At 65.7% G+C, this 56,889-nt stretch carries 55 protein-coding genes and 1 pseudogene (2 of these 56 only partly in view); 36 read left to right on the forward strand and 20 right to left on the reverse strand.

What is annotated here, in order from left to right:
- The 3 genes from GO608_RS07730 to GO608_RS07740 form a co-directional block, all read left to right on the forward strand.
- On the forward strand, positions 1-389 hold the 3' end of the coding sequence (locus tag GO608_RS07730; RefSeq protein WP_169199823.1) for an OBAP family protein. Its footprint begins 415 nt before the window's first position; 389 of the gene's 804 nt are visible here — the last part of the coding sequence; its start codon lies off the left edge, out of view; the stop codon is at positions 387-389.
- A 184-nt stretch (positions 390-573) separates the two neighbouring features.
- On the forward strand, positions 574-2,127 hold the full coding sequence (locus GO608_RS07735; protein ID WP_247002941.1) for a sensor domain-containing diguanylate cyclase: 1,554 nt from the start codon (positions 574-576) through the stop codon (positions 2,125-2,127).
- 170 nt (positions 2,128-2,297) lie between these two features.
- Positions 2,298-3,317 (forward strand): asparaginase, encoded by a 1,020-nt coding sequence (locus GO608_RS07740; RefSeq protein ID WP_169199822.1) that lies wholly within the window; start codon positions 2,298-2,300, stop codon positions 3,315-3,317.
- A gap of 43 nt (positions 3,318-3,360) precedes the next feature.
- Here the strand turns inward: GO608_RS07740 and GO608_RS07745 are convergent, their stop codons facing one another.
- The 7 genes and pseudogenes from GO608_RS07745 to GO608_RS07775 form a co-directional block, all read right to left on the reverse strand.
- Entirely contained in the window at positions 3,361-3,522 is a 162-nt protein-coding gene (locus GO608_RS07745) for a DUF2474 family protein (RefSeq protein WP_169199821.1), read from the reverse strand.
- Positions 3,522-4,529 (reverse strand): cytochrome d ubiquinol oxidase subunit II, encoded by a 1,008-nt coding sequence (gene cydB / locus GO608_RS07750; protein WP_169199820.1) that lies wholly within the window; start codon positions 4,527-4,529, stop codon positions 3,522-3,524. The genes GO608_RS07745 and cydB overlap by 1 nt, the downstream gene beginning before the upstream one ends.
- 5 nt (positions 4,530-4,534) lie before the next feature.
- On the reverse strand, positions 4,535-5,968 hold the full coding sequence (locus GO608_RS07755; protein ID WP_169199819.1) for a cytochrome ubiquinol oxidase subunit I: 1,434 nt from the start codon (positions 5,966-5,968) through the stop codon (positions 4,535-4,537).
- Positions 5,969-6,070: 102 nt separating this feature from the next.
- The gene (locus GO608_RS07760; protein WP_247003037.1) at positions 6,071-6,286 is read right to left on the reverse strand and encodes a hypothetical protein; all 216 of its coding nucleotides are present in this window, start codon (positions 6,284-6,286) and stop codon (positions 6,071-6,073) included.
- 19 nt (positions 6,287-6,305) lie between these two features.
- A pseudogene (locus GO608_RS19570) lies at positions 6,306-6,710 on the reverse strand (aldo/keto reductase); the annotation flags it as partial.
- A 120-nt stretch (positions 6,711-6,830) separates the two neighbouring features.
- Positions 6,831-9,173, reverse strand: a complete 2,343-nt coding sequence (locus GO608_RS07770) for a hybrid sensor histidine kinase/response regulator (protein ID WP_169199818.1) — start codon at positions 9,171-9,173, stop codon at positions 6,831-6,833.
- Between the two features lie 100 nt (positions 9,174-9,273).
- The gene (locus GO608_RS07775) at positions 9,274-9,657 is read right to left on the reverse strand and encodes a DoxX family protein (RefSeq protein WP_211159523.1); all 384 of its coding nucleotides are present in this window, start codon (positions 9,655-9,657) and stop codon (positions 9,274-9,276) included.
- A 189-nt stretch (positions 9,658-9,846) separates the two neighbouring features.
- Here GO608_RS07775 and GO608_RS07780 point away from each other — a divergent pair, with 189 nt between their 5' ends.
- Positions 9,847-10,884, forward strand: coding sequence for an IS5 family transposase (locus GO608_RS07780; protein WP_247002679.1), 1,038 nt, complete (start codon positions 9,847-9,849; stop codon positions 10,882-10,884).
- A gap of 261 nt (positions 10,885-11,145) precedes the next feature.
- Here the strand turns inward: GO608_RS07780 and GO608_RS07785 are convergent, their stop codons facing one another.
- On the reverse strand, positions 11,146-11,979 hold the full coding sequence (locus GO608_RS07785; protein ID WP_169197515.1) for a helix-turn-helix transcriptional regulator: 834 nt from the start codon (positions 11,977-11,979) through the stop codon (positions 11,146-11,148).
- 128 nt (positions 11,980-12,107) lie between these two features.
- On the opposite strand from GO608_RS07785, the gene GO608_RS07790 reads away from it, so the two are divergent.
- Genes GO608_RS07790 through GO608_RS07800 form a run of 3 tightly spaced genes read left to right on the forward strand, consistent with a single transcriptional unit; the run spans position 12,108 to position 15,979 of the window.
- Complete coding sequence (locus GO608_RS07790; RefSeq protein WP_169197514.1) at positions 12,108-13,286, forward strand: ABC transporter substrate-binding protein; 1,179 nt, start codon at positions 12,108-12,110, stop codon at positions 13,284-13,286.
- A 2-nt stretch (positions 13,287-13,288) separates the two neighbouring features.
- Positions 13,289-15,118 (forward strand): acyl-CoA synthetase, encoded by a 1,830-nt coding sequence (locus GO608_RS07795; protein WP_169197513.1) that lies wholly within the window; start codon positions 13,289-13,291, stop codon positions 15,116-15,118.
- Between the two features lie 51 nt (positions 15,119-15,169).
- The gene (locus tag GO608_RS07800) at positions 15,170-15,979 is read left to right on the forward strand and encodes an enoyl-CoA hydratase/isomerase family protein (RefSeq protein WP_169197512.1); all 810 of its coding nucleotides are present in this window, start codon (positions 15,170-15,172) and stop codon (positions 15,977-15,979) included.
- Positions 15,980-16,014: 35 nt separating this feature from the next.
- Here GO608_RS07800 and GO608_RS07805 read toward each other — a convergent pair whose 3' ends face one another.
- From GO608_RS07805 to GO608_RS07815, 3 genes are all read right to left on the reverse strand, one after another.
- Positions 16,015-16,566, reverse strand: coding sequence for a chromate transporter (locus tag GO608_RS07805; RefSeq protein ID WP_211159250.1), 552 nt, complete (start codon positions 16,564-16,566; stop codon positions 16,015-16,017).
- Positions 16,563-17,102: a chromate transporter gene (locus GO608_RS07810; RefSeq protein WP_425532300.1), complete on the reverse strand. Its 540-nt coding sequence runs from the start codon at positions 17,100-17,102 to the stop codon at positions 16,563-16,565. Before GO608_RS07810 ends, GO608_RS07805 begins: the two co-directional genes overlap by 4 nt.
- 172 nt (positions 17,103-17,274) lie before the next feature.
- On the reverse strand, positions 17,275-17,922 hold the full coding sequence (locus GO608_RS07815) for a phosphoribosyltransferase (RefSeq protein WP_169197511.1): 648 nt from the start codon (positions 17,920-17,922) through the stop codon (positions 17,275-17,277).
- A gap of 235 nt (positions 17,923-18,157) precedes the next feature.
- Here GO608_RS07815 and GO608_RS07820 point away from each other — a divergent pair, with 235 nt between their 5' ends.
- Positions 18,158-18,469, forward strand: coding sequence for a hypothetical protein (locus tag GO608_RS07820; protein WP_169197510.1), 312 nt, complete (start codon positions 18,158-18,160; stop codon positions 18,467-18,469).
- A 54-nt stretch (positions 18,470-18,523) separates the two neighbouring features.
- On the opposite strand, the gene GO608_RS07825 is transcribed toward GO608_RS07820, so the two are convergent.
- Complete coding sequence (locus GO608_RS07825; protein ID WP_211159249.1) at positions 18,524-20,068, reverse strand: FAD-dependent oxidoreductase; 1,545 nt, start codon at positions 20,066-20,068, stop codon at positions 18,524-18,526.
- Positions 20,069-20,391: 323 nt separating this feature from the next.
- Between GO608_RS07825 and GO608_RS07830 the strand changes: the two genes are divergently transcribed.
- From GO608_RS07830 to GO608_RS07840, 3 genes are read left to right on the forward strand one after another with little or no spacing between them, the layout of a single operon-like run.
- Entirely contained in the window at positions 20,392-20,553 is a 162-nt protein-coding gene (locus tag GO608_RS07830) for a hypothetical protein (RefSeq protein ID WP_169197509.1), read from the forward strand.
- A gap of 4 nt (positions 20,554-20,557) precedes the next feature.
- On the forward strand, positions 20,558-21,160 hold the full coding sequence (locus GO608_RS07835) for a hypothetical protein (RefSeq protein WP_169197508.1): 603 nt from the start codon (positions 20,558-20,560) through the stop codon (positions 21,158-21,160).
- 17 nt (positions 21,161-21,177) lie between these two features.
- Positions 21,178-21,684, forward strand: coding sequence for an SRPBCC family protein (locus tag GO608_RS07840; RefSeq protein WP_169197507.1), 507 nt, complete (start codon positions 21,178-21,180; stop codon positions 21,682-21,684).
- 68 nt (positions 21,685-21,752) lie between these two features.
- Here GO608_RS07840 and GO608_RS07845 read toward each other — a convergent pair whose 3' ends face one another.
- The gene (locus tag GO608_RS07845; RefSeq protein WP_169197506.1) at positions 21,753-22,814 is read right to left on the reverse strand and encodes an AraC family transcriptional regulator; all 1,062 of its coding nucleotides are present in this window, start codon (positions 22,812-22,814) and stop codon (positions 21,753-21,755) included.
- 165 nt (positions 22,815-22,979) lie between these two features.
- On the opposite strand from GO608_RS07845, the gene GO608_RS07850 reads away from it, so the two are divergent.
- The 7 genes from GO608_RS07850 to GO608_RS07880 all read left to right on the forward strand — a co-directional run bounded on the left by GO608_RS07850 (position 22,980) and on the right by GO608_RS07880 (position 33,259).
- Positions 22,980-24,152 carry an isovaleryl-CoA dehydrogenase gene (locus GO608_RS07850; protein ID WP_169197505.1) on the forward strand — a complete coding sequence of 391 codons (1,173 nt, stop codon included), beginning with the start codon at positions 22,980-22,982 and terminating at the stop codon, positions 24,150-24,152.
- On the forward strand, positions 24,152-25,759 hold the full coding sequence (locus tag GO608_RS07855; RefSeq protein WP_169197504.1) for a carboxyl transferase domain-containing protein: 1,608 nt from the start codon (positions 24,152-24,154) through the stop codon (positions 25,757-25,759). The genes GO608_RS07850 and GO608_RS07855 overlap by 1 nt, the downstream gene beginning before the upstream one ends.
- Before the next feature lie 12 nt (positions 25,760-25,771).
- Positions 25,772-27,775, forward strand: a complete 2,004-nt coding sequence (locus GO608_RS07860) for an acetyl/propionyl/methylcrotonyl-CoA carboxylase subunit alpha (RefSeq protein ID WP_169197503.1) — start codon at positions 25,772-25,774, stop codon at positions 27,773-27,775.
- Positions 27,776-27,792: 17 nt separating this feature from the next.
- Positions 27,793-29,481: an AMP-binding protein gene (locus tag GO608_RS07865; protein WP_169197502.1), complete on the forward strand. Its 1,689-nt coding sequence runs from the start codon at positions 27,793-27,795 to the stop codon at positions 29,479-29,481.
- 21 nt (positions 29,482-29,502) lie between these two features.
- Positions 29,503-30,417, forward strand: coding sequence for a hydroxymethylglutaryl-CoA lyase (locus GO608_RS07870; protein ID WP_169197501.1), 915 nt, complete (start codon positions 29,503-29,505; stop codon positions 30,415-30,417).
- Positions 30,418-30,573: 156 nt separating this feature from the next.
- Positions 30,574-31,251, forward strand: coding sequence for a glutathione S-transferase family protein (locus GO608_RS07875; protein ID WP_169197500.1), 678 nt, complete (start codon positions 30,574-30,576; stop codon positions 31,249-31,251).
- Positions 31,252-31,270: 19 nt separating this feature from the next.
- On the forward strand, positions 31,271-33,259 hold the full coding sequence (locus tag GO608_RS07880) for an acetoacetate--CoA ligase (RefSeq protein WP_169197499.1): 1,989 nt from the start codon (positions 31,271-31,273) through the stop codon (positions 33,257-33,259).
- Between the two features lie 17 nt (positions 33,260-33,276).
- Here GO608_RS07880 and guaD read toward each other — a convergent pair whose 3' ends face one another.
- The 3 genes from guaD to GO608_RS07895 all read right to left on the reverse strand — a co-directional run bounded on the left by guaD (position 33,277) and on the right by GO608_RS07895 (position 35,992).
- A complete protein-coding gene (gene guaD, locus GO608_RS07885) occupies positions 33,277-34,581 on the reverse strand; it encodes a guanine deaminase (protein ID WP_169197498.1) in 1,305 nt (434 codons plus the stop codon).
- 88 nt (positions 34,582-34,669) lie between these two features.
- Positions 34,670-35,242: an HNH endonuclease gene (locus tag GO608_RS07890; protein ID WP_247002943.1), complete on the reverse strand. Its 573-nt coding sequence runs from the start codon at positions 35,240-35,242 to the stop codon at positions 34,670-34,672.
- A 198-nt stretch (positions 35,243-35,440) separates the two neighbouring features.
- The gene (locus GO608_RS07895) at positions 35,441-35,992 is read right to left on the reverse strand and encodes an NUDIX hydrolase (RefSeq protein ID WP_169197496.1); all 552 of its coding nucleotides are present in this window, start codon (positions 35,990-35,992) and stop codon (positions 35,441-35,443) included.
- Between the two features lie 261 nt (positions 35,993-36,253).
- Here GO608_RS07895 and flhD point away from each other — a divergent pair, with 261 nt between their 5' ends.
- From flhD to GO608_RS07955, 12 genes are all read left to right on the forward strand, one after another.
- On the forward strand, positions 36,254-36,574 hold the full coding sequence (gene flhD, locus GO608_RS07900; protein ID WP_169197495.1) for a flagellar transcriptional regulator FlhD: 321 nt from the start codon (positions 36,254-36,256) through the stop codon (positions 36,572-36,574).
- Between the two features lie 20 nt (positions 36,575-36,594).
- Positions 36,595-37,140, forward strand: coding sequence for a flagellar transcriptional regulator FlhC (gene flhC, locus GO608_RS07905; protein WP_169197494.1), 546 nt, complete (start codon positions 36,595-36,597; stop codon positions 37,138-37,140).
- A gap of 151 nt (positions 37,141-37,291) precedes the next feature.
- Positions 37,292-38,146, forward strand: a complete 855-nt coding sequence (motA, locus tag GO608_RS07910) for a flagellar motor stator protein MotA (protein WP_169197493.1) — start codon at positions 37,292-37,294, stop codon at positions 38,144-38,146.
- Positions 38,147-38,216: 70 nt separating this feature from the next.
- Positions 38,217-39,224 carry a flagellar motor protein MotB gene (motB, locus tag GO608_RS07915; protein ID WP_169197492.1) on the forward strand — a complete coding sequence of 336 codons (1,008 nt, stop codon included), beginning with the start codon at positions 38,217-38,219 and terminating at the stop codon, positions 39,222-39,224.
- 16 nt (positions 39,225-39,240) lie between these two features.
- The gene (locus tag GO608_RS07920; protein WP_169197528.1) at positions 39,241-40,065 is read left to right on the forward strand and encodes a CheR family methyltransferase; all 825 of its coding nucleotides are present in this window, start codon (positions 39,241-39,243) and stop codon (positions 40,063-40,065) included.
- Positions 40,049-40,681, forward strand: a complete 633-nt coding sequence (locus GO608_RS07925; protein ID WP_247002945.1) for a chemotaxis protein CheB — start codon at positions 40,049-40,051, stop codon at positions 40,679-40,681. Before GO608_RS07920 ends, GO608_RS07925 begins: the two co-directional genes overlap by 17 nt.
- 225 nt (positions 40,682-40,906) lie before the next feature.
- On the forward strand, positions 40,907-41,875 hold the full coding sequence (locus GO608_RS07930) for a chemotaxis protein (protein WP_169197490.1): 969 nt from the start codon (positions 40,907-40,909) through the stop codon (positions 41,873-41,875).
- A 14-nt stretch (positions 41,876-41,889) separates the two neighbouring features.
- On the forward strand, positions 41,890-42,840 hold the full coding sequence (locus tag GO608_RS07935) for a chemotaxis protein (protein ID WP_169197489.1): 951 nt from the start codon (positions 41,890-41,892) through the stop codon (positions 42,838-42,840).
- A 35-nt stretch (positions 42,841-42,875) separates the two neighbouring features.
- Positions 42,876-43,277, forward strand: a complete 402-nt coding sequence (cheY, locus tag GO608_RS07940; protein WP_169197488.1) for a chemotaxis response regulator CheY — start codon at positions 42,876-42,878, stop codon at positions 43,275-43,277.
- Between the two features lie 33 nt (positions 43,278-43,310).
- Entirely contained in the window at positions 43,311-44,159 is an 849-nt protein-coding gene (gene cheZ / locus GO608_RS07945) for a protein phosphatase CheZ (protein ID WP_169197487.1), read from the forward strand.
- A gap of 99 nt (positions 44,160-44,258) precedes the next feature.
- Complete coding sequence (locus GO608_RS07950) at positions 44,259-46,145, forward strand: chemotaxis protein CheA (protein WP_211159247.1); 1,887 nt, start codon at positions 44,259-44,261, stop codon at positions 46,143-46,145.
- A 125-nt stretch (positions 46,146-46,270) separates the two neighbouring features.
- Entirely contained in the window at positions 46,271-46,603 is a 333-nt protein-coding gene (locus tag GO608_RS07955; RefSeq protein WP_169197486.1) for a DUF3135 domain-containing protein, read from the forward strand.
- On the opposite strand, the gene tal is transcribed toward GO608_RS07955, so the two are convergent.
- Together tal and cysK are read right to left on the reverse strand one after the other, a co-directional pair.
- Positions 46,593-47,672 (reverse strand): transaldolase, encoded by a 1,080-nt coding sequence (gene tal, locus GO608_RS07960; RefSeq protein ID WP_169197485.1) that lies wholly within the window; start codon positions 47,670-47,672, stop codon positions 46,593-46,595. The two genes, GO608_RS07955 and tal, sit on opposite strands and share 11 nt — an antisense overlap.
- Positions 47,673-47,859: 187 nt before the next feature.
- Positions 47,860-48,837 (reverse strand): cysteine synthase A, encoded by a 978-nt coding sequence (cysK, locus tag GO608_RS07965; RefSeq protein ID WP_169197484.1) that lies wholly within the window; start codon positions 48,835-48,837, stop codon positions 47,860-47,862.
- Between the two features lie 521 nt (positions 48,838-49,358).
- Here cysK and GO608_RS07970 point away from each other — a divergent pair.
- The 4 genes from GO608_RS07970 (at position 49,359) to GO608_RS07985 (ending at position 52,889) form a co-directional block, all read left to right on the forward strand.
- A complete protein-coding gene (locus GO608_RS07970) occupies positions 49,359-50,696 on the forward strand; it encodes a hypothetical protein (protein WP_169197483.1) in 1,338 nt (445 codons plus the stop codon).
- 65 nt (positions 50,697-50,761) lie between these two features.
- A complete protein-coding gene (locus GO608_RS07975; RefSeq protein ID WP_169197482.1) occupies positions 50,762-51,148 on the forward strand; it encodes a hypothetical protein in 387 nt (128 codons plus the stop codon).
- 10 nt (positions 51,149-51,158) lie between these two features.
- Positions 51,159-51,851: a C39 family peptidase gene (locus GO608_RS07980; RefSeq protein ID WP_169197481.1), complete on the forward strand. Its 693-nt coding sequence runs from the start codon at positions 51,159-51,161 to the stop codon at positions 51,849-51,851.
- A gap of 33 nt (positions 51,852-51,884) precedes the next feature.
- Positions 51,885-52,889, forward strand: coding sequence for a hypothetical protein (locus GO608_RS07985; RefSeq protein ID WP_169197480.1), 1,005 nt, complete (start codon positions 51,885-51,887; stop codon positions 52,887-52,889).
- A 76-nt stretch (positions 52,890-52,965) separates the two neighbouring features.
- Here GO608_RS07985 and GO608_RS07990 read toward each other — a convergent pair whose 3' ends face one another.
- Entirely contained in the window at positions 52,966-54,300 is a 1,335-nt protein-coding gene (locus GO608_RS07990; protein WP_169197479.1) for an acetate kinase, read from the reverse strand.
- Positions 54,301-54,349: 49 nt separating this feature from the next.
- Positions 54,350-55,690, reverse strand: a complete 1,341-nt coding sequence (locus GO608_RS07995) for a sigma-54 dependent transcriptional regulator (protein WP_169197478.1) — start codon at positions 55,688-55,690, stop codon at positions 54,350-54,352.
- Positions 55,691-56,087: 397 nt separating this feature from the next.
- On the opposite strand from GO608_RS07995, the gene GO608_RS08000 reads away from it, so the two are divergent.
- Positions 56,088-56,231, forward strand: coding sequence for a hypothetical protein (locus tag GO608_RS08000; protein ID WP_169197477.1), 144 nt, complete (start codon positions 56,088-56,090; stop codon positions 56,229-56,231).
- A 613-nt stretch (positions 56,232-56,844) separates the two neighbouring features.
- Positions 56,845-56,889, forward strand: partial view of a hydantoinase/oxoprolinase family protein gene (locus GO608_RS08005; protein WP_169197476.1) — the 5' end (the start) only. Its footprint extends 2,106 nt past the window's final position; 45 of the gene's 2,151 nt are visible here — the first part of the coding sequence; it begins with the start codon at positions 56,845-56,847; its stop codon lies beyond the right edge, outside the window.

Consider the following 56,889-nt stretch of genomic DNA (forward strand, 5'->3'; position numbering starts at 1 on the left):
TCCTTTCCGGCCAGCTGATCGCGCCCGGCATCCCCGAGGCTGCGGAGAAGGCCCTGATGAAGGGCAAGATGAACAGTTATGGCAAGACGTGGCACGTGTGGAACACCGGCGCACACGGCGGCGCGGGCGACAGTCTGCCGCTGGGGCCGCCGCGGCTCGCGTGGTCTTTCAACCGCGACGGCGAGGCGCAGTCCGGCCTCGTCGAGCAGCGCGACCGGCGACTCGAGGTCGATAGCGCCGCGAAACGTCGCGAACGCGCCGAACTGCAACCGCTTGCCCGCCCGCAGGCCGGCGTCGACGCGCTGAAAGGCAGGTTCCCGCGGCCCACGTCCCCGCTGCCCGGTGTCGTCGACCGCGGCGAGTCGGCCGAAATACGACGGCATGAATGAACGGAACGGCCGTTACGTCGCCAATCCGCCGCTCTCCTACGCAAGGTGACAGTCAGGGGCAGTGAACGGCGCCCGCATGCGGGCGGTAATCGATTGTTGCAACGCCGTCGCCCCACGGGGGCGAGTCCGATAATAACAAGATGTACAGTCCCTCCAGCTTTACGCCCGCTGCGGCAGGCCGATCGTGATCCCCGATTTCCTCCGTAAAATGAGACACGGGGCCAGCGAAAAACGCGCGCCCAATCCAGTGTATGCAGAACAGGTAAAGCTGCTCTATGAGAATGCGCCTCTCGCCTATAGCACAACGCTGATCAACGGCGCGATCCTCGGTTACGTCCAGCTGGCATTCATTCCCCTTGCCGTGGTGCTGGCCTGGTATGGCTGCCTGTTGCTCGTCACCGCGCTCCGGGTCCTGGTGACCTGGCGCTATCGCAGAGTCAAGCGGGGCGCGCAGGAAGCTCGTTTCTGGAACATCGCCTATTCGATCGGCGCGGCGGCCGCCGGCATTGTCTGGGGGACCGCGGGCTGGGTGCTGTTCCCGCCCGATTCGATCGCACATCAGGTGTTCGTCGCTTTTGTTCTAGCCGGCATGGCCGCAGGGGGCGTCACCGTACTGGCGCCACGAATGGAAGCCTGCCTGGCGTTCCTGTTGCCTGCCCTGTTGCCGCTTGCCATTCAATATCTGACGCTGCACACGCCGTTGCAGACGGCGATGGGCGCCATGACGCTGATTTTCCTCGCGGCGATGTCGTTTTCCGCGTGGACTTTCCACCGCGTGATTCGCACTTCATTGCATCTGCGGTTCGACAAACAGGAACTGGAAGCGGAAGTCACGCGACGCCAGCGTGCCGAAGAACGGCTTTTCGAGGAAAAGGACAGGCTGCAGACGACCGTGAGTTCCATCGGCGAAGGCGTCGCCTTGATCGACGCAGACGGTCGCATCGAATATCTCAATCCTGCGGCGGAACAACTTTTCGGCCAGCGTTTCGACTATGTCCTGCACCGCGCACCGAACGAAGTGTTCGAATGCTTCGACGATCAAGGCGAGCGCATTGCCACCGCGCTCGAAGACAGCCTGCATTCGGCCACGCCGCAAAGGAAGCAATATGTCTTGTATGGAAAGGACACAGCGAAGTACGTCGTTGAAGAACTGGCCACACCGCTACTAGACCGCCTTGGGAAACTGGTGGGCGCAGTCTCGGTGTTTCGTGACGTGACGGAGGCACAGAGATTTACCGAACAGCTGATACACGCCGCCGATCACGACGTGCTTACCGGACTACCGAACCGCAACTTGTTAATGGACAGAACCAGGCAGGCGATCGCGCGGGCGCACCGCAAACATGAAAACTTTGCGCTGCTCTTCGTGGACCTGGACCAGTTCAAGGCGGTCAACGACACGATGGGACACGCCTGTGGCGACGCGCTTTTGGTCGATGTCGCAAAGCGTCTTACCGACTGCGTGCGCGAGGAAGACATGGTCGTCAGGCTGGGCGGGGATGAATTCGTGGTGCTGCTCGATGGCCCGACGCACCGCAGGCACGTGGAAGCGGTCGCCAACAAGATTTTGCGCACCTTGCGCGAGCCTTTTCAACTCGGAGCCGAGTCCGCCACGATCTCCGGCAGCATCGGCTGCAGCCTGTATCCTCATGACGGCCGCGACGTGGAAAGCCTGCTCGGCCGTGCCGACGCGGCGATGTACCGCGCCAAGCAGAGGGGGCGAAATCAGAAAACGTAGAAAGGGGTTGTTATTAAGGCGGCAATCAAATACAACCGTTCGCCCTGAGCCTGTCGAAGGGCATTGGTAGGGCTTCGACAGGCTCAACCCGAACGGTATTTGCCTGCCGGGTTAATAGAAAGGGGTCGTCTCGGAAAACGGAAAGAATCGTACGAAACAGGACGGCATGAATGAACGCAACGATGTGTCTTCCGCGCCATGTGCCGCTCATCGTCGCGACGCGCGGCAACGCGGTCGAATCGGTGCATTACGGGTCGATCGTCGTCGCGGGCGCGGATGGCGCGCTCGTGGGCGGGACGGGCGACGTCGATTTCCCCGTCTTCACGCGCTCGACGCTGAAGCCGTTCCAGGCGCTCCCCTTCGTTGCCGACGGCGGTCCGCAGCGCTTCGGGTTCTCGACCGAGCAGGTTGCGCTGATGTGCGCGAGCCACTCGGCCGAACCCCGGCATGTCGCTGCCGTTTCAGACATGCTCGCGCGGATCGGGTGCAGTGAGCGCAATCTCCAGTGCGGCTCGCATCCGCCGATTTTTTACACTGCGACCGGAATCCCGGTGCCGACCGATCTGGTGCCGACCCCGCTGCATCACAACTGCTCCGGCAAGCACGCCGGTTTCCTCGCGTGGTGCCGCCTGCATGACGAGCCGAGCGAGACCTATCTCGACCCGGATCACCCGTTGCAGCGGGCGATCCGGCGAACGCTCGTCGGCTTGCTCGACTGCGGCGAGCGCGAACTGATCGCAGGGACGGACGGCTGCGGCGCGCCGAATTACGCGCTGCCCCTCGCACAGCTCGCCCGGGCCTATGCGCGGCTCGCGGCGCCGAATGGCGACAGCGACGTCGCGGCCGACCTCCATGCGCTTTTCGCGGCGATGACCGCCCATCCCGAAATGGTGTCGGGCGAAAAGCGCGACGACCTGGCGCTGATGCAGGCTGCGCCGGGCGACTGGGTCGCGAAGGGCGGCGCCGAAGGGGTGCAGGCGCTCGGTATCGCAAGTCGCGGCATCGGCATCGCAGTCAAGATCGCGGACGGCGGCGCGCGCGCAGTGCGGATCGCAACGTATGCGGCACTCGAGCAACTCGGGCTGCTGCCGCCCGATATACGAAGCCTGCTGCAATGGCGCCGCGACGAGATTCGCAACCATGCCGGCGTCGTCACAGGCCGGCTCGTGCCGGTGTTCCGTCTGGGCTGATCGCCTGTCCTGGCGCGTCATGCGCCAGGCGTGGTCGCTCCGGCTACGGCGTCAGCCCCACCGAGCGCATCACGACGCGCAGTACCGCGGCGACGGCCATGACCACGGCGACGCTGACGGCCCAGATCAACACGAGCCAGCCGATGCGCCTTAGCCATCCACGCGCCGGCGTCGCGGCCGCTCGTGCCTCGACCGGCTCGCGCATCAGTGATAGCCCTGCGTTTCGTCCACCTTGCCGCGGAACACGTAATAGCCCCACGCTGTGTACATCAGAATCAGCGGGATGATCAGCAGCGCACCGACGAGCGTGAACCCCATGCTCTGTGGCGGCGCGGCCGCTTCCCAGATCGTGATCCCGGGCGGGACGATGTTCGGCCACAGGCTGATGCCGAGCCCGCTGTAGCCGAGGAACACGAGAAACAGCGTCAGCACGAAAGGCGCGACGTCGGGCGCGCGGCGCAGCCGCTGCAGCAGCTGCCACGCCGTCAGCGCGACGAGGAGCGGCACCGGAGCGAACCACAGCAGGTGCGGCCACGTGAACCAGCGCTGCGCGATGTCCTCGCGGGCGAGCGGCGTCCACACGCTGATCGCGACGATCACGGCGAGCAGAATCCACGTCAGCGGCCGCGCGATCGCGATCATCCGCGCCTGCAGCGCCCCTTGCGTCTTGACGATCAGCCATGTGCTGCCGAGCAGCGCGTAGGTCACGACGAGGCCGGCGCCAACGAACAGCGGGAAGGGCGCGAGCCAGTCGAACGCGCCGCCGGCATATGCGCGATCGACGACCTCGATGCCCTGGATGTAGCCGCCGAGCGTGACGCCCTGGAAGAAAGTCGCCGCGAGCGAGCCGCCGATGAACGCCTTGTCCCACAAGTGGCGGTGCACATCGTCCGCCTTGAAGCGGAACTCGAACGCGACGCCGCGAAAGATCAGGCCGAGCAGCATCAGGATCAGCGGCAGGTAGAACGCGCTCAGCACCACGGCGTACGCGAGCGGGAACGCGGCGAGCAGGCCCGCGCCGCCGAGCACGAGCCAGGTCTCGTTGCCGTCCCACACCGGCGCGACGGTGTTCATCATCACGTCGCGATCGGTGCGGTCGGTGAAGAACGGGTACAGCAGACCGATGCCGAGGTCGAACCCGTCCATCACGACGTACATCATCACGCCGAACAGGATGATCACGGCCCACACCAGCGGAAGATCGATGCCCATGTCGTTCAACCTCCGCTGCGCGTGGCGGCGATGTCGTCGGCCGCCTCCGGGGCTGCCGAAAGCGGTCGTGCCGGAGTGCGCGGCCGGCCCGGGCCGCCGGGCACCGGTTCCGTCCCTTCGTGCGTCACCGGTCCGTGACCGATGAGGCGCAGCAGATAGACGGTGCCCGCGCCGAAGACGACGAAATAGACGACAACGAAGAGCGCCAGCGTTGTCGTGAGCTGCCCTGCACCGTGCGACGACACGCCGTCGGCGGTGCGCATCACGTTGTACACGAGCCACGGCTGCCGGCCGATTTCGGTCGTGAACCAGCCGGCGAGCATCGCGACGAGGCCGGTCGGCCCCATCCACAGCGTGAATCGCAGCAGCGCGCGCGAGCGGAACATGTTCCCCCGCCAGCGCGCCCCCAGCGCCCACAGGCCGAGCGCGATCATCAGGAATCCCAGCCCCACCATGATGCGGAACGACCAGAACACGATCGTCGAATTCGGCCGGTCCTCGCGCGGGAACTCCTTCAGCCCGGGGAACTGGCCATCCCACGAATGCGTGAGGATCAGACTGCCGAGACGCGGGATATCGACTGCGAAGCGCGTCTCCTCGCGCTCCATGTCGGGCCAGCCGAACAAGGTCAGCGGCACGCCTTCGCCGGGTTTGTTCTCCCAGTGCCCTTCCATCGCGGCGAGTTTCGCCGGCTGGTGCTCGAGCGTGTTGAGCCCGTGGAAATCGCCGACGAGCGCCTGCAGCGGCGCGACGAAAAGCAGCATCCACATCGCCATCGACAGCATCTTGCGGATCGCCAGTGTGTCGCGCCCGCGCAGCAGATGCCACGCACCCGATGCGCCGACGATCAGCGCAGTCGCGAGGAAAGCGGCGATGCCCATGTGGACGAGGCGATACGGAAACGACGGGTTCAGGATCACCGCGATCCAGTCCGTCGGCACGACGCGCCCGTCGATGATCTCGTAGCCCGCCGGCGTCTGCATCCAGCTGTTCGACGCGAGAATCCACGTCGCCGACAACAGCGTGCCGGCCGCGACCATCACCGTCGCCAGGAAATGCAGGCCGGGGCCGACCCGCGTCCAGCCGAACAGCATGACGCCGAGAAAGCCCGCCTCGAGGAAGAACGCCGTCAGCACTTCGTAGGCCAGCAGCGGCCCGGTCACGCCGCCGGCGAAATCGGAAAAGTAGCTCCAGTTGGTGCCGAACTGGTACGCCATGACAATGCCCGAGACAACGCCCATGGCGAAGTTGACGGCGAAGATCTTCGACCAGAAATGGTACAGGTCGCGGAACACCTCCCGCCGGGTGCGCAGCCACTGGCCTTCGAGCACGACCAGGTAGCTGGCGAGGCCGATCGTGATCGCCGGAAACACGATATGAAACGAGATCGTAAACGCGAACTGGATGCGCGCGAGCAGCAGAGCGTCGAGGTCCCCCACGTTACGTTTCCTCCTGTTCGTGCCCCACTGGCGGCCCTTTCGTGCGCATGCAATCCGTGGTCCCGCGCCGACGTGCCGCGGCGCTTTGGGGTGGTGCCACGGCTACACGGGCTCGGTGCGTCCGAGGCGCAGTCCGAGCAGCGCCCACAGCAGCGCGACCGGCGCGACGACGAGCGCGATCACCGCCGCGCCGAGGCCGAGCGCGGCAAGTCCGGCATAGATCCAGCCGCTTGCTAGGTCGCCGCCACGGTAGACGGCGGCATCGATGAACGCCTTGGACTTGTAGCGGGCTTCGCGGCCGACGCGCGTGAACAGCACCTCGCGCGCCGGCTTTGCGCCCGCTCGTCCACACCTTCGTCGCGACGAACGCGTGCCGGTGCAGTTGGCGCTGGGCGAGGAGCTCCCCGACCGTTCGCTCGGCGCGCCCATACATCGGCGAGCTGTCGATGACCGAACCGCCGGCTTTGAACAGCGCGTCGAGCACGCCCGGGAGACGCTCGTATGCGTCGGAGCCGGGCGCGACGTCGAAGCCCTGATACGTGCCGAGGCCGACCACCGGCAGCGCCTCCCCGGTCGCGGGGACCGGCCGCGTCTGCATCCGCGGGCCCGTTTCCCCCGGCGCTGCGCTGGGGCGTGCGGGGAACATCGCCGCGGCGAGCGTGCCGGCCGCGAGGCGCAGGAAGTTCGCGCGCGTCATCGACGGGGCAGGGTCGGAAGGGTTGGTCCGCTCGATCATGCGCATCTCCCACAGCAGCCGGTGTGAGGTTCTCGCCGTCGCGGTTGTGACTCCCGTCACCGCGCGCGAGTGCCCGGGCGGGCAGGAATTCGTTGCGAGCGGCGGTGAAGGTCGCCCACGGCGCCGTCAGCTCGTGATTACGGATCCAGTGTCCGCAAGCAACTGCGCCAGTTCAGCGTAATCGATTGGCTTGACGAGGTGGTGGTCGAAGCCGCTGTCACGCGAGCGACGCCGGTCCTCGTCCTGGCCCCAGCCGGTCATCGCGACGACGAGGATGTCCTTGCCCCACGGCTGTTCGCGCATGCGGCGGCAGACCTCGTAGCCGTTGAGTCCCGGCAGGCCGATGTCGAGCAGGATCACGTCGGGGCGCAGCGCCTCGGCGAGCCGCAGCGCGTCGAGTCCGTCGAGCGCGACATGCGCAGCGTGGCCGGAGATCCCGAGCAGCGTCGCGAGCGACTGGGCCGAGTCGGCGTTGTCGTCGACGATGAGGACGCGGCGCGGCAGCGCGGGGCTCGGGGCGCCGCGGGCCTCGGGGGGAGGCGGCAGCTCGCCGACGAGGATCGGCAGCCTCACGGTGAATTCGCTGCCCTTGCCCGCCCCTTCGCTCGCGGCGCGCACCGTGCCGCCGTGCAGTTCGACGAGCCGCTTGACGAGCATCAGGCCGATGCCGAGTCCGCCCTGCGAGCGGTCGAGCGCGTGATCGACCTGAGAGAACATCTCGAACACGCTTTCGAGCTTGTCCGCCGGGATCCCGATGCCGGTGTCGTGCACCGTCACGAGCGCGTCGTTGCCATCGCGCTCGGCGCTGATCGTCACGCGCCCGTCCGGCTCGGTATATTTGCATGCGTTGTTCAGCAGATTGCTGAACACCTGCGTGAGCCGCACCGGGTCCGCGTGCAGGTAAATCGGCTCGGAAGGCGGGCGCACGACGATTTCGTGGCGCAGCGCCTGCGCGAGCGGTCGGGAGGTCTCGGCGGCCTGGTACATCACTGAAGCAAGCTCGACCCGGGCCATGCGCAGTTCGAGCTTGTCGCGCGTGATTCGCGCGACGTCGAGCAGATCGTCGACGAGCCGGACCATCTGGGCGAGCTGCCGCTCCATCGTCTCGCGCGCCTGACGGAGCAGTTCGGGGTCGCCTTCGGCGAGCTTCATCGCCCCGATCATGTTGCTGAGCGGCGCGAGTGGCCCGCGGAGCTCATGCGCGAGCGTCGCGAGAAATTCGTCCTTGCGTCGGTCGGCGTCCTTGAGCTCGGTCATGAGCTCGTAGATCCGCAGTTCGTCGCGCTTGCGGTCGGTGATCTCGACCGCGACGATATTGATGCCGGCGAGTACGCCGTTGGCCCCGCGTAGGGGGTGCCAGGACTCGAGCCACGTCCGTTCGACTCCGGGACGGGCCGAGGTCTCGCAGGTCAGTTCGACTCCGGTGAGCGGCTCGCCGGTCTGCAGCACGCGGCGGAGCCCCGGTTCGACCTTGTCGGCGGCAGACGGCACGACTTCGCGCACCGTGCGGCCGATGTGCGCCTCGGCCGGCAGCCCGTTCATTTCGGCAAGGCGGCGGTTGATGCGGACGAAGCGCAGGTCGCGGTCGAGCAAAGCCATCCCGGCCGGATTGGTGTCGTAGATGTTCTGCAGTTCGTCGTGACGCTCGCGCAGTTCCGTCTCCCGCCTGCGCAGCGCGGTTTCTGTGTTCCGCCTGCTGCTAACGTCGCGGAAGATCAGCACGCACCCGAAGACGCGTCCGTGCCGGTCGCGGATTGGTGACGCGCTGTCGTCGATCGGCCGCTCGGCGCCGTCCCTCGTGATCAGCAGCGTGTGGTTGGCTAGCCCGACGATCGTGCCGTCAAGCAACGCACGTGCACACGGGTTCTCGACCGGCTCCCGGGTGTCCTCGCGGACGATCCGGAACACCGTCTCGAGCGCCGCGCCGCGCGCTTCCGCAACGCGCCATCCGGTCAGCGCTTCGGCGACCGGGTTCAGGTACCTGACCTGCCCTTCGGGGTCCGTCGTGATGACGCCGTCGCCCACGCTCGCGAGCGTCACCCGCAGCACGTCCTCGCGCTGCTCCGCACGGCGCCGGTAACGGTGCAGCGATTCGCAGATCCCGGCCAAGCACACGCCGATGAGCGCGAAGCGAAGTGCGTCGAAGCGGTTGATGATCGAATCGACCGGCCACGCGAGGCGCGGCGGTGCGAAGAAATAGATGCCGATCGCCAAGCCCAGCACGACCGCCGTCAGCCCCGGCTTCAGTCCGCCGTACCATGCCGCGACGAGCAGCGCGAAATAGAACGTGAAGAACGGCAGATTGCCACCGAGCCAGGGGTCGAGCAACCATCGGCCGGCGGACGCGATGGCGACCGCTGCGACGGCGACGACGAAGCCGTTCGTTGCGCGTCTCCGGTTGTCGGCACACTTGACGTCACCGAACACGCCGAGCCCCACGCCGACTGTGGCTGGTCGGGATTCGGTCATCAATCACCGCTGAAGTCCAAAAAACGCTGACGCCGGCGGCGCCCCGAGTGGAGAGCCTGTGGCGAGGTGGAATCGGTCCGCGCTTCATTCAATCTGGTTGCTAGGTCTGCCGCTGCCGCCAGGCGTCCAGGCTAAGGGCCCCAGGCCCGTGGATGCTCAGGACGAAGAAGCCACCGGCGATCGCGAGGTTCTTCATGAACGAGATGAACTGCATCTGGTTCGAGAAATCGTTGTGGAAGATCACTGCTGCGAGCAGGCAGAACACGGCCAGCCCGGCGGCGGCGAGCCGCGTCAGCAGGCCGAACGCTATCGCGAGGCCACCGCCGAGTTCGACGAAAATCACCAGCGGCAACAGCGCACCGCTCACGCCCATCGATTCCATGTACTGCTGGCTGCCGGCGTAGCCTTTGATCTTCCCCCAGCCGCTGATGATGAAGATCAGCGCGAGCAGGAGGCGCCCCGCCAGAACGGTGAAATCCTTCATCACTTGTTCTCCTTCGCATCGTGGGTCGGGACCGTTTCTTATATTTAGACGACAAATCGGAGGCTGACCGGTCGGAGTTGATGGGGCCGGAGCGTGCACCTGCAGAGACAAGAGGGCGCCTCGAAAAACCTCGACTCGCCCACCCTTGGTAAAATTACAGCGTCCTCAATCTCGCCACAGCCGACATCGATGAAACCGCGCAGCGCCATCAAGACCGACCTGTTTGCCTTTGATGCCCACTGCAAGAAGATCGACACGCTGGGTGACCCGCTGGTCGAGATCGAATCGCATATCGATTTTCCCGCGCTGGCGGCCGAGGTCGATATGATTGCGCCGCGACTCGTGAGTGCGCAGGGCGGGCGCCCGCCATACCCGACCGAGACGATGGTGCGCATCCTGGTGTTGAAGCGTCTGTACAACCTGTCCGATGAGCAGATGGAGTACCAGTTGCTCGACCGCATGAGCTACAAGCGCTTCTGCGGACTGGCGAATGCGACGAACGTTCCGGATCGCACCACGGTGTGGACCTTCGAGAACCGGATTGGTGAAGCGGGGGCGAAGGCCTTGTTCGACGGGGTCTCGACGCAGCTGCTCAAGAAGGGGTTCATCGCGCGCGGCGGTCAGATCATCGACGCGACGCTGGTGCCGGCGCCCAAGCAGCACAACCGCCGCGGCGAGAAGGAACTGATCGAGCAAGGCGCAATGCCCGCCTCGTGGCGCCCGGCGAAGCGGCGCCAGAAGGATACTGAGGCGACCTGGACCAGGAAGCACGGCAAGAGCTACTTCGGCTACAAGCTGTCGATCAACATCGACAAGAAGTACAAGATCATCCGCCGAATCGAGACCGATACTGCCAGCACGCACGACAGCCAGCACTTTGACAACGTCTTCGACACGCGCAACACGAGCCGCGATGTCTATGCCGATCGGGGCTACCCGTCCGAGCAGCGTGAAGCCAGGCTCAAGGAGAACGGCTTTCGCAACCAGATCCAGCGGAAGGGCAAGCGCAACAAGCCGCTGTCCGAGTGCCAGCAGCGACGCAACAAACGCATCGCCAAGACGCGTGCGCGGGTCGAGCACGTGTTCGGGGCCATCGAGCAGATGGGCGGCAAGCTGCTGCGCACCATCGGTCAGGCGCGGGCGAACTTTGCGATGACGATGATGGCTGCCTGCTACAACCTGAAGCGGCTGGTCTATTTCAGGAAGGCCGGAATCGAGGCCTTCTGACGCCCGAAATGGGCCGCATCGCCGATGTCCGAGGCGATTCGAGGCAAAAACTGAGCGACACCGCGGGAAGAAGCGGTGATTTGCCGAAGGAACTGAACCGAATTCGGTCGCGGTCATCGTGTCGCACCGGGGTTCATTGAAAACCTCGGGTTATTCGAGGTGCCCAAGAGAGCGGGCAACAAGTCGTCAATGGCATCTGCGTGGCGGAACCGTCGTTCCCCAACCCTCAGTGTCCTCCGCCCACCCCGCCGCCAATTCAACTCAGATGGCGGAGTGCAGATGTCCTGCAACCAACGCGAACAGTTCGTTTCGGTGATGTATTCCGAGGCGCTCGAACGCCCGGTCACGGTAGGTTTTCACGGTCGCCGCAGACAATTGCAAGTCGGCTGCGATGCCCTCATGAGTCCACCCTTTGAGCATGCGTTCGCATACCTCTCGCTCGCGCCGGGTAAGAGCATTCAGCTGAAAATGATCTGTACTGGCCTTTCCACAGAGCGACAGGTGCCGGTTGACCGAAGCGAGGAGCGGGCGTCCGAACTTCCGGATGGCGTCGATTTCATCGTCGGAAAACGCCTGCTGTCCTTCGTTGCGATAGAAATTGATCGACGTCAGTCCGGATTCGTCGTGTGCGGAAACGATCGACAGCCGCTCGCGGAGCCCATGCCGAGAGTAGATCGCCTCGCGGTGCCGTGCCGAAAATTCCGTCGCATGCCAGTGCAGAAGGGCAGCGTCAGCCTCGCGCAGATGCTCTTTGGCCAAACAGAACGTTTCATCCCTTCGGTACAGCGACGCGCGGTAGACACGCCAGGATTCCCGGGTGCCGTCCGACACACCGAAACTCCCGGAGGCGTGCAGCGTCGGGGGCTGGTCGTCAAAGAGGCGATAGACAGACCACCAACAAAGAGGCATCCACCGATTGAGCTGCGCCAGTGCCTCCTTGCCGAACGTCGCGTCCCCGATCGAACCGATAACACCCACGAGCGCTTCCTGCGCCCCGCTTTCGTCGGTGCGGCAACTGGAAGCCACTGATTTCTGAAGCGAGATCAATTGCATAAGGGAAGGGCCCGCGAAACGTGTCCCCATCGCAGGGGACATACAAACCTCTGTGCTCGACCTAGTCTTGCCCTGTGAGACCGCTTCATGCCGTAACTGCGGCATGGTCGGCGACTGCGCCGACGAATGCGGTCTCATGACTGCCATTCCGATAATAGTGGGAGACAAGGATGAAGAAAACAGTTCCAAGCTGGGCCGTTGTTGCTACGGCCGTCACCGTTCTGGGTCTATCGCTCGCCGGTTCAGCGGCAGCTCAGATCAAAGTCGGGATCACATTGTCGACGACGGGGCCGGCAGCGTCCCTCGGCATTCCGGAGAAAAATACGGTAACGCTGTTCCCGAAGGAAATTGCCGGACAGCAAGTGGAGTACATCGTACTGGACGATGCGTCCGACCCGACAACGGCGAGCAAGAATGTGCGGCGGTTCGTCGATGAGGGCAAGGTCGATGTGATTATCGGTTCGACGATTTCCCCGAACTCGCTCGCGATGATCGACGCGGCGGCCGACACAGGAACGCCGATGATCAGCATCGCCGGCGCCTCGCGAATCGTCGAACCCATGGATGCCAAGCGCAAGTGGGTATTCAAGACGCCGCAGCACGATTCCCTGATGGCCGAGGGGATCATCGAGCATTTCACGGGCGCAGGGGGCAAGGCATTGGCCGTGATTGCCCAGTCGGACGCTTATGGCGAGGGGTGGCTGGCTGAATTGCAGAAGTTCGCGGCCGCGCGGGACGTGAAAATCGTCGCGCTTGAACGGTACAACCGTGCCGACACGAGCGTCACGGCCCAGGCGTTGAAGGTGATGTCGGCCAAGCCGGACGCCGTGGCTGTCGTCGGCGCGGGCACACCCGCTGCACTTCCGCAAAAGACCTTGCGTGAGCGTGGCTACAGCGGGTCCATCTACCAGACCCATGGCGTTGCCAACAACGACTTTCTGCGTGTCGGCGGCAAGGATGTCGAAGGCACGATTCTCCCCGCCGGACCGGTGCTCGTTGCAGCGCAACTCCCCGTGTCGGAGATCAAGACCGTGGCGATGGACTATGTGCAGCGATACGAGGAGGCCTTCGGCAAGGACACCGTAACCACTTTCGGTGCCCATGCGTGGGATGCGATGTTGCTGCTGCGGAATGCAGTTCCTGGCGCGCTGGCGAAGGCCGCGCCCGGTACGCCCGAGTTTCGGACTGCGCTCCGCGATGCGCTGGAAGGCACCAAGGACCTGACCGTTTCGCACGGCATCATGACGATGACTCCTGACGATCACAATGGCATGGACGCCCGGTCGCGCGTGATGGTGACGATCGAGAAGGGCCGGTGGGCCCTCATTCCCGAAAGCAAGGCGCAGTAAGCATGAGGGCGTTCCACATTTCAACGGCGCGCGACGTCGAGCGCATCGCCGCCGAACCGTATGAGCATTTCATGCGTCACGGCAGCGTATTCGAGGCTCTGGCGGACTCGGCGAAGCAGCATTCGGACCGCAACGCGCTGACCTTCATCAGCGTCCCGGATCCCGAAGTGCCGGCCCGCAGATGGACCTATGCGGAACTCGTGACAGAGATCAGGCGGACCGCGAACCTCTTCCACACGCTCGCCGCAGGGGAGGAGCCGCGCATCGCGATGCTGCTTCCACCCATTCCGGAGGCGTACTTCGCGTTATGGGGAGGCGAGACGGCCGGCGTGGTGTGTCCGATCAACTACCTGCTGAATGCCGAACACATCGGCGAGCTGATCCGTGCGGCGCAAGCGAACATCCTCGTGACGCTCGGGCCCAACCCCGACCTCGACATCTGGTCGCGCGTGCCGCGATTGCTTGCGGAGTGCCCGGGTTTGCGCCAGGTGCTGGCGGTGGGGGGAGGACCGGGCGCCGTCGATCTCGCCCACGAAGTCGCCTCGATGCCGGGCAATGCGCTCATGTTCGAGCGTCAGGTCGGGTCGACAACGCTTGCGGCCCTGTTTCATACCGGTGGCACCACCGGCGCCCCGAAGCTTGCCCAGCACACCCATGGCAACCAGCTTCATGCGGCTTGGGGCGCGGCGCAGATGTATGCCATGACCGAGCGTGACGTCATGCTGAACGGCTTCCCGTTGTTCCATGTCGCCGGAGCGTTCGTATACGGCCTGTCAACGCTGCTGTCCGGCGGCGAAGTCGTGCTGCCCACGCTGCTCGGCATGCGCAACACCGGCTTCGTCGAGCGCTACTGGACCTTTGTCGAGCGCCACCGCGTCAGTTTGCTCGCGGCGGTTCCGACGGTCATCGCGTCGCTCATGAACACGGATCCGGGCGCGGCTAGCCTGGACAGCGTCCGTGCACTGCTCACGGGCGGGTCGCCGCTGCCGACCGAACTCGCCACGGCTTTCGAGCGACGCTTCGGCCTACCGGTCAGGAACATTCTCGGCATGACCGAGTGCGCTGGCGTTATCAGCATCGAGCCGTTTCATGCGCCGCGTACGCCCGGATCCTGCGGCTTGCCTTTGCCCTTCACCGAAGTCCGGGCGGTGGCCGACGACGGGCGAGCCTGCGTTGCAGACGAAACGGGCATTCTTCGCGTGCGGGGACCGAACGTCGGCCCCGGCTACACCGATGCGCGGCGTAACACGGGCACCTTCACCGAAGACGGCTGGCTGATTACCGGCGATATCGGTCATGTCGATGCCGAAGGGCGCGTCTTCGTCACGGGCCGAGCCAAGGATGTGATCATCCGCAGCAGCCACAACATCGACCCGTGCGTGATCGAGGATGCGTTGTTGAGGCACCCCGACGTCCTGATGGCCGCAGCGGTCGGCGAACCTGACGAATATGCGGGGGAAATGCCGGTGGCTTTCGTGTCACTCAAGCCCGGGGCAAAGGTCGACGCCGCGGCGCTGGCCGCTTTCATCGAACAGCACATACCCGAGCGGCCGGCTTTTCCGCGGCGCATCGACATCATCCCCGCCATCCCGGTCACCGCAATCGGCAAGGTGTACAAGCCGGCGCTGCGCGCGCTGGCGACCGAACGGGTAATCCAGGATCGGCTGGCCGATGCAGGACTCGGCGGCAAGGTCGAGGCGATGGCCGTGGAAACCCCGTCGGGGCCCGCAATACGATTCGTGATTGCGGACAAGGCGTCGCGGCCCGAGCTCGAAGCGCGCGTACGCGAGCTCCTGCGGCCCTACGCAGTTCCTTTTGATTTCCAGGATTAGCGCACAGGTCGCGATGGATACGCCTGTGCCTCCAAACAAGTGGATGGCCAAATGACTCTTCCGATCACGTTCCAGTGCCACGGCGCGATTGCCACGATCACCTTGAACGCGCCGCAAACCCGTAACGCGCTCACGCCCGAGATGCTCTGTCGCCTGTGTGATGCAGTGAAGGCATTCGCGAGCGATCCTGCGCTGCGTGTAGCAATCATCACCGGTAGCGGCGACCGCGCTTTTTGTGCCGGAGGCGACTTGGGACGGACGATCCCGCTTTTGAGCGGAGATCGCACTCCCGAGGACGAATGGGACCATCGGCTGCTATCGGATCCCGAGATCCTTGCGGCGTCGGGCTTGCGCGAATATCCACTGCATAAACCGGTGATCTCCGCAATCAATGGCGCATGCATGGCAGCGGGGTTCGAGCTGGTGCTCGGGACGGATTTGCGCATCGCCGCCGAACACGCAACCTTTGCGCTGCCCGAAGTAAAGCGGGCGGTGATCCCGTTTGCGGGATCGATGGTCCGTTTGCCGCGGCAGGTATCGTACTGCCATGCGATGGAGATCATGCTCACGGGCGACGCGCTCACGGCCGACGAGGCATATCGCATCGGGCTGGTGAATCGAGTCGTGCCTGCGTCGCAGGTCATGCCAGAAGCGCTTGCGCTGGCCGAGCGAATCGCGAAAAACGGGCCTCTCGCAGTGCAGGCCGTCAAGCGCACGGTGGTCGAGTCCAGCGGGCTGCCGCTCAGCGAGGGGTATCGCCTCGAGGACGAGAGCAAGCGAAGCGTGTTGTCGAGCGAAGATGCCCGTGAAGGCCCGCGCGCTTTCCTGGAAAAACGCGAACCGCATTTTCACGGACGTTGAGTTGTCGAGCGGGGCCGGGGGCGAAACCCCCGCGCCTACGCCCAGCCGAGCGCGCCGGCCACCGCGCCGAGGGCGATCAGCCAGATCGGCGCGAGGCGCGTGCGCAGCATCGCGACCACCGTCGCTGCGATCAGCACGATGCCGCCGACGCGGTGGGCCGGTTCGCGCACGAAAGGCAGCGCGAGCACCCAGCCGGACGAGAACATCAGCCCGACCGTGACCGGCGCGAGTCCGGCGGTGAACGCGCGCACCGCCGGCGTGTCGCGGCGCCGGCTGCCCCAGCGGCTGACGCTGAGCGACAGCAGCGTCGACGGCAGCAGGATGCCGACGAACGCAGCAGCTGCTCCGAGCAGACCCGCCACCTGGAAGCCGAGCACCGGCACGAACAGCACGTTCGGCCCCGGCGCGGCCTGCGCGAGCGCGATCGCGGTCGTGAAGTCCGCGTCGGTGAGCCAGCCGCGATCGTGCACGAGCAGGCGATGCATCTCCGGCGCCGTTGACATCGCGCCGCCGATCGACAGCAGCGACAGCGTCAGGAAGTGCAGGAAGAACTCCGGCAGGTCGGACAGCATGAAGGCCGTCGTCATGGCTGCCGCTCCTGCCGCGCGATGCACCAGCGGGCGAGCCCCCAGGCGAAGACGCCGAACCCGATCACGACCCATGCCAGCGGCACGCGCAACACCGCGACGGCAACAAGCGTCGTCAGGCCGAGCAGCGTGCACAGCACGACCCCCATCGGATTGCGCCGCAACGTGCCGAGCATCTTGAAGCCCATCGCCAGCATCAGCCCTGCGGCGACGGCACCCATGCCGCGCAATGCTCCGGCGACGACCGGGTAATCGGAAAGCCGGTTATAGCTCGCAGCGAGCACCAGCACCAGCACCAGCGGTGCAAGCAGCATGCCGCCGATCGCCGCTAGTGCGCCGCGCCAGCCGAAGAAGCGGTCGCCGAGCATCAGCGACAGATTGACGACGTTCGGGCCCGGCAGCAGCTGCGCGAGCGAATACGCGGCGATGAATTCCTCGCGCGTCAGCCAGCCGCGGCGATCGACGAGTTCGCGCTGGGCGACCGCCAGCACGCCGCCGAAGCCCTGCAGCGCGAGCACGGTGAAAGCGATGAACAGATCGAGCGGCGAGCGCGGACCGGGACCGGCTGCAAGGGTCGCGATCGCGGGGGGCGGTGAAGTCAGTTTGGGCTCCGGCAGTGGGGGTCGGCGAGGGAAGGCGGGAGCTTATCGCAAACGATGCTCCGGGGCGCGCCCCCGCCGCGCGATCCTCCCGCTGCGGCGCCGCCTTTCAGTCCGCTGCCTGCGCGCCCGGTTTGGTGCGAAACCGCTCGAGGCAGGCCACGACTTCGTCATCCTCGACCTGATCGAAGTTGCGATAGAACTGCCCGACGGCCATGAAATTCGCCGGCGTGTACAGGCACACGACTTCGTCGGCGTAAGGCTTCACTTTTTCCACGCTCGCGGGCGCTCCGACCGGCACCGAGCAGATAAGCCGCTGCGGCCCCTTGCTGCGGACTGCGTGCAGCGCGGCGATCATCGTTGCGCCGGTCGCGAGCCCGTCATCGACGACGATGACGATGCGCCCGGCGGGATCGACCGGCGGATGTCGCGGCGAATACGAGCGGCGCCGTTCCTTCAGGCGCTCGAGCTGCCGCGCGCGCTCGCCCTCGAGGTAGTCCTCGCCGGCGGCATCGGGATCGGAGACGAACGACCAGCCGCTCTCGTCGATCGCCCCGACTGCGTATTCCGGCTGCCACGGCGCGCCGAGCTTGCGCACCAGCACGACGTCGAGGTCGGCCTGCAGCGCTTCGGCCAGGGCGGCGCCCATCGGCACGGCGCCGCGGGGAATCGCGAGAACCAGCGCGTGCTTCCCGCGCCACGTGTCCAGTGCGGCGGCGAGCTGGGCAGCCGCGTCCATTCGGTCTGCGAACTGCATGATGTCTCCTTCGCGGCGCCCGTCCAGGCTCTCGGCCCATTGCCAGCGGCTGGGGGCGCGGTCGTCTCATGGAGGCGTCGACGCGCCTGCGGAGCGGAAGTTCGGCGATGAAAGGGAGGGTTTCGCTCGCCCTGCCGGCGTCGCGGCAGCACGAAATTTCGCCAGCTGCATCGCGCGAGACAGCCGCGCACAGCCCGTTGTACCTTCGGACTTCCACTGCTGCCGGAGTCCCGCGATGCATCTCGTCCAGATCCTGATCCCCGTCACCGACAACGACGGCCGGCGCTTCGAGCGGCGCACGTTCGAGCGCGTGCGCCGCGAGCTGATCGCGCGCTTCGGCGGGCTCACCGCATTCGTGCAGGCGCCCGCGCTCGGGCTATGGAAGGATGCGCAGAGCGGCACGACCGCGAAAGACGACATGATCCTCGTCGAAGTGATGGTCGAGGCATTCGACCGCGAGTGGTGGGTCGGCTACCGCGCGGAGCTCGAGCGCACGTTCCGCCAGGACGAAATCGTCGTGCGCGCGATCGTCTGCGAGCGGATCTGACCAAGGCTGCGGGAATTTGCCGCGGGCGCGTGTCCGGCCCGCTCACTCGCCCGCTCACTCGCCCGATGAGGCGTCCGCATCGAACTTGGCGAGCGGCTTCGCGGCCGGGCCGTGCAGCGGCCGGCCCTCGGTGTCGAAGCGCGAGCCATGGCATGGGCAATCCCACGAGTGCTCGACAGGGTTCCACGAAACGATGCAGCCCAGATGCGTGCATGCTGCGGAATGCACGTGCAGCGTTCCGTCGTCGTCGCGCGACACCGCCAGCTTGCGCGCGCCGTCCTGCACGATCGCTCCCTGGCCGGGTGCGACCGCGTCGAACGACGGTGCGTCGCCGCGCTTGAGCCAGTCGCCGTACTGCGCGAGCGTGTTCGCCTGCTCGCGCACGAATTCGCCGAGCCCGTGCGTCGGCTTGCGCGCGGGCTCGTAGAGCCAGGTCCACGGGTTGTCGCGTCCCATGATCAGGTCGGTGACGAGCATCGCGCCGGCAGTGCAGTGCGTCATGCCGTTGCCGGAGTCGCCGGTGATGATGTAGACGTTGCCGTCGCCGAGCGGGTTGCGCCCGAGATACGCGACGCCGTCGGCCGGCTCCATGACTTCGCCGGACCAGCGGTAGTCGACGGCGCCCGCCATCGGGAAGCGCTTGCGCACCCAGTCTTCGATGATCCGGTAGCGGTCTTCCGGATGCTCTTCCTGGCCGACCTTGTGGTCGCAGCCGCCGACGATCAGGTAATCGTGATCGGCCTGCGGGTCGGGCGTCGCAATGCGCACGTAGTAGTACGGGTCGCCGTTGTCCCACAGCAGGATCCGCGGCACCGAGCCGCGCGGCACGCGCAGGCCGAGCACGTAGGTGCGATACGCGGACTGCTTCGTATGCATCACGACGCGGTCGTTGAACGGCGTGTTCGTCGCGACGACGACTGCGTCCGCGCGCACTTCGCCGGCGTCGGTGCGCACGACCTGCAAGTGGCGCTGCGCCTCGATGTCGAGCGCCCGCGTGTGCGTGTGGATCTGCCCGCCGCGCCGCACGATCGCCTCGGCGAGTCCGGCGAGGTAGCGCAGCGGGTGGAACTGCGCGAGGTTCGCAAAACGCACGCACTGCCCGGTGTCGAAGGCGAGGTCCGGCGCGCGCACGACTTCATCGACCGCAACGCCCGCGCGCAGCGCGGCGCCGAACTCCTCGTGGATGCCGGCGAGGCCCGACGTCGTCAGCGAGAACAGGTAGCCGTCGAGGCGCTCGAAATCGCAGTCGATGCGCTCGCTTTCGATGATCGCGCGGACTTTCTCGGTCGCCTGCACGAAGCTCTCCGCGACCACTTTCGCGCCGTCGGCGCCGAAGGCTTTTTCGATGTGGTGGTAGCGGTTGTCGGGCGGGAAGAAATGCGCCGTCGTGCGGCCGGTGTCGCCGGCGCCGAGCTCGGCCGCCTCGACGAGCACGACGCGCCGGCCTTCGAGCGCGAGCAGATAAGCCGTCGTCAGCCCGGCGATGCCGCCGCCGATCACGCAGACGTCGGCGTGGACCGAGGTTGTAAGCGGCGTGAAGCGCGGCATCTCGGTGGTCGCCATCCAGATCGAGCGGGAGCCGGGATAGGGGACAGACATCGTTCGCCTCCTTGTGCAGTCCGTAGCGCAACCGGTCCGGGCGGGCAGATGCCGCGGGCCGAGCGTTGCGTCGACTGGCGCGCGCCGCGCTAAGTTCGGCGACCGGTGGCCCGAAGACGCCGCGTCCTGCGGTCGGAAAGACGGGCCGGGAGCGGGGATCGCATTCAACCCGTATAAGTCCTGCGGCATGACAGTTGCTCAATGGCATTCCCGCGGTTCAGCGTCTAGTGTTCGAACTGGCGTCCGGTCAGGTTTGGGCACCCTGTCCGGGGAGCCGGCACGAATCCGCTGGAGCTTTCGACGCAAAGTCAAAGGAGAAAGCGATGAAAGGAAGACGCAGCCCGGTCGAGCACTTCCTCGACGAGCTGGGCGCGGCGGACGCCTATGCAGGCGTCGGCGTGCAGAGCATCGCCGCGCGGTCGGGACGTGACCTGCAGGCGTATCGGGGATCCGCGTGGCTCAGCTGCGCCCCGCACCGCGGGTGAAGTGATGGCCGACCTGCTCGACGAAGCCGAAGCGCACTTTCGCGCGCTGGAAAGCTATCGCGCGACGCTGCACTCGATCGGGCCCAACGGCGATCGGCAGGTGATGCGTTACTTCTATCGCAAACCCGGCTGGGTCCGGATCGACTGCGTCGAGCCGCATCGCGGCGCGGTGCTGATCTACGACCCCGGGGCGCGGAAGGTGCGGCTGTGGACGTTCGGCCTCGGCTTTGGCTGGGGCTTCGGATTTATGCCCGCGCTGAGCCTCGCGCCCGACAATCCGCTGGTGCGCAGCCCACGCGGTCACACCGTCGATCGCTCCGACGTCGGCGCGCTGTTCGAGAATCTGCAGTCGCTGCGCGCCGGCGGTAGCTTCACGCCACTCGGCGAGGGAGCGATCTCCGGGGAGCCGGCCGTCGGCTTCGAAGTCGCCGGCGCGGCCGGCCTCATCGTGGATGGAGCGCATCGCAACCGGGTGTGGCTTGCGCAGGACACGTTGTTTCCGCGGCGAGTCGAAAATTTCGACGAGGCGGACGATCTCGTTGAAATCGTCGACCTCATCGATGTCGAGCTCGACGTGGATTTTCCCGAGCGGTTCTTTGCGCCGTGAGAATGGACGAACCGCGGATGACTCATGCGCGCGAACGCGTGATCCGATACGACGTGACGACGTGGTGGCGATTCGACGCGCCGGTCGAAGCGGTCTGGGACGCGATCGTCGACGCCGAGAACTGGCCCGTCTGGTGGTCCGGTATCGAGGAAGTCGTCACGCTTGCGCCCGGCGACGGGAGCGGAATTGGCGCGAGGCGCCGCTGCACCTGCCGCGGGCTGCTGCCGTTCCGCCTGACGATCGTCACCTGCGTCACGCGGGTCGAACCCTTGAGCCTGATCGAAGGGCGGGTCAGCGGCGAACTCGAAGGCGTCGGCCGCTGCCATCTCGTCCGCGACGCGCGTTTCACGACGGTGCGCTACGAGTGGCAGGTGCGCACGGTGCGCCGGTGGATGAACCGGCTCGGCCCGCTCGCGAAACCGATCTTCCGCTGGAACCACGTCGCGATGATGCACGCCGGCGGCGTCGGCCTCGCGCGTCACCTCGACAGCCGCGCTGTCCCGTGGACCGGCGGCTCCGCGTGACCTCGATCCGGGAGCTTGTCGGTAGCATTTCGATACCCTCCCGGCGGCGCGGGCCGGCAACGCGTTCCCTATGCTTCCGAGGCGCTTGTCGCCGCTACTACGCGGCTGCGGAAGGCGGTCGGTGAATCGCCGGTCCATTGACGGAACGCGCGTGAAAAGCTCTTCTCGTTGCGAAAACCGGTCGCGAGCGCGATCTGCTTGATCGACCGGTTCGTGCGGTTCAGCAGGTCGACGGCGCGCTCGCGGCGGGCTTCGTCCTTCAACTGCTGCACCGACGCGCCTTCCTCTTCCAGCTGGCGGTGCAGCGTGCGCGGTGAAAGGTGCAGCCGTTCGGCGAGCGTCTCCGCAGTCGCGCCTTCGTCCAAGCGTTCGCGCAGCAGATGGCGCACGCGCTGCACGAGCAGGCGGTCGCGGCGGTACTGCAGCACGGTCAGCGGCAGCGCGCGGCGCAGCATCTGCTGCAGCGCCGCCTCGTCGCGCCGCAGCGGCAGGCACAGGTACCGTGCGTCGAAGCTGATTCCGGCCTGTTCGGCGTCGAAGTGCACCGGCCCCTGGAACAGCAGCGGATAGACGGAACGGTGCGGCGGCGGCGGAAACGGGAAGCGTGCGCCGAGCAGCGGGATGCGCGAGTCGACGACCCAGCACGCGTAGCCGAGCAGGTAGCGCAGGATCGTGACGAGGCAGAACTCGTGCATCTCGCCGAGGTAACGGCGCACTTCGATCCGCACGTGCGCGACGTCGCGCTGCACGTCGAGGTGCAGGAGGATGTCGTCGGTGAGCAGACGATGATGACGGCACCAGCGCTTGAGCGCGACGCCGAGGTCGGGAGACGTGATCGACGCCCGGCACAGCATTCCATACGAGCCCCACGGCAGGCGGCGCGAGAACCAGCCGAGCGCCTCGTCGTCGAGTTCCTGCATCGCGACGCCGGACATGATCTCCATCTGCGCCGCGGTGACGCGCCCGTCCGGGTTTTCCAGCACCGCGGGCGAAATGTGCGCCTGTCGCAGCGCGTTGGCAGGATTGATGCCGTAGCGGCGGTACGCGGCGGCAATCGCGCGGATGAACGCGATCGGCGTGGCCGCAGGGCCACGCGTCGGGTCGGCAGGCGAAGGAAGCAGCGAAGGCATCGAGCGATGATAGAAGCGTTGGCACGATTTGCAACCATGTTGGCACGCGGCGCGCCGCCGGGCGGCCTACTCTAGTGCGATCACGACGATCTGCCGGGGCCGGTCTAAGCTTCTCCTGCGGACGCCCCGAACACGAAGCCACCACGACAGGAACGAGGAGATCCCATGAACATTCCGAGCCTCAACTTCAACCTCGGCGAGACGATCGAGATGTTGCGCGACACCGTCCAGGCTTTCGCCGCCGAGCAGATTGCGCCGCGCGCGGCCGAGATCGACCGGGTGAACGAGTTCCCGGCCGACCTGTGGAAGAAGCTCGGCGAGCTCGGCCTGCATGGCATGACCGTCGAGGAGGAATACGGCGGCACGAACATCGGCTACCTCGCGCACATCATCGCGCTCGAGGAAGTCTCGCGCGCGTCGGCGTCGGTCGGGCTGTCGTACGGCGCGCACTCGAACCTGTGCGTGAACCAGATTCGCCGCAACGGCAACGCCGCGCAGAAGAGGAAATACCTGCCGAAGCTGATCAGCGGCGAGCACGTCGGCGCGCTCGCGATGAGCGAGCCGAACGCCGGGTCGGACGTCGTGTCGATGAAGCTGCGCGCCGACAAGCGCGGCGACCGCTTCGTGCTGAACGGCGCGAAAATGTGGATCACGAACGGCGGCGACGCGGACACGCTGGTCGTCTATGCGAAGACCGACCTCGACGCGGGGCCGCGCGGCGTGACCGCGTTCATCGTCGAGAAAGGCATGAAGGGCTTTTCGCACGGCACGCACCTCGATAAGCTCGGCATGCGCGGCTCGAACACGTTTCCGCTGTTCTTCGACGACGTCGAAGTGCCGGAAGAGAACGTGCTCGGCCAAGTCGGCGGCGGCGTCAAAGTGCTGATGAGCGGCCTCGACTACGAGCGCGCCGTGCTGTGCGGCGGGCCGCTCGGCATCATGGCCGCGTGCATGGACGCCGTCGTTCCCTTCATCCACGAGCGCAAGCAGTTCAATCAACCGATCGGCGAGTTCCAGCTGATGCAGGGCAAGCTCGCCGACATGTATTCGACTTGGATGGCGACGCGCGCGTACGTCTATGCGGTGGGTCAGGCGTGCGACCGCACGGACCATTCGCGCACACTGCGCAAGGACGCGGCGGGCGCGATCCTGTATTCGGCCGAGAAGGCGACGTGGATGGCCGGCGAGGCGATCCAGGCGCTCGGCGGCGTCGGCTACACGAACGAATACCCGGTCGGGCGGCTGTGGCGCGACGCGAAGCTGTACGAAATCGGCGCCGGCACGAGCGAGATCCGCCGCATGCTGATCGGGCGCGAACTGTTCGCGGAGACCGCGTGATGTCGGTCATCAAATCCAGCATCAACACGCGCAGCCCCGAGTTCAAGGCGAACGCCGACGCACTGAAAGGGCTCGTTGCCGACTTGCGCGAGAAAGCTGCCGAAGTGAGCCGCGGTGGCGGCCCGGCGGCGTGCGACAAGCACACCGCACGCGGCAAGCTGTTGCCGCGCGACCGCGTGAACCATCTGCTCGACCCCGGCACGTCGTTCCTCGAGATCGGCCAGCTCGCCGCATACGGCATGTATGACGGCGACGCGCCGGCGGCTGGTGTGATCGCCGGTATCGGCCGCGTCAAAGGGCTCGAATGCATGATCGTCGCGAACGACGCGACAGTGAAAGGCGGCAGCTACTTCCCGATGACGGTCAAGAAGCACCTGCGCGCGCAGGAGATCGCGCAGATGAACAACCTGCCGTGCATCTACCTCGTCGACTCGGGCGGTGCGAACCTGCCGACGCAGGACGAAGTGTTCCCGGACCGCGAGCATTTCGGCCGCATCTTCTACAACCAGGCGAACATGTCCGCGCTCGGCATCCCGCAGATCGCGGTCGTGATGGGTTCCTGCACCGCGGGCGGCGCGTACATGCCGGCGATGAGCGACGAGACGGTGATCGTCAAGAACCAGGGCACGATCTTCCTCGGCGGGCCGCCGCTGGTGAAGGCCGCGACCGGCGAAGTCGTCACCGCCGAGGATCTCGGCGGCGGCGACGTGCATACGCGCATTTCCGGGGTCGCCGACCACCTCGCCGAGAACGACGCGCATGCGCTCTACATTGCGCGGCGCATCGTCGCGAACCTGAACCGCGTCAAAGAAGTCGGCATGAACCTCGGCGGCGGCGACGAGCCGCTGTACGACCCCGAGGAGATCTACGGCATCATCCCGAGCGACACGCGCAAACCCTACGACGTGCGCGAAGTCATCGCCCGCGTCGTCGACGGCTCGCGCTTCGACGAATTCAAGTCGCGCTACGGCACGACGCTCGTGACCGGCTTCGCGCAGCTCTATGGCTACCCGGTCGGCATCGTCGCGAACAATGGCATCCTGTTCGGCGAGTCGGCGCAGAAAGGTGCGCATTTCGTCGAGCTGTGCGCGCAGCGCGGCATCCCGGTGATCTTCCTGCAGAACATCACCGGTTTCATGGTCGGCCGTAAGTACGAGAACGCCGGCATCGCGAAGGATGGCGCGAAGATGGTCACGGCGGTCGCGACCGCGCAGGTGCCCAAACTCACGATGATCATCGGCGGCAGCTTCGGCGCGGGCAACTACGGCATGTGCGGCCGTGCGTACAGCCCCCGCTTCCTGTGGATGTGGCCGAACTCGCGGATCTCGGTGATGGGCGGCGAGCAGGCGGCGAGCGTGCTCGCGACCGTGCGCCGCGACGGCATCGAAGCCAAAGGCGGCACGTGGAGCAAGGAAGACGAAGAAGCTTTCCGCGCGCCGATCCGCGAGCAGTACGAAGTGCAGGGTCACCCGTACTACGCCACCGCGCGCCTGTGGGACGACGGCGTCATCGACCCGGCGCAGAGTCGGCGCGTGCTCGGGCTCAGTCTGTCGGCGACGCTGAACGCGCCGATCCCGCAGACGAAGTTCGGCCTGTTCCGGATGTAAGGGGAGACAACAATGTTCGAAAAGATCCTCATTGCGAACAGGGGAGAAATCGCCTGTCGCGTGATCAAGACTGCGCGCAGGATGGGCGTCCGCACCGTCGCCGTCTACTCCGAAGCCGACGCGAACGCGCGCCACGTGCGCCTCGCCGACGAGGCGGTGCTGATCGGGCCGGCGGCGGCGAAGGAGAGCTACCTCGTCATCGAGCGCATCATCGCCGCCGCGCAGCAGACCGGCGCGCAGGCGATCCATCCCGGCTACGGCTTTCTGTCGGAGAACGAGGAGTTCTGCGACGCGTGCGAGCGCGCAGGCATCGTCTTCATCGGCCCGCCGGTGTCGGCGATCCGCGCGATGGGTTCGAAGTCCGAAGCGAAGAAGCTGATGGAAGCGGCCGGCGTGCCGCTGACGCCCGGCTACCACGGCGACAACCAGGAGCCCGGCTTCCTGCACGAGCAGGCCGACCGCATCGGCTACCCGGTGCTGATCAAGGCCGCGGCCGGCGGCGGCGGCAAAGGCATGCGGCTCGTCGAGAAGTCGGACGACTTCGAAGCGGCGCTCGCGTCGTGCAAGCGCGAAGCGGCGTCCTCGTTCGGCGACGAACACGTGCTCGTCGAAAAATACGTGACGCGTCCGCGCCACATCGAGATTCAGGTGTTCGGCGACATGCACGGCAACTGCGTGTATCTCTTCGAGCGTGACTGCTCGGTGCAGCGCCGCCACCAGAAAGTGCTCGAGGAAGCGCCTGCGCCGGGCATGACGCCGCAGCGTCGCGCGGCGATGGGCAAAGCCGCGGTCGAGGCGGCGAAAGCGGTCGGCTACGTCGGCGCTGGCACGGTCGAATTCATCGCGAACCAGGACGGCACGTTCTATTTCATGGAGATGAACACGCGGCTGCAGGTCGAGCATCCGGTGACCGAGATGATCACCGGCCTCGACCTCGTCGAATGGCAGCTGCGCGTCGCGTCGGGCGAGCCGTTGCCGCTCGCGCAGGAACAGCTCGAGATCCGCGGGCACGCCCTGGAAGCGCGGATCTACGCCGAGGATCCGGCGAAAGGTTTTTTGCCGTCGACCGGCAAGCTGCTGCATCTCGCACCGCCAGCCGAAGGGCTTCACGTGCGCGTTGATACCGGCGTTGAGGAGGGCGACGAGATCAGTCCGTTCTACGACCCGATGATCGCGAAGCTGATCGTCTGGGACGAGAGCCGCGAGCAGGCGTTGGCGCGCATGCTCCAGGCGCTCGCCGACTATCGTGTCGTCGGCGTCGCAAACAACATCGAGTTCCTGTCGCGGCTGACCGCGTGTCCGGCGTTCGCCGGCGCCGACCTCGACACCGGGCTCATCGAGCGCGAGAAAGCGTATCTGTTCCCGGAGGGCGAGACGACGCCGGACGCGGTCTGGCTCGTTGCCGCGCTCGGCGAACTGCTGCGCGAGGCGACGTGGGCCGAAGAGGCTGCGCGTCGCGGCTCCGATCCGGTTTCGCCGTGGCATGCGCGTGACGGCTGGCGGCTCAATGCGACGGCGAATCGCGGACTGATCTTCCGCCTCGGCGAGCTGCAGAAAACGGTCCAAGTCGCGTATCGCGGCGACCGCTACACGCTGACGGTCGATGGCAGGTCGGCCGAAGCGCGCGGGCGGGTCAATGAACGCGGCCGGCTGCGCGTCGAACTCGACGGCACGCGCATGGATGCCACAGTCATCACCGCGGGGCGGATGCGCCACGTGTTCCTGCACGGGCGCAGCTGGCAGCTCGCGAACGTCGACCCGCTGCATTTCTCCGGTGAAGGCGGTGGCGCCGAAGGCGGGTTGCTCGCGCCGATGCCGGGCAAGGTCATCGCGCTGTTGGCGGAAGCCGGTGCGAAGGTCGCGAAAGGTGCGCCGCTCCTGATCCTCGAAGCGATGAAGATGGAGCACACGATCAACGCGCCGGCGGCCGGCACCGTCAAGGCGTTCCGCTTCGCGGTCGGTGACCAGGTCGGTGACGGCGCGGAGCTCGTCGAGTTCGAGCCCGAGAAAGGCTGATTGGAGAGGGGAGACACATGACGCAGTTGAGCTACGTCCACGGCGCATCCGGCAAAACGCTGATCGGCCAGACGATCGGACGTTTTTTCGACGAGGCGTGCCAGCGCCACGCGCAGCGCGAGGCGCTCGTCGTGCGCCACCAGAACGTGCGGCTGACTTATGCCGAGCTGAAGCTGAAAGTCGATGCGCTCGCGTGCGCGCTGATGCGCCTCGGGCTCGCGGCGGGGGATCGCGTCGGCATCTGGTCGCAGAACAATCTCGAATGGGCGCTGACGCAGTTCGCGACCGCGAAAGCCGGCCTCGTGCTCGTCAATATCAACCCTGCGTACCGCCGCAGCGAGCTCGAATACGCGGTGAACAAAGTCGGTTGCCGCGCGCTGGTGCTGTCGCCGTCGTTCAAGGGCAGCGACTACCTCGCGATGCTCGCCGACCTCGCGCCGGAGCTTGCCAATTGCGAGCCGGGCGCCCTCGAAGCCGCGCGGCTGCCGTCGCTGAACTGGGTCATCCGCATGGGCGCGGAGAAGAGCGCCGGGATGCTGAACTTCGACGACCTGCTCGCGACGCCGTCGCGCGACGAGCTCGTCGAGCTCGCGGTGCGTGGTGAAACGCTGCAGTTCGACGACCCGATCAACATCCAGTTTACGTCCGGCACCACCGGCCAGCCGAAAGGCGCGACGCTGTCGCACCACAACATCCTCAACAACGGTTTTTTTGTCGCCGAAGCGATCCGCCTCGTCGAAGGCGACCGGCTGTGCATCCCGGTGCCGCTTTACCACTGCTTCGGCATGGTCATGGGCAACCTCGGCTGCGTGACGCACGGCGCGACGATGGTCTATCCGTGCGAAGCGTTCGAGCCGCTCGCAGTGCTCGAGACGCTCGCCGAGGAGCGCTGCACCGCCGCGTACGGCGTGCCGACGATGTTCATCGCGATGCTCGACCACCCGCGCTTTGCCGACTTCGACCTCACGCGCCTCAGGACCGGCATCATGGCGGGCAGCCCGTGCCCGATCGAAGTCATGAAGCGCGTCATCGACAGGATGAACATGCGCGAAGTGACGATCGCGTACGGCATGACCGAGACATCGCCGGTGAGCTTCCAGAGCGGCACTGGCGATCCGGTCGAGCGGCGCGTGTCGACGGTCGGCCGCGTCCAGCCGCATCTCGAGGTCAAGATCGTCGACAACGACGGACGCATCGTGCCGCGTGGTGTCGCGGGGGAATTGTGCACGCGCGGCTACTCGGTGATGCTCGGCTACTGGAACGACGTCGACAGGACGCGCGATGCGATCGACGCCGCCGGCTGGATGCACACCGGCGACCTCGCGACGATCGACGACGAGGGCTACTGCAACATCGTCGGCCGCATCAAGGACATGGTGATCCGCGGCGGCGAGAACCTGTATCCGCGCGAGATCGAGGAGTTCCTCTATCGCCACCCGAAGATCCTCGACGTGCAGGTCGTCGGCGTGCCGGACGCGAAGTACGGCGAGGAGCTGTGCGCGTGGATCATCGTGCGCGACGGCGAAGCGCTTTCCGCCGACGAAGTCAGAGCGTTCTGCCAGGGCCAGATCGCGCATCACAAGGTGCCGCGCTACATCAAGTTCGTCGACGCGTTCCCGATGACGGTGACCGGCAAGATCCAGAAGTTCCAGATCCGCGAGCAGATGAAGCGCGAGCTCGGGCTCGACGAGGCGAAGACCGCTTGACGAAGAGGACAGGGGACGAGGATGAAGCTGCCGAACACCGTAAAGATCGTCGAAGTCGGGCCGCGTGACGGCCTGCAGAACGAGAAGCAGGTCGTCGCGACGGACACCAAAGTCGAACTGATCGCGCGCCTCGCCGACGCCGGCCTGAAAGCGATCGAGGCGACGTCGTTCGTGTCGCCGAAATGGGTGCCGCAGATGGCGGACAACGTCGAAGTCATGGCACGGATCGAGCGCCGGCCGGGCGTCGCCTACCCGGTGCTGACGCCGAATCTCAAAGGCTTCGAAGCGGCGCTCGCCGCCGGCGCCGACGAGGTCGCGGTGTTCGGCGCGGCGTCGGAGTCTTTCAGCCAGAAGAACATCAACTGCTCGATCGCCGAATCGCTCGCGCGCTTCGAGCCGGTGATCGGCGCGGCGAAGGCCGCGGGCGTGAAGGTGCGCGGCTACGTGTCGTGCGTGCTCGACTGCCCCTACGAAGGCGAAATCCGGCCGGAAGCGGTCGCGCTCGTCGCCGGCACGCTGTTCGAAATGGGGTGCCACGAAGTGAGCCTTGGCGACACGATCGGCACCGGCACGCCGGCGAGGACGCAGCGCATGCTCGAAGCCGCGATGCGCCGTGTGCCGGTCGCGCGGCTCGCAGGCCACTATCACGACACCTACGGCATGGCGATCGCGAATATCTACGCGTCGCTCGAACTTGGGCTGGCGGTGTTCGATGCGTCGGTCGCGGGCCTGGGTGGCTGCCCGTACGCGAAAGGCGCCTCCGGCAACGTCGCGACCGAGGACGTCGTCTGGCTGCTGAACGGACTCGGCATCGACAGCGGTGTTAATCTCGACCGGCTCGTCGACACCGGAGCATGGATCAGCAGCCTGCTCGGGCGCGAGCCGGCCTCGCGCGTTTCACGCGCGTTGCGCGCAGGCCGCGCGGCAGACTATTAACCCGGCAGCCAAATACCGTTCGGGCTGAGCTTGTCGAAGCCTTGGCAGCGCCCTTCGACGCGCTCAGAGTGAACGGTTAGATTGGATTGGCGATTGCAACTGGCGGCGCGTCGCTGCCGCCCGATTCCTACGACCCGTACCGGAGCGCCGCACACGATGACGATGACCCTCTACCATTGCCTCAGCGCACGTTCGTTCCGCCCGTTGTGGATGCTCGAAGAGCTCGGGCTGCCGTACGAGCTGAAGGTGCTGCCGTTTCCGCCACGACAAGAGGCCGAGCCGTATCTCGAAGTCAATCCCCTCGGCACGATCCCGGCGTTCTTCGACGGGGACACGCGCATGACTGAATCGGCGGCGATCTGCCAGTACCTCGCCGCGCGCCATTCGCCGCGGCAACTCGACGTCGCCGCCGACGAGTCGGCGTTCGGCGCGTATCTGAACTTCCTGCATTTCGGCGAGGCGACGCTGACATTCCCGCTGGCGCTGATCCTGCGCTACAGCCGCTTCGAGCCGCCGGAACGCCGGCTGCCGCAGGCGGCCGAAGACTATACACGATGGTTCCTGTCGCGGCTGCGCACGCTCGAGCCGCTGCTCGCGCATCAGGAATATCTGTGCGCCGGCCGCTTCACCGCAGCCGATGTGTCGGTCGGCTACGCGCTGCTGCTCGCCGATGACGTCGGGCTCCGGGAGCGTTTCAAGCCGGCGACGCTCGCGTACTGGCAGCGGCTGCAGGCGCGCGACGGATTTCAACGGGCGCTCGCGGCGCAGCAGCGCGCGGCGATCGAGCAGGGCGTGGCACCGCAACCGGTCGCGCAGGCGAGCGGTCCGTTCTGAACGAGGAGACGGAAAAGAGATGACGAACAACGAATCCGGCGACCGCCCGCTGTGGTCGCCGCGGCCCGAACAGATCGCGGCGACGGGAATGGCCGCTTTCACCGAACGCGCGCGCCGCACCACCGGCCTGCCGCTTGTCGATTACGCTGCGCTGCATGCCTGGTCGATCCATTCGCCGGCCGCGTTCTGGCGCGAAGTCTGGGACTTCGGCGGTGTCATCGGCGAGCAGGGCGAGCGCGGCCTGATCGACGCGGAACGGATGCCCGGCGCGACCTGGTTTCCCGATGCGCGGCTGAACTTTGCCGAGAACCTGCTGCGCGAGTCCGCGAACCCGCAGGCACTCGTGTTCCGCGGCGAGGACCGGCTCGAGCGGCGCATGACGCGCGCCGAACTGCGCATCGAGGTCGCCCGCTTCGCGGCCGCGTTGCGCGCGCTCGGCATCAAGGAGGGCGACCGCGTCGCCGCGTTCATGCCGAACATGCCCGAGACGCTCATCGCGATGCTCGCGGCGTCGTCGATCGGCGCGGTGTTCACGAGCGCGTCGCCCGACTTCGGCGTGCAGGGCGTGCTCGACCGCTTCGGCCAGACCGAGCCGAAGCTGTTGATCGCGTGCGACGGGTACTGGTACGGCGGCAAGGCGATCGACGTGCGCCCGAAGCTCGCCGAGCTGGCGCCGCAGCTGCCGAGCGTCGCGCGGCTCGTCGTCGTGCCGTATCTCGCTGCCGGGGTCGCGCTCGATCTTTCGGGCGTGCCCGGCGCGGTGTCGTATGACGACTTCGTCGCGCCGCACCTCGCGGCGACCGAACCGCAGTACGTCCGCCTGCCGTTCAACCATCCGCTGTACGTGATGTATTCGTCCGGCACGACCGGCGTGCCCAAATGCATCGTTCACGGCGCCGGCGGGACCTTGCTGCAGCACCTGAAGGAACACAAGCTGCACACCGACGTGCGCGAAAGCGACCGCCTGTTCTACTTCACGACCTGCGGCTGGATGATGTGGAACTGGCTCGTCTCGGGCCTGGCGTGCGGCGCGACGCTGATGCTGTACGACGGCAATCCTTTCGTAGACGAGGGCCGCATCCTGTGGGATTACGCGCAGGCCGAGCGCTTCACGCATTTCGGCACGTCGGCGAAATACATCGAGACGCTGGCGAAAGGCGACGTGCGCCCGAGGCAGTCCCACGACCTTTCCGCGCTGCGCGCAGTGCTGTCGACCGGCAGTCCGCTCGCGCCGCAAAGCTTCGACTTCGTTTATGACGCAATCAAGCCCGACATGCAGCTGGCGTCGATCTCCGGCGGCACCGACATCATCTCGTGCTTCGTGCTCGGCAACCCGACGCTGCCGGTGTGGCGCGGCGAGATCCAGTGCATCGGCCTCGGCCTCGCGGTCGAGGTGTGGGACGACGACGGCCGCCCGGTGGTCGGCGAGAAAGGCGAGCTCGTCTGCCGCAAGCCGTTCCCGAGCATGCCGATCGGCTTCTGGAACGACCCGGACGGGGCGAAGTACCGCGCCGCGTATTTCGAGCGTTTTCCGGGCGTGTGGTGTCACGGCGACTTCTGCGAGATCACCGCGCACGGTGGCCTGATCATCCATGGTCGCTCGGATGCGACGCTGAACCCTGGCGGCGTGCGCATCGGCACGGCTGAAATCTACCGCCAGGTCGAGAAGCTGCCGGAGGTGCTCGAATCGATCGTCATTGGCCAGGACTGGCCGCCCGAAGCGCCGACCGATGTGCGTGTCGTGCTGTTCGTCAGGCTCGCCGAAGGCGTCGTGCTCGACGACGCGCTCGTCGCGCGCATCCGCCAGGCGATCCGCGACAATGCGACGCCGCGCCACGTGCCGGCGAAGATCGTCCAGGTCGCGGACATCCCGCGCACGAAGAGCGGCAAGCTCGTCGAGCTCGCAGTGCGCAACGTCGTGCATCGGCAGCCGGTGAAGAACATCGAGGCGCTCGCGAACCCGGACGCGCTCGAGCAGTTTCGCGATCGCGCCGAACTTCGCACCTGAAGTGCGCTCCGCACCGGTCAGCAGGGCCGACGCCAGGCAGGTTCGCCGAGGATGTGGGTCGCCGCGACGGCGCGGTCGTCGCCGAGCAGCATCAGCGCGAACAGCCGCTCGGCGAGAGTCGTCGCGACGGCCGTGCGCCGGGCGAGCAACGGCGTCGCGGCCGGGTCCAACACCACGAGGTCGGCTTCGCGGCCGGTGTCGAAACTGCCGATGCGGTCGTCGAGATACAGACTGCGCGCCCCGCCGCGGGTCGCGAGGTAGAAGCCGCGCTCGACCGGCAGCCGCTGTCCCCGGAGTTGCTGCACTTTGTAGGCTTCGTTGAGCGTCTGCAGCATCGAGAAGCTGGTCCCGCCGCCAACGTCGGTGCCGAGCCCGACCCGCACGCCGGCAGCCTGCGCCCGATCGAGATCGAACAGGCCCGACCCGAGGAACAGGTTCGAGGTCGGGCAGAAGCTGACCGCCGCTCCCGTGGCGGCCATGCGGCCGCGATCGGTGTCGTCGATCCACACGCAGTGCGCGAACACGCTGCGCGCGCCGAGCTGGCCGTAGCGTTCATACACATCGAGGTAGCTGCGCGCTTCCGGGTAGAGCTTCGCGACCCACGCCACCTCGCGCTCGTTCTCGGCCAAGTGAGACTGCAGATAGATGCCGGGATGATCGGCGAAGAGGCGTCCGGCGAGCGCCATCTGCGCCGGCGTCGAAGTCGGGGCGAAACGCGGCGTCACTGCGTACAGCAGGCGGTCGCGGCCGTGCCAGCGCTCGATCAGCGCTTTCGATTCCGCCTCGCCGCGGTCCGTCGGGTCGCCCAGGAAGTCCGGGCAGTTGCGATCCATCAGCACTTTGCCGGCGATCATCCGCATGTGCCGTTTGCGCGCCGCGGCGAACAGCGCGTCTACGGACGCCGGATGCACGGTCGCAAACGCCATCGCAGTCGTCGTGCCGTTCCTCAGCAGCTCGTCGCAGAAGAACTCCGCGACCGCGGCCGCGTGGGCCGGATCGGCGAAACGCCTTTCGGTCGGGTAGGTATATTTCTCGAGCCACGCGAGCACCTGTTCGCCGTAGCTGGCGACGATGTCGGTCTGCGCATAGTGGATGTGCGTGTCGATGAAGCCGGGCAGGACCAGCTTGCCACGGTAGTCGTCGATGGTCGTGCCGGCCGGCAGCCGGGGCAGCAGGTCGGGGGCGGGGCCGAGTTCGGCGACGAGGCCGTCGCGCACGATCAGCAACCCGTCCGGAAAGTGCGCCAGCGCGGCGGCGCCGAGGTCCGCCGGGTCGCCGAGGAAGTGCACGATCTCGCCGCGGATTGCCCTCAATCCGCTCATTGCCCGCCTCCGTCAGCATATTCCGACGGGCAGGAACGCGCCGGCTCGAGGAAGCCGGCTGGGAGATGCTGGAACGGTGCGCTCACTTTCAGGGAACGTGCAGCCGGCTCTGGTGCGGCAGGTGGCGGGCGAGGAAATCCATTTGGTCGGCGAGGATCTGGCGATTGCACAGGATCAGGTATTCGGCCTTGTTCGGCACGTACGGCGCATACAGCAACGGCATCCGCGCCTGTTCCGGGGTGCGCCCGCTCTTGCGCTGGTTGCAGGGCCGGCACGAGGTCACGACGTTCATCCACACGTCGCGCCCGCCCTGCGAAACCGGGACGATGTGCTCGCGCGTCAGGATGTGGCCCGAGTAGCGGTCGCCGCAATAGGCGCAGATGTGACGGTCGCGGTGAAACAGTTCGCGGTTGTTCAGCGGCGGAACCTGGCTGTGGCTGTCGGGACGGAAGTGGCGTCCCTTGATCGCGATGATGCTGTTCGCCGTGATTTCGGAACGCAGCCCGGTCGCGCGACAGATTCCCCCGACAAAGCGGAACTGCCGGTTTCCGACGACCCACGCGACCATGTCGAGAGCATAGTAGTGGCACGCCGCCTGCCAGCTTATCCAGCGGTGCGGCAGGCCGCGGCTGTCGAGCGTGAGGATCCAGGGGTGTTGCACGACAGGGAGCCTTGCCCGCGGCTGGCCCGGTCGTCGTTCGGATTCGATTACTTTGTCATGAGCCGCTGTCGGCACGATACCTCCTGCGCTGCTGTTCTGCCGGCACAGGGGGCGCCGGCACGATCCTGTCGGACCGATGATGCGAACCGGCAGTATCGGCCGGCCTTTTGTCATTCGATCGGCGGCGGCCGCAGTGGTTCAGGCAGTGCCGACTGGCGGGGGCGGGGCGAGATCGCTGGTGCGGAAGCGGAAAGTGCCGCGGCGCCGGTCGTCGAAATAATGCTGCAACGTCAGCGCGATCGACCGGAACGCGATCTCGTTCCACGGGATTTCATGTTCCGCAAACAATCCGACCTCCAGCGATTCCTCGCCGGGCGCGAAATCCAGGTCGATCAGGCGCGCCCGATAGACGATGTGGACCTGGCTGATGTGCGGGACGTTGATCAGCGTGAACATTTCGCCGACCTCGATCCGCGCACACGCCTCCTCGAGCGTCTCGCGCGCGGCGGCCTGCGCCGTTGTCTCGGCGTTTTCCATGAACCCCGCCGGCAGCGTCCAGAAGCCGTGGCGCGGTTCGATCGCGCGCCGGCACAGCAGGACGCGATCTTCCCATTCCGGGATCGCGCCGACGACGATCTTCGGATTGACGTAATGAATGCTGCCGCAGGTCGCACACATATGGCGCGGCAGCGAATCTCCGGGAGGAATGCGCAACTCGACGGTCGCGCCGCAGTTCGAGCAGAACTTCATGGCAGTGGCTGAAGGCTGGGGGTCGCTGGATTCTAGCCCGGAACGCCGGCGCCTCGGTGGCGGAGGTCGCAAAACGGCCCGCCGGCCCTGCGCAAAACGCATTCGCCCAGCATGCGGGAGAGCCGTTCGCACGGCCGTGGCGTCGATACAACAGATAGTTCGTGAAGTGTGCAATCCTGCCGCTGCGGCCGTGGATCTCGCTTGCAATTGCTAACAATTGACTCTAATTTCAGCTACCCTATTCACGGTAATGGCCAAGCGATGAAACGCCAAGATTTCCAGCCCGAGATCCAGGAACTCAACCTCGCTTACATGATGCTGGCGCAACAGATGCTGCGCGCCGACCGGGAAACCGCGATGCTGCGACTCGGTATCGGCCATGGCGTTGCCGAGCTTATCGAGGGATTGTCCACTGCCAGGCTGGTGAAAATGGCGAGCAGCCAGATGGTGCTGCCGGGTTTCCGTTTCGACAATGCGATGCTGGCGGGCCTGATTGCCGGCAACGGGCGGGATGCGGCGACTTCCAGCCTGCACGCCGCGATCATCGCTGCCGGCAAGCCCGTGCAGGACCTGGCCGGATAGCCCCACTGCAGGAGAGCAGAGTGAAGAACAAGAGCATCATCGGCGAAGCCGAAGACATCCAGCGCGCAGCGGAAATGGTCCGCCTCGGCGCCCGCATGCAGATGCTGGAAGCCGAGACGAAGTTGAGTCGCGAGCGTCTTCTGAAAATCTACAAGGAAGTGCGCGGCATGTCGCCGCCGAAGGGGATGCTGCCGTTCTCGACCGACTGGTTCATGACTTGGCAGCCGAACATGCATGCCTCGCTGTTCATGGCTTTCTTCAGTTTCTTTCACGACAAAGCCGGCCTCGACGGGCTCGATCCGATCATCAAGGCCTACCATCTGTACCTCGACCACGTCGAGGCCGAAGCGATGGAGCCGGTGCTCAGCCTGACGCGCGCCTGGACGCTGGTGCGGTTCTTCGACGCCGACCTGCTGCAGCTCGCCCCCTGCACGAGCTGCAGCGGGCGCTTCGTCGCCCATGCTTATGATCCGACCCACCACTTCGTATGCGGCCTGTGCAACATGCCTTCGCGGGCCGGAAAGACCAAGCGGGCCGCCAAGGCGGCGTTCGCCGAAGCGAACTGAGGGACGAATCGCCGTGCTCGAGGCCGCCGCGCCCGCAGGCGGCCTTTTCGTTTTTCGGCGCTCAAGTCCGGCGTGCCGGAGTCGTTACAGTGGCCAGTATTTCTACGAAGCGCGGGGGCGTCTTCGTATATGAATCGACAGAGGTTTCCCGGTGTTCTTGATCGTTGGCTATGTGATCATCCTTCTCGCGTCGATCGGGACCTACTCGTTTCACGGCAGCCTCATGGCCCTGTGGGTGCCGCTCGAATACCTCGCGATCGTCGGCCTGATGATCGGCGGGTTCGTCGCCGGCAACGGCAGCAAGGCGCTGAAGGCGACGCTGGCGGCGCTGCCGGGGATCCTGAAGGGCTCGCCGTACAACAAGGCGATGTACATGGACCTGCTGGGCCTGTTGTACGAGGTGCTCGCGAAAGTGCGCAAGGAAGGGCTGATGTCGATCGAGAACGATGTCGACAATGCCGAATCGAGCCCGATCTTCACGAAGTATCCGAGCGTGATGGCGAACCATCACGCGATCGAGTTCCTCACCGATTATCTGCGCATGATGGTCGGCGGAAACCTCAACGCGTTCGAGCTCGAGAGCTTGATGGACAAGGAAATCGACACCCATCACCAGGAAGCGCATACGGCGCCGCATGTCGTGGCGAAAGTCGGCGATGCGCTCCCCGCGTTCGGTATCGTCGTCGCGGTGATGGGCGTGGTGAACGTCATGGGTTCGGTCGGCCAGCCGCCGGCAGTGCTGGGCAAGATGATCGGCGGCGCGCTGGTCGGCACGTTCCTCGGCATCCTCATTTCCTATGGTTTCGTCCAGCCCATCGCGAGCCAGCTGGAACAGCGCGTCGAAGAGAGCGGGAAAGTCTTCGAGTGCATCAAGGTGGTGCTGCTGGCGAGCATGAACGGCTACGCGCCGCAGGTGGCGATCGAGTTCGGGCGCAAGGTGCTGCATTCGACGGAGCGTCCGGGCTTCGCCGAACTCGAGCAGGACATCAAGAACCGCAAGGGCTGAGAGCTGCGATGACGAGCTTGCCGCGCTTCGTGCCTCGCCCGGCCTCTGCGCGACCTGGAGGCGCCCGGCCGTGAGCGACGACACCCAGCAGCCGATCGTCGTCAGGCGCATCAACAAGGTCGCGGCGGGAGCGCACGGCGGGGCCTGGAAGATCGCGTACGCCGACTTCGTCACTGCGATGATGGCTTTTTTCCTGCTGATGTGGCTCCTCGGCTCGACCGCGCAGGGCGACCTCGAGGGGATCGCCGATCATTTCCGGAATCCGCTGAAAATCGCGATGCAGGGCGGAAGCGGATCGGGCGACAGCTCCAGCGTCATCAAGGGCGGCGGCCAGGATCTCTCCCGTTCGCTCGGACAGCTCAAGCGCGGCGATGTCGACGAGCGCCGTTCGATCAACCTCGATGCGGCGAAGGGACGCGAGACCCAGCGACTGGAGGGTGATAACGAAGGGGCGGAAGCGATGCGCGAGCGGGCGCGGCTGATCGACCTGAAAGGCCGCATCGAGGCGATCGTCGAGGCCGACCCGAAGCTGCGCAGCTTTCGCGACCAGATCCTGATGGACATCACGTCCGAAGGGCTGCGCATCCAGCTCGTCGACGAACAGAACCGGCCGATGTTCGACACTGCGAGCGATGCGCTGCAGCCCTACACCCGTGACCTGTTGCGGGCGATCGGGCGGGCGCTCAATGACGTGCAGAACCGGCTCAGCCTCTCCGGCCATACCGACGCCGCGAAATACGCCGGCGGCGAGCGCGGCTTCTCGAACTGGGAGCTGTCGAGCAACCGTGCGAACGCGTCGCGCCGGGAACTGATCGCCGGCGGGCTTGAGCCGGGGAAAGTGATCCGCGTCGTCGGCCTCGCCGAGACGGTGCCGCTGAAGGAGGACGACCTGTTCGATCCGGCCAACCGTCGCATCAGCATCGTCGTCATGAACCGGAAGACCGAAGAGGCAGTACGGGCGCAGCGCGGTTCGCTCGACGTCGGCGCGGCGACGCCCGTCGACGACGAGAAGCTCCGCCGCGATATCGGGGCGGCCGCCGCGATGCCCGGAGGTGCGCGTGCCGCCCGGCAACCCTGAACCCATCGACGCCGGCATGCGCGACCGCGAATTCCTGTTCACGACGACGGATTTCGACCGCATCCGAGCGCTGATCCACCGCTACGCCGGCATCGCGCTGTCGTCCGCCAAGCAGGACATGGTGTACAGCCGCCTCGCCCGGCGCCTGCGCGCGTGCGGCGACCGGACTTTCGCGGAGTACCTCGTCCGGCTCGAGCGCGATCGCACGGAGTGGGAAGTCTTCGTCAATTCGCTGACGACGAACCTCACGTCGTTCTTCCGCGAGCCGCACCATTTCGACCTGCTTGCCCAGCGGCTGCGCGGCATCGCGGAAAAGCGCACGATCCGGATCTGGTGCAACGCCGCTTCGACCGGCGAGGAGCCGTATTCGCTTGCGATCACCGCATGCGAGGCGTTCGACACGCTGACCCCTCCGGTGCAAATCCTTGCAAGCGACATCGATACCAGCGTGCTCGCCCAGGCGCAGCGCGGGCGGTATCGACAGGATCGCCTCGAACGACTGTCGGCGGAGCGGTTGCGGCGCTATTTCGTCCGCCCGGCCGGCGGGCCCGGCGAACTGGAGGTGCGCCCGGAGTTGCAGCGCCTGCTGAGTTTCCGCCGCATCAACCTGCTCGAACCGAACTGGCTCGTGCAGGGGCCGCTCGACGCGATTTTTTGCCGCAACGTCATGATCTATTTCGACAAGCCGACGCAGTACGCGGTCCTCAAGCGCTTCGTGCCTTTGCTGCGCAAGGATGGAGCACTCTTCGCGGGCCACTCGGAGAGCTTCCTGCACGCGGTCGATCTCTTCCGCTCGATGGGCCGTACGGTCTATCAGTGCGTCGATGCAAGTCCCGCCTGAAGGCGGCGTGGCGCTGCGCGCTCCTGCGGCGCGCATCGTCTTCATCGGGGCTTCGACGGGGGGCACCGAAGCCATCAAGAAGATCCTCGTCGGCTTGCCTGAACGCTCGCCGCCGATCCTGATCGTGCAGCACATGCCGGAAACCTTCACCCCTTCATTCGCCCGCCGGCTCGACGGACTGTGCGCGCCGACCGTGAAAGAGGCCGAGGACGGCGAGCCGGTGCTGGCAGGAAACGTGTACCTGTCGCCGGGCCATTCCCATCTCGCGATCCGGCGCACCGCTGGCAGCTTGCAGTGCGCGCTGTCGCGGGGCGAAGCCGTCAATCGCCACCGTCCTTCGGTGGACGTGCTGTTCCGCTCGGCAGCGGCCGAAATCGGGACCGCGGCGATCGGCGTCCTGCTGACGGGGATGGGCAAGGACGGTGCGCAGGGGTTGTTGCAGATGCGCCGCGCGGGGGCGTGGACGATCGCGCAGGATCACGATTCGTGCGTTGTGTACGGCATGCCGCGGGAGGCGGCAAGTATCGGCGCCGCACGCGAAATCGTCCCGCTCGACGCCATCGCGCTGCACGTCCTGCAGCGCGCCGGGCTGGTCGTGGGAGGCCGGGCCGGGTGAGCGCCCGAGCGGGTGTTCGTCGTGGAACGGCGCCCCGCTTCGGCAGGCGGCGCGGGCAAGGCGGAATTGCCGCAGCCGTCTGGTCACATCGCGCCGCTGAACACGGCGCAGCAATAAACCCGGTGCGCCCGCCCTCAAGAATCGGCCGCCATTGACGTTATCCCTCCCAACCCTGCGGCACGAACCCGTTGCCGGAACATATACCGGCATCTTGCGGAGAGCCAAATGTCCGAACTATTCAGGAATATCGAGGCGCGCACACGGCTCGCCGGCACGAACAAGCTGGAGATCCTGCTGTTCACGCTGGGGGCCGACGCGCGCACCGGCCGCCGGGAGACTTTCGGCATTAACGTGTTCAAGGTGCGGGAAGTCATGCGCACGCCGGTCATCACCGCCGCGCCCGAGATGCCGGCGTCGGTCGAAGGGATGGTGAGCCTGCGCGGCGTACTGGTGCCCGTCGTCGATCTCGCGCGATATGCCGGCATAGGTGCCGAGGCGCGGCGCGACATCATGATCGTGACCGAATACAACGGCCACACCCAGGGTTTCCTCGTCGAGGCCGTCGATACGATCCTGCGGCTCGACTGGGCGCAGATGCGGGTTCCGCCGGACATGCTGACCGCGAACCTCGGCGGCCTGGTGACCGCCGTCACCGAGTTGCCCGGTGAGCGGCTCGTGATGATGCTCGACGTCGAGAAAGTGCTGTCGGAAACGACGACCCAGGACGATCCGTTGTTGTTCCGCGGCATCGAACCGCTCGAGGACGCGGCGCAGACAGTCTATTTCGCCGACGACTCGTCGGTCGCGCGCAAGCAGATCGAACGCACGCTCGAAGCGCTCGGAGTGCCCTATGTCGGATCGATCAACGGCCGGGCGGCATGGCAGGAACTGCAGAAGATCGCGCTGCATGCCGAAGCGACGGGACGCAAGGTCAGGGAACTGGTCGGTCTCGTGCTGACCGATGTCGAAATGCCCGAAATGGACGGCTACATCCTGACCAAGATGATCAAATCCGATTCGCGCTTCGACGGCATCCCGGTTCTCATGCATTCGTCGTTGTCCGGAATGTCCAACCAGCAGCTCGGGAAGTCCGTCGGGGTGGATGAATACGTCGCCAAATTCGAACCCCGGCGCCTCGCCCAGACACTGCGTCGCCTGCTGGTCGAGAGCAACGCCTCGTCGCGGGCATGCTGAGAGGGAGCACCGATATGTCGAGCTTCAATTCCGACGAGAGCGGCCTGCTGAACGTCGTCGATGGGCGCACCAACCTCGCCGGTTCGAACCGCATGGAAATCCTGCTGTTTTCGCTCGGAACCGGCGAAACCTTCGGCATCAACGTATTCAAGGTGCGCGAAGTGTGCACCGCGCCTTTCATCACGCGCACGCCGAACATGCCCATTGGCGTCGAAGGGCTGATCTCGCTGCGAGGCAACGTGATCCCGGTCCTGTCGCTGGCGAAGATCCTCGGCCTTGCCCAGCCCGGCGCGCCGCTCGGCGGATCGATGATGGTGACCGAATACAGCAAGCGCACGCTCGGGTTCCTCGTCGACAGCGTGGATCGCATCATTCGTGTCGAATGGGACAAGGTCCGGGCGCCGGACAACATTTCGAGCAATGTGCAAAGCTACATCACCGCGATCACCGAGTTGCCCGATGGCAAGCTCGTTTCGATCGTCGACGTCGAGACGGTGCTGGCGACGACGTTCGGCGACGCAGTGGTCGGGAACATCGCGCCGATCGCCGGCGGCCACGAATACGACATTTTCTTCGTCGACGACTCGGGGGTGGCGCGGCGCAAGATCGCCGAGGTGCTCGACAAGCTCGGCGTCAAGCACAAGCATGCGATTAACGGGCTCGAAGCCTGGACGCGACTGCAGGGCATCGCGGGCCACGCGCAGCAGTGCGGGCGCCAAGTCGGGGAAGAACTCGATCTCATCCTGGTCGATGCCGAAATGCCGGAGATGGACGGCTATGTGCTGACGCGCAACATCAAGGCCGATCCGCGCTTCAACGGCATTCCCGTCGTCATGCATTCGTCGTTATCGTCGGAAGCGAATCGTGCTATGGGAAAACAGGTAGGCGTCGATGCATACGTGGCAAAATTCGACGCTGACGCGCTGGCCGATACGCTGCGCCCGCTGTTGTCGAAGGGGCACTAGGCAGGGCCGGCTGCGAGACGAATACGGAGAACAGGATGTCCGACCCCAAGATGAAATTTCTCGTCGTCGACGATTTTTCGACGATGCGCCGCATCGTGCGCAACCTCCTGAAGGAACTCGGATTCACGAACGTGGACGAGGCCGAGGACGGTGCGGTCGCGCTGCAGAAGCTCAACAGTTCGTCGTTCGACTTCGTCGTCACCGACTGGAACATGCCCAACATGGATGGTCTGACGCTGCTGCAGACGATCCGGCAGACGCCCCACCTGCGGCACCTGCCGGTGCTGATGGTCACCGCCGAAGCGAAAAAGGAAAACATCATCGCGGCGGCACAGGCAGGTGCGAGCGGCTACATCGTGAAACCGTTCACCGCGGCGACGATGGCGGAAAAGCTCGAAAAGATCTTCGAAAAAATTGGCAAGAAAGCGGTTGCCTGAATGGCGCCGGCTGAACGAATAGGGAATCCGATAATGGCGAAAAAGCTGAAGCTCGACGAGACCGGTGATTCTGACGATCTGCAAGCCTTGTTCGACAGCATCGCATCCGGTCCGGCGAAATCGGAGTTCAAGGTCGTTGCCGATCCCGGCGGATCGAGCGGTGACGACGACGAACTGCAGTCCCTGTTCGATGCGGTCGCCGCGCAGTTCGATGCTGCCGCCAGCTGCGAGTCGTCCGTAGAAAAAATCCACTCGTCGTCTGCACTTCCCGAACACAGCTGTGATGCCGTGTTTACGCGGATTGGACAGATGACGCGTCAGGTGCACAACACGCTGCGCGGGCTCGGTTCGGACGGCCTGCTCCAGGACGCCGTGCAGGCGATCCCGGACGCCCGCGAGCGGCTCAGCTATATCGCGCAAATGACCGAACAGGCGGCAAGCCGGGTGTTGAACGCGACCGACATCGCACAGCCGATCCAGAACCGGATGCACGCCGATGCGCGAAACCTCGAGGCGCAGTGGGACCGGCTGTTCGCGAACGAACTGTCGGTCGACGAGTTCAAGGCGCTGTCGGGCAGCACGCGGGATTTTCTCGGCGAAGTCGTCAGGAGCAGCCGGGCGACGAACGAACAGCTGATGGAAATCATGATGGCCCAGGATTTCCAGGACCTGACCGGGCAGGTCATCAAGAAGGTCGTCGATCTTGCGCAGAAACTCGAAACCGAACTGCTCCAGGTGTTGCTCGAGGTGACGCCGCCACAGATGCGGGGCGACCGGCACGGCAATCTCCTCAACGGCCCGGTGATCAGTTCCGCGGGGCGCGACGACGTCGTGACGACCCAGGAGCAGGTCGACGATCTGCTCGACAGCCTCGGCTTCTGAACATCAAAGGGGACGGCGGGCAACCGCCGTTTGATGCGGCGACAGGCCGCGCCGCGGCTTTTTCGTCCCGGCAGTCTGCAACGATAATGCGAGAACGTCATGAGTGACTTCGCGGGAATGGAAGATCTCCTGCAGGATTTCCTGATCGAGGCCGGGGACTTGCTGTCCGGCGTCGATAACAAGCTCGTCGATCTGGAGCGCGCACCCGACGACCGCGGCTTGCTCAATGAGATATTCCGCGGCTTTCACACGATCAAGGGCGGAGCCGGTTTCCTCAATGCTGCCGAACTGGTGACGCTGTGCCACCTGACCGAGAACCTGTTCGACAATCTTCGCACTGCTGCGGTGCAGGTCACGCCCGAAGTCATGGACGTGATCCTCGAAGCCACGGGAACCGTGCGGACGATGTTTTCGCACCTCGAACATAACACCCGGCCCGCTCCCGCGGAGCCGGAGCTGATTGCGCGCTTGAAGCAGGCGATCGCAGGAGAGCTTTCGGCGGCGACGCCGCGGGGGCCCGCTGTCGAGCCGGTGCCTGCGGAGCGGGCGGACGTCCTGCAGCGCGGGGAGCCGGACTGGGAAGCGCTGCACGGCGCGCTCACCGGCTCGCCGGCTCGTATGGCGGCGGCAGTCAAGCAGGCGGTGACCGTTCCCGCGCAGCCGGCCCGGCCGCCGGAGGAAGTCATCCAGGCCGCGATCGGACGGCGCGGGAACGACAAGCCTGATGCTGCCGCAGCGCTGGCCGGGCGGCGCGACATCGAGAGGCAGCGCGACAACTCGATTCGCGTCGACACCACCCGGCTCGACCAGGTGCTCAACCTGTCGGGGGAGATCGGCCTGACGAAAAACCGACTCAACGCGCTACGCAGCGACATCCTGAGCGGGCGCAACGACACCGAGACGCTGCATTCGCTCGACCTCGCAGTCAGCCAGCTCGACCTGCTCGTCTCGGACCTGCAGAACGCGGTGATGAAAACCCGCATGCAGCCGGTCGGCCGGCTGTTCCAGAAATATCCGCGAATCGCGCGCGATCTTGCGCGGAACCTGGGCAAGGACGTCGAACTGCTGCTCGACGGCGAGGAAACCGAAATCGACAAGACGATGATCGAGGATTTGGCCGATCCGATCATCCATCTGATCCGCAACGCCGTCGACCATGGCGTCGAGGATCCGGCTGAACGCATCGCCAACGGCAAGCCGGAAAAGTCGGTGGTGCGGCTCGAAGCGCGCCAGGAGGGCGATCACATCATCCTGCTCGTCGCCGACGACGGGCGCGGCATGAACCCCGAGCGACTGCGCGCGAAGGCACTGGAGAAGGGGCTCATCACCGATGAGGAATCGAACGCGATGGACGAGCGCCAGAGTTTCAACCTGGTGTTCCTGCCCGGATTCTCGATGGCGTCGCAGGTGTCCGACGTTTCGGGGCGCGGAGTCGGGATGGACGTCGTGCGGACGAACATCCAGAAGCTCAACGGCAGCATCGAGATCAAGTCGCAGCTCGGCAAAGGCACGACGTTCGTCATCAGCCTGCCGCTGACGCTGGCGATCCTGCCGGTCCTGCTGGTGCGGCTGGGCGAGCAGCCGTTCGCGGTGCCGTTGTCGATGGTCAGGGAAATCCTGCCGATCGACATGCGCGAAGTCCAGGAAGTGGGCGGGCGCGCGACGATGGTGGTGCGCGGAGAAGTGCTGCCGATCCTGCCGTTGGCCGGCATGCTGGGCTGGCCGCTCGAACGCCCGCCCGGCTACGGCGTGCTCATGCAGGCTGCGGAACTGTCTTTCATCCTCGCGATCGACAGCTTCGCCGGCCGCGAAGACGCGGTCATCAAGTCGCTCGACGATTTCAGGCCGAAAGGTGTCGCCGGCGTGACGACGCTTTCGAACGGCCAGATCGTGCTGATCCTCGACATGAAGGAACTGCTTGGCGGTTCCGGGGATTTCCGCGGCATGGCCCGTCTGGCGCTGACCCCGCAGCACGCCGCGGCCTGAGCGGGGCCCGTTTGTCGCCCGCGCGGCCACACGCGCAGGCGCTACGCCGCTGCGCTTGCGTCACCCCCTCCTGCTGCCTACGATGAAATGTGCATGGCCGTCGCCGTGCCGCGGGGAGGGGCGTCATGGCCGGCTTCGATTTCGGGTACTGGAGCAGTCTCGCGAAGCGGGATCCGCAAGCGTTCTTTCGCGCTCGCTCCGAAGCCATCGAACAGTTCATCGCAGCCCATCCGGCGGCCGAACGCGGCCGGCTACGGGCGCTTCAGGGCAGGATCGACTGCATCCGGGCGAGCGCCGGCAGCCCGATGCGGGCCACCCGACTGCTGGGCGCGATGATGACGGAGCGGCTGGAACTGCTCCAGTTGCAATGCGAGCGGCTGCGGGCGCTCGGCGAAGTACCGAAAGCGGGGCGGCCAGAAGCCGGGGCGAACGGCCGCCGCCCGAAGCTCAGGCAGTGAGCTCGAGAAGTCCGGCAAAGGCTTCTTCGAACTGACGCAGTCCTTCGTCCTGCAGGCGCTTTCCCACCGCCGTCATGTCGATGCCGCGCCTTTCCAGTGCAGCGAACTGCGCCCGCGCCGCCTCCACATCCCGCTCCAGCGTGCGGGCGACCGTGCCGTGGTCGCGCAGCGCGGCGAGCGTCGCGTCGGGCAGCGTGTTGACCGTCTCCGGTCCGATCAGCGGTTCGACGTACATGAGGTCGCTGTAAATCGGGTTCTTCGTCCCGGTGCTCGCCCAAAGCATGAATTGCGGCCGCGCGCCGGCGTTGCGCAGGCTGGCGAACGCGGCACCGTGGAAGCGTTCGCGATAACGCTGGTACGCGAGCTTCGCCATCGCGACCGCGGATTTTCCGCGCAGCGCGAGTGCCGCGTCGCTGCCGATCTCGTCGAGCTGCTTGTCGAGCAGCGTGTCCACGCGGCTCAGAAACAGGCTCGCGACCGACATCACGCGCCCGACATCGCCTCCCGCCTGCTGCCAGGCCGCGAGTCCACGCAAGTAGGCTTCGGCAACCGCGTCGACATGCGCCAGCGAGAACATCAGCGTGACGTTCACGCTCACTCCGTGTCCGGTCAGCTGCTCGATGGCTTCGAGGCCGGCGGGGGTCGCGGGAACCTTGATCAGCACGTTGTCGCGCCCGACTGCGTCCTTCAGCCGCAGCCCGGCGGCGACGGTCCGCGCCGAATCATGCGCGAGCGCCGGGGAAACTTCGAGACTCACGTAGCCGGCATTGCCGCGGCTCTCGTCGAACACCGGGCGCAGCAGGTCGCAGGCGCGCTGCACGTCCGGGATCACGAGCCGCTCGTAGCGGGTTTCGGCGTCGAGCGCTTCGTCTTTGAGACGGGCGAGATCTTCTTCGTAGTAGCGCCCGCCCGCGATCGCCTTGTGGAAGATCGCCGGATTGGTCGTGACGCCGGCAAGGCCGTCCGCGGCGATCAGCCGGGCGAGGTGCCCTTCGTTGAGAAGCGTGCGGGAAAGATTGTCGAGCCAGACCTGCTGGCCTTCGGCGCGTACGCGGAGCAGAGGATTCATGGGATGGCTGCGGGGAGGAGTTGCTCGAAGATTCATTGTGCTATGAATCGCCGGTCGCCGAAAGCTTGCGCGCGGCCCGCGCCGGGCCTCGTCTGACGGCCTCGGGACGGGGCACCATCGCGCGGTTCCGGCAGTCGACCGCCGCCATTCACCCGTGTTCCCGGCAAAGGCGGTCGGGCCGGAGCGTTCAGATCGCGACGCCCGAAGCGTCGAAAAGGCCTTCGAACAGGATCGAGCTGAGGTAGCGCTCGCCCGAGTCCGGCAGCACCACGACGATCGTCTTGCCGGCGTTCTCCGGGCGCTGGGCGATGCGCGCCGCTACCGCCACCGCGGCGCCGCACGAGATGCCGGACAGGATGCCTTCCTCGCGCGCGAGCCGGCGTGCGTAGAGAACCGCGTCTTCGTTGCTGACCGTCTCGACGGCATCGATCAGCGACAGGTCGAGCACTTTCGGCACGAAGCCGGCGCCGAGTCCCTGGATCTTGTGCGGCCCCGGTTTGAGCGGTTCTCCGGCGCGCGTTTGCGTCAGCACCGGGCTGGCTTCCGGTTCGACGGCGACCGAAACGATCGCCTTGCCGCGCGTCTCCTTGAAGTAACGCGACACGCCCGTGATCGTCCCGCCGGTACCGACGCCGGAAATGAAGATATCGACGTTGCCGTCGGTGTCGTTCCAGATCTCCGGGCCCGTCGTCGACGCGTGGATCGCCGGATTGGCGGGGTTGTTGAACTGTTGCAGCAGCACGTAGCGACCCGGGTCGGATGCGGCGATTTCCTCGGCTTTCGCGATCGCGCCGTTCATGCCCTTGGCACCTTCGGTCAGCACCAGTTTCGCCCCGTATGCGACGAGGAGCTTGCGACGCTCGACGCTCATCGTCTCGGGCATCGTCAGCGTGATCGGGAGGCCGCGCGCGGCGGCGACGAACGCCAGCGCGATGCCGGTGTTGCCGCTCGTCGGCTCGACTATTTCCTTGCCGGGACCGAGCAGGCCGCGTTGCTCGGCGTCCCAGATCATCGCGGCGCCGATACGGCACTTCACCGAATAGGCGGGGTTGCGGCCTTCGATTTTCGCAAGGACAGTCGCCGCGGCGCCGTCGGTGACGCGATTCAGTTTGACTAGCGGCGTCTTGCCGATCGACAAGGCGTTGTCGGAATACCAGTTCGACATAATCGGGCTCCATGAAAGAGTGGAATGAATGCTCTCGGCACCGGTCCGTCCGGGGCGCGAGGTCGAAGATACGACTCGACGAATGAACGAGGGCAGCTACGGACAGGAAGATTACGACAGTCGGCGCCGGTTTAGCGAAGAACCTCTTCGATGACTCGTGAGTGCGAAGCATGTGCGCCGGAAGGGGCTCGCGGGCGCGTCCCCCTGCTTCGGGCACCGCGATCGCGGCGCGAAGTGTTTCACGAACGAAACACTTCGTTATCGCCCAGGCTGGCGCAAAAAACCCGGCCGTACAAGGGCTTGGCTCTGAATCGGGCGAAAGCGCCGGGTTTTGCGCCGGTCGAGTTGTACAACCATTGAACAGTCAGGCTGGCGTTTCGCCGGGACCGATGCCGCTGCGACAAAAAAATTCACGTTCAATCAGCTATTTGGCTTGTCTGCACATCGATGGCACAGCTCTTGCGCAGTGTCCGCACCGGGCCTGGCATGGGGCTGGCCCTGGCTCTCGAAGGGGAAGTGCAATGAGAAAAACATTGATTTCAGCCGCGATCGGACTTGCCTTTGGTCTTGCCGGGCAAGCTTGGGCGAATCCGGTGAATACGGTCACGGACACTACCGACGACAACACGCAAACCGCAACGGCCACAGCGACGCAGGGCGGCGACACCAGCCCGCAGGCGAACGAATATTCGAATGCAACGCAGGACAACAGCAGCTTCGCCGACAGTTCGAACAACTCCGACAACTCGAACAATTCAGATAATTCGGACAATTCGGACAACTCGAACAATTCGGCGACCGACAACTCCGACAACTCCGACAACTCGGACAACTCGGACAACTCGCTCACCGACAATTCCGACAACTCGAACAACTCGGATCAGAACAACGACAAGAGCGCCGGCGACAATCGCAACAATGACGGAACGGCGCGCGCCGAGGGCTATGGCACGGCCGCGGCGAACAACGGCTCGACCTCGACCGCTACGTTCACCAACGCCTTCAACCAGACCTACGTAACCGCGTCGGCATCGCTCAGCGGCACGGTCACCGGCGTTTCCGTGAGCAACATCGGCAACGTCGCGACGAACCATGGCAGCGCATACGGCGGTAATGGGGCGGCCGGCGGAACGGGCAACGGCGGCGACGGGATCGGCGGGAATGCCAACGGCGCGGGCGGTGCCGGCGGAGCAGCCGCAGGTGGGGAAGGCGGCATGGGCAGCAATGGCGGGGACGGCGCCGGTGGGGCCGCCGCCAGTGGCACTGCGAACGGCGCCACCGGGTCGACTGGCGGAAGTGCTTATAGCGCCAACGGAGACGGTGGCGACGGCAGCGATGGTGGCGGCTCGGGGAGCGCCTCGAACGGTTCGAGCGGTGGCTCGGGTGTCCCCGGCGGAGAGGGCGGCTTGGCCGGAGGTGCGGGCACTTCGGGCGACGCGAATGGAACCGGCACTGGCGGTAGCGGGACCGGCGGGGCAGGCGGCACGGCCACCAACACGGCGGGCAACGGCGGCAACGGCGGCACGGCGACCAGCGGCGCTGCGACCGCCGGTAACGGCACTGCGGGTAACGGCGGCAACGGCGGCAACGGCGGCACCAACACGGCTGGCAACGGCGGTGACGGCGGCACGAACACTGCGGGTGCCGGGACCGGCGGTGCGGGTGCGGGCGGCGCCGGCGCTGCGGGCGGTGCGGGCGGTACGGCGTATGCCGATGCAGGCGCCTTCAACATGTCCAACACCGTCGGCGGCGGCAGCCTGGCCAACTCGGCGGGCATCTCGATGACCTCGCTGAACAGCGGCATTGGTGCACTCGTGCAGCAAAGCGCAAACGTTCAGGCCAACCTGACGGTGCAGTAAGCAGCACGATCGAGCCGGGGGAGAAGCTTCCCCCGGCTTCACCTTTGCAGTCGAGGAGTGAAGCCATGAGACAGGTACTGCCCCTGCTGACTCTCGGTATCGCGCTGGCCCTCCTGGCCGGCGGCACGCGCCTCGTGCATGCCGACGACGTCGTGATGCTCGGGGATGCGGAATCCTTCGCGCTGCAGCGCCCGGCGCAGAGGCTGATCGGCGGAGCCACGGTGGATGACGCGGCGCTTTCGGGTCAACGCGGCGGCGCCGACACGCACATCAGCGAGATTCGCGCGGTCGGTTCGATGAGCGAGATTTCGGTGTCGGAGGCCGTCACCGGACACAACCTGATCACCGAAGGCGCATTCGCCAATGCGAACATGATGGGAACCGTGGTCCAGAACAGCGGCAACGGGGTCATGATACAGAACGCGGTGATCCTCAACCTCGAGGTGAAATGACGAGGCTGCCATGAAAATCCGCCCGCTTGTTTTCATCGCCTTGCTCGGTGCGTCGATGTGCCAGTCTGCGGCGGCGCAGTCCGATTCGGCGAGGATTCTGGGGCCGTCCGGGAGCAGTTATGCAGTGCCCGTGACGAGCCTGAAAGGGGCGCGCTTCGTGTCGACGCTGCGTCAGCAATACGACTTCAGTTGCGGCTCCGCAGCGGTCGCAACGCTGCTCACGCATCATTACGACCGCAAGGTCGACGAAGTCGAGGTGTTCAGGCACATGTACGAGCGCGGCGACCAGGCGAAGATCCGGCGCGAGGGATTTTCGATGCTCGACATGAAACTCTATCTCGACGGCAGCGGTTTTCGTGCCGAAGGCGTGCGTGCGTCGCTCGACCAGCTTTCCGCGGCACGTGTCCCGGCGATCGCGCTGATCAGGGAAAACGGCTATGCGCATTTCGTCGTGGTCAAGGGCCTGCGCGCGAAGCGGGTCGTCATCGGCGACCCGGCAATGGGCACCCGCGTGCTCGATCGCGCCGACTTCGAACGCTTCTGGACCAACGGCATCCTGCTCGTCATCAACGACCAGCCCGAGCGTGCCCGCTTCGACCGCGACGAGGACTGGCGCGTCCGGCCCCCGGCGCCGATTGGGCAGGGGATCGGCGGCAATGCAACGGACGTCCTGCTGCTGCGCCGCGGGCCGATGGATTTTTGAGTCTCTTCGATGATCACTTTGCGGAACAAACGCGTGGCCGGGCTCATGGCGATGCTTGCCGTAGGTGCCGGAATCCCGGAAATTCCGCTCCGGTTGCTGGAGCATGCGCATGCGACGGATGACGTGGTCGAGGGCTTCTTTCCCGCACTGTGTGCCGGCGACATGCCGCCCGCCGAACTCCTCGCGCTCGCCGACTGGCCGCTGGATGCCGAAGGGATCGGCTGCCGGCCACACCCCGGGGTGCTCGACGCGCTCGCTGCGACCTCGGACGACGCAAGTCGGCCGGGAACGATATCGCGGCTCCTGGCCGAATACGTCCTGTCGCTCGATGTTCCGCCTGGAGGCCCCGAAGAGGGTGCGCTGCCGGGGTCCGCGCCGGCTCCGATCGCGGACGGCGCCGACGAAAGGCTTCCCGATGCTGCGGCCGCGACGTCTTTTGCCGTGTCGACACCGGATTCGTACCAGCCCGAGCCGCTCGCCGCGCTCGGCGAACCGTTCCCGTCGCCCGCGCCGTCAACTGTAGCAACCGTAGCGGAGCGCGGTGACCACGATCACGACCTGGAACCGGTGCCTCAGGCTCTCCTGCAAGGTGGTCGACCCGAGGGCGAGAAGATGCTGTTCTCCGGTCTGCTGGTCGATGACGACACGCTCGGCGGCCTGCGCGGCGGCTTCGAGACGCCGGGCGGACTGATGCTTTCGTTCGGCATCGAGCGCGTGGTCCTCATCAACGGCGTGCTGTCGAGCACGACGACGTTGAACGTCGCGGACCTGAGCCAGCTGGCCGGGGGTGTGGCGGGCACGCAGGCGCTGCCCGTCGGCACCAGCGTCGGCGTGATCCAGATCGGCGCGAACAACAGCTTCGATCCGGCCGTGCTCGCCTCCGGCTCTTTCGCGACCGTGATCCAGAACAGCTTGGACAACCAGAAGATTCAGACGGTCACGACGATCAACGCGCAGGCCAACAGCATGGATATGCTGCGAGCCCATCGGCTCGGGGAGTCGTTGAGGAATGCGTTGAACAGTTCGCTGCTGCGGTAAACGACTGTATCGGGTGTCACGGAGGAACTCGCCGGCAACAGCGGTTCATTGCGGACCCCGCGCCGGCGACCGTGTTTTACAGCGTGATCGGCATCCGCAAGGTCAGTTGCAGGTCCGGCGTGTCCTCGGTGAGACCGGCGCCGACCGACAGGTTCAACGTCCGGTTCGGTGCCATGCGGTAGGAGTAGCCGAGCAGCAGGGTGCCGAGCTGAACGCGTACTGAAGTCGCGGCGGTCTCGCCGTTCTGCTTGACCTTTCCGACCGACAGGTGATCGTAGCCGATGCTGAACGACGAGCGCTCGTTCAGGGCGAGACCCATGCCGAAGTTGAAACCGAAAGCGCCGCCCGGCTGGACTTCGCCGAGCTCGATGTCGCCCTCGTTCGTCTTCTGCTTCACGTTGTCACGCTTGAAGCTGTACTGATAGCTGACACCGCCGAAAAAGACCACGGGGTCGGAAGGAATCAGCACCGTCAGGCCCGGCTGGAGCGAGTAGAAACCCGAGCCGGTCGGAATTTCGGTCTGGAGACCCACTCCCCCCGTCGTCGATCGGATCGTTCGGTCGATTTCGACTTCGAACGGATCCGTGCCGGTGCGCGACTTGAAGCGCAGCGAGGCGATGTAGTACGGCCGGTCGGCCCCGCCGTCGTTGAGCTGGTACCGGCCGGTCAGCTCGATGTCGCCGATGTCGTTCCCGTCCGTGTCGAATACTTCGGGATTGGCGCTTCCTACGGCGACTTCCCGGCTCACGCTCGAATCCCAGCGATAGACGTACGGAATTTTCGCCTCGAGTTCGAAGCGGTTCGTGATGCCGCGCCGCACGGTCAGCGCCGCGGTCAGTGAATTGCTTTTGACCTCCCGGACGTCGATCAGGCCGATCAGCAGCGCGGGGATGATCGTGTAGCCGATCAGGGCAATGCGATTGCTCGATGAGTACGCATACTGCAGCGAAGGCTCGAGGATCCACGTTCCCCGTGGCGTCAGTACGCCCGGCTGCTCGAAGATCGGTGCGACCGGCGGCGGTCGAGTGTCGGTGCGGGTCGGCGCCTCGCCGACGGGACGCTGCGCCGGCGCCTGGGCGACCTGTTGTGCGGGCGTGCTCGGTGCCGGCGGTGTCGCGACCGTTGCGGGCACGGCGGCCGTGGCGGGGGCGGCGGCAGGGCCTCGGCCGCTGATGCCGCTGATGTCCAGCGCACGCCGCATGTCGTGCAGCACTGCCTGCTGGCGCGCCAGATCCTGCTGCAGCGATTCGATCTGGCGGCTCTGTTCCTCGATCCGCTGCCTGAGCGAATCGACGCTGCCGTCGAAAGCCGCGTCATCGGCGGCGTGGAGGAACGGGCTCGATGCGGCCAGCACCAGCCCGGCCATGCTGCAGCCCACGACGGCGCCGGACCGGCGTCCCGAGGTCTTCATGGTTATCCCCCTTGTCTTTCCTGTCTTCGATGTTCCCGGCCGGGCACGGCTATAGAACGATTTTCAGGCGGTCGATCATGCGATACAGCGTCACGCGCGAAATGCCGAGCTGCCGGGCGACTTCCGAAACGTTGTTGCGGTACTTCTGGAGACTGCTGATGATGACTTCCTTTTCGACCGTCGCGCGCACTTCGTCGAGCGTCGGGCCGATGCCGGGCATCTCGGGCGCGGCGATGCCCAAGTCGGCGGCGGTGATGAGCCTTGACTCGGTCATGATCATGGCGCACTGAACGCGATTGATCAGTTCGCGCACGTTGCCCGGCCACGGGTATTCCCACATCGCATGAACCGCCTCCGAACTGAAGCCTTTCACCTGCGAACTCTTCTGGTGCCGGTTCTGGGTGAAGATCGAATTGGCGAGCAGCGGAATGTCGCTGGTGCGTTCGCGCAGGGGCGGCACCTTGAGGTGCAGGACGTTGAGCCGATAGAAAAGATCTTCGCGAAACCGCCCCTGCTCGACGGCGCGCTCGAGGTCGACGTGCGTCGCCGCGATCACCCGCACGTCGACGCGGATGCGCTCGGTGGAACCGACGCGGACGATCGTCTTTTCCTGCAGGAAACGCAGCAGGTTCACTTGCAGATCGAGGGGCAGGTCGCCGATTTCGTCGAGGAACAGGACGCCGCGATCGGCGGTTTCGATATTTCCGATCTTGCGCTGGTGCGCTCCCGTGAACGCGCCGCGCTCGTGGCCAAACAGCTCGGACTGGATCAGATTCGGCGCAATCGCACCGCAGTTCATCGTGACGAACGGCGCATCCGTGCGGGCCGAATAGCGGTGGATCGCGTTTGCGACGAGTTCCTTGCCGGTGCCCGATTCGCCGCCGATCAGCACCGGCGCGTCGACACCGACGATCTTGTCGATCTGGTTGAAGAGCTGAAGCATCCTGGCGTGACGTCCGACCATGCCGAACCGGCTGTCGCCTTCCCCGCTTCGAGGCGAGCAGCCCTCGATGCTCTGCAGCATGAATGCCTTGCCGTAAGCATGGCCCAGCGTGACCGTCAGGCGTTCTCGGTCGAGCGGCAGCGTGTGAAAGTCGTGGAAATTGCGCAACACCATCGGCCCGTGCTCCTGGTTGCGCAGCAGATCCTTGCCGAGGATCGCGATCCATTCGACGTCGTTGGAGATCAGCGCTTCCATTTCGCGCGCAGGCCAGGGGTGCGCCGAACTGAAAGCCACCAGACCGACCAGCGGCGAGCCGGCCGTCAACGCCTTGCGGGCCTCATCAATGGATGAAACCACCTGAAATTCCCACCCGATCAAGCTCATGCTTGTCAGGTCGGCAGCCACTTCGCCGGTCTGATCCAGCAGCAAGCCTTTACGTTTCGCCATCAGGGGTGTCCCTATCCGCGCCGGAGATAACGGCCTTCATCGTTTTCACCCCCGGATCGAGTTACGCCCGCCGTTCGCGCTCATGCATTTCGGTCCCGGAATGAACGTGTCCCACGAAGCAAGAAGCATGCGAAGAACGAATGAATCGCATTCGCTCCTATGCATTTCGGACTTCACGAAGCGGAGTGGAATGCGTCGAAAGCGAGAGCCGGATATTCCAACAGAATCGCAACCGAACCCGTTAAAACAGCCCGTCCATGCTTCGGAAATATCGGTTGCTGGAGGGGATGCGACGTTTCAAACGGCTGGTTGGAGATACCTTGTCCGGGGGTTTCAGGCTCCAGAAACGCCGGTAGAAAACGCCTGAATGCGTGCCAGTTTTGTGGAAATGCGAACGATGAAACCGCCTGCCGATGCAACGGGAAGCGCAGCAAAAGTGCGCCCAGCGTGGGTTTCAGAAAACCGGCGTGCCTTTCCTGCCATATTTTTCACCGTGGCCGGCTACCCGAATTTCATCGCGACGGAAATGCGTCTGGCGTAATTCCTTGCGGCTCGCTGCCCGGCGGTAGCGCAGCCGGCTGTAAGAAATGCCGACAGCAGACTGGACCGCCGCTCCGAAGAAGTTGCGACGGGTAGAGGGCAGCCAGCGCGGGCGTAGCAGGGAGACCACGGATCCGCTCAGCCTGCTTCAGCGAGTCCGGTCCGACGAGGTGCCGTGACGCCGTCTGGGTCGCCGGCAAAACGGAGATCGGTGTAAAGAATCCCGACGGCGTGGTGAGGGTGCTCGCCGCTAACGGCCCGATAGCGGCCTTGGCGACGGCAGCCCGTCGTATTGACGCTCGGTTCTCGTCATCCGTTCACCTTCACCGACGACGTTCTCACGCTCTGCAGAGCAATCTTCCCGACCTGCCTCCCGCTTGTCGACCGCCGCTCGCACGACGTTCGATTTCCGTACGTTCCTCCGTTTTCCGATCGGCCGTGTCGGTCGATGACATTTGGTGCGGTGCAATGACAATGATTTTGAAAACCTTTATCCGCAGGTGTTTTGCGACTGCTGCAATGCAGCGGAAAGAGAGTGGCACAGACGGTGCAATAAGACATTCGGGGGCCGGCAGGATCGGCGACTCGCTAATCAAGAGGAGATGGAGATAAACATGGAAGTCCTACAGGCATCACAAGTACAGGTGCTGGGTATCGAC

Source organism: Aromatoleum buckelii (genome assembly GCF_012910785.2).
GTDB classification, from domain to species: domain Bacteria; phylum Pseudomonadota; class Gammaproteobacteria; order Burkholderiales; family Rhodocyclaceae; genus Aromatoleum; species Aromatoleum buckelii.

Coding starts and splice junctions, on each gene's coding strand:
- guaD (WP_169197498.1), bottom strand. CDS start 34,581: ATGAGCGGATTGAGGGCAATCCGCGGCGAGATCGTGCACTTCCTCGGC.
- GO608_RS07855 (WP_169197504.1), top strand. CDS start 24,152: ATGTCGGTCATCAAATCCAGCATCAACACGCGCAGCCCCGAGTTCAAG.
- GO608_RS07925 (WP_247002945.1), top strand. CDS start 40,049: ATGCAAGTCCCGCCTGAAGGCGGCGTGGCGCTGCGCGCTCCTGCGGCG.
- GO608_RS07995 (WP_169197478.1), bottom strand. CDS start 55,690: ATGGCGAAACGTAAAGGCTTGCTGCTGGATCAGACCGGCGAAGTGGCT.
- GO608_RS07800 (WP_169197512.1), top strand. CDS start 15,170: ATGACTCTTCCGATCACGTTCCAGTGCCACGGCGCGATTGCCACGATC.
- GO608_RS07920 (WP_169197528.1), top strand. CDS start 39,241: ATGCGCGACCGCGAATTCCTGTTCACGACGACGGATTTCGACCGCATC.
- cheY (WP_169197488.1), top strand. CDS start 42,876: ATGTCCGACCCCAAGATGAAATTTCTCGTCGTCGACGATTTTTCGACG.
- tal (WP_169197485.1), bottom strand. CDS start 47,672: ATGAATCCTCTGCTCCGCGTACGCGCCGAAGGCCAGCAGGTCTGGCTC.
- GO608_RS07830 (WP_169197509.1), top strand. CDS start 20,392: ATGAAAGGAAGACGCAGCCCGGTCGAGCACTTCCTCGACGAGCTGGGC.
- cheZ (WP_169197487.1), top strand. CDS start 43,311: ATGGCGAAAAAGCTGAAGCTCGACGAGACCGGTGATTCTGACGATCTG.
- GO608_RS07740 (WP_169199822.1), top strand. CDS start 2,298: ATGAACGCAACGATGTGTCTTCCGCGCCATGTGCCGCTCATCGTCGCG.
- GO608_RS07935 (WP_169197489.1), top strand. CDS start 41,890: ATGTCGAGCTTCAATTCCGACGAGAGCGGCCTGCTGAACGTCGTCGAT.
- GO608_RS07865 (WP_169197502.1), top strand. CDS start 27,793: ATGACGCAGTTGAGCTACGTCCACGGCGCATCCGGCAAAACGCTGATC.
- GO608_RS07790 (WP_169197514.1), top strand. CDS start 12,108: ATGAAGAAAACAGTTCCAAGCTGGGCCGTTGTTGCTACGGCCGTCACC.
- GO608_RS07860 (WP_169197503.1), top strand. CDS start 25,772: ATGTTCGAAAAGATCCTCATTGCGAACAGGGGAGAAATCGCCTGTCGC.
- GO608_RS07785 (WP_169197515.1), bottom strand. CDS start 11,979: ATGTCCCCTGCGATGGGGACACGTTTCGCGGGCCCTTCCCTTATGCAA.
- GO608_RS07745 (WP_169199821.1), bottom strand. CDS start 3,522: ATGCGCGAGCCGGTCGAGGCACGAGCGGCCGCGACGCCGGCGCGTGGA.
- GO608_RS07820 (WP_169197510.1), top strand. CDS start 18,158: ATGCATCTCGTCCAGATCCTGATCCCCGTCACCGACAACGACGGCCGG.
- GO608_RS07880 (WP_169197499.1), top strand. CDS start 31,271: ATGACGAACAACGAATCCGGCGACCGCCCGCTGTGGTCGCCGCGGCCC.
- GO608_RS07815 (WP_169197511.1), bottom strand. CDS start 17,922: ATGCAGTTCGCAGACCGAATGGACGCGGCTGCCCAGCTCGCCGCCGCA.
- GO608_RS07955 (WP_169197486.1), top strand. CDS start 46,271: ATGGCCGGCTTCGATTTCGGGTACTGGAGCAGTCTCGCGAAGCGGGAT.
- flhD (WP_169197495.1), top strand. CDS start 36,254: ATGAAACGCCAAGATTTCCAGCCCGAGATCCAGGAACTCAACCTCGCT.
- GO608_RS07870 (WP_169197501.1), top strand. CDS start 29,503: ATGAAGCTGCCGAACACCGTAAAGATCGTCGAAGTCGGGCCGCGTGAC.
- cydB (WP_169199820.1), bottom strand. CDS start 4,529: ATGGGCATCGATCTTCCGCTGGTGTGGGCCGTGATCATCCTGTTCGGC.
- GO608_RS08000 (WP_169197477.1), top strand. CDS start 56,088: ATGAAACCGCCTGCCGATGCAACGGGAAGCGCAGCAAAAGTGCGCCCA.
- cysK (WP_169197484.1), bottom strand. CDS start 48,837: ATGTCGAACTGGTATTCCGACAACGCCTTGTCGATCGGCAAGACGCCG.
- GO608_RS07825 (WP_211159249.1), bottom strand. CDS start 20,068: ATGTCTGTCCCCTATCCCGGCTCCCGCTCGATCTGGATGGCGACCACC.
- GO608_RS07875 (WP_169197500.1), top strand. CDS start 30,574: ATGACGATGACCCTCTACCATTGCCTCAGCGCACGTTCGTTCCGCCCG.
- GO608_RS07990 (WP_169197479.1), bottom strand. CDS start 54,300: ATGAAGACCTCGGGACGCCGGTCCGGCGCCGTCGTGGGCTGCAGCATG.
- GO608_RS07930 (WP_169197490.1), top strand. CDS start 40,907: ATGTCCGAACTATTCAGGAATATCGAGGCGCGCACACGGCTCGCCGGC.
- GO608_RS07950 (WP_211159247.1), top strand. CDS start 44,259: ATGAGTGACTTCGCGGGAATGGAAGATCTCCTGCAGGATTTCCTGATC.
- GO608_RS07775 (WP_211159523.1), bottom strand. CDS start 9,657: ATGAAGGATTTCACCGTTCTGGCGGGGCGCCTCCTGCTCGCGCTGATC.
- GO608_RS07805 (WP_211159250.1), bottom strand. CDS start 16,566: ATGACGACGGCCTTCATGCTGTCCGACCTGCCGGAGTTCTTCCTGCAC.
- GO608_RS07780 (WP_247002679.1), top strand. CDS start 9,847: ATGAAACCGCGCAGCGCCATCAAGACCGACCTGTTTGCCTTTGATGCC.
- GO608_RS07840 (WP_169197507.1), top strand. CDS start 21,178: ATGACTCATGCGCGCGAACGCGTGATCCGATACGACGTGACGACGTGG.
- GO608_RS07980 (WP_169197481.1), top strand. CDS start 51,159: ATGAAAATCCGCCCGCTTGTTTTCATCGCCTTGCTCGGTGCGTCGATG.
- GO608_RS07975 (WP_169197482.1), top strand. CDS start 50,762: ATGAGACAGGTACTGCCCCTGCTGACTCTCGGTATCGCGCTGGCCCTC.
- GO608_RS07845 (WP_169197506.1), bottom strand. CDS start 22,814: ATGCCTTCGCTGCTTCCTTCGCCTGCCGACCCGACGCGTGGCCCTGCG.
- GO608_RS07770 (WP_169199818.1), bottom strand. CDS start 9,173: ATGACCGAATCCCGACCAGCCACAGTCGGCGTGGGGCTCGGCGTGTTC.
- GO608_RS07835 (WP_169197508.1), top strand. CDS start 20,558: ATGGCCGACCTGCTCGACGAAGCCGAAGCGCACTTTCGCGCGCTGGAA.
- GO608_RS07795 (WP_169197513.1), top strand. CDS start 13,289: ATGAGGGCGTTCCACATTTCAACGGCGCGCGACGTCGAGCGCATCGCC.
- GO608_RS07970 (WP_169197483.1), top strand. CDS start 49,359: ATGAGAAAAACATTGATTTCAGCCGCGATCGGACTTGCCTTTGGTCTT.
- GO608_RS07895 (WP_169197496.1), bottom strand. CDS start 35,992: ATGAAGTTCTGCTCGAACTGCGGCGCGACCGTCGAGTTGCGCATTCCT.
- GO608_RS07850 (WP_169197505.1), top strand. CDS start 22,980: ATGAACATTCCGAGCCTCAACTTCAACCTCGGCGAGACGATCGAGATG.